The 57,435-nt window shown below is 72.5% G+C and carries 50 protein-coding genes and 1 tRNA gene (1 of these 51 cut by a window edge); 25 read left to right on the top strand and 26 right to left on the bottom strand.

Annotated elements, in window-relative coordinates:
* On the top strand, positions 1-1,201 hold the 3' portion of the coding sequence (locus ACWEN6_RS00940; RefSeq protein ID WP_452568317.1) for a replication initiator. Its footprint begins 464 nt before the window's first position; only the last 1,201 of its 1,665 coding nucleotides appear in the window; its start codon lies beyond the left edge, outside the window; its stop codon occupies positions 1,199-1,201.
* Positions 1,201-2,325, top strand: a complete 1,125-nt coding sequence (locus tag ACWEN6_RS00935) for a tyrosine-type recombinase/integrase (RefSeq protein ID WP_452568316.1) — start codon at positions 1,201-1,203, stop codon at positions 2,323-2,325. Before ACWEN6_RS00940 ends, ACWEN6_RS00935 begins: the two co-directional genes overlap by 1 nt.
* A gap of 88 nt (positions 2,326-2,413) precedes the next feature.
* Here ACWEN6_RS00935 and ACWEN6_RS00930 read toward each other — a convergent pair.
* The 7 genes from ACWEN6_RS00930 to ACWEN6_RS00900 form a co-directional block, all read right to left on the bottom strand.
* Positions 2,414-2,488: transfer RNA gene (locus ACWEN6_RS00930), tRNA-Val, on the bottom strand.
* A gap of 37 nt (positions 2,489-2,525) precedes the next feature.
* A complete protein-coding gene (locus ACWEN6_RS00925) occupies positions 2,526-3,662 on the bottom strand; it encodes an ROK family protein (RefSeq protein ID WP_452568315.1) in 1,137 nt (378 codons plus the stop codon).
* 468 nt (positions 3,663-4,130) lie between these two features.
* Positions 4,131-4,406, bottom strand: a complete 276-nt coding sequence (locus ACWEN6_RS00920) for a hypothetical protein (RefSeq protein ID WP_380831963.1) — start codon at positions 4,404-4,406, stop codon at positions 4,131-4,133.
* 114 nt (positions 4,407-4,520) lie between these two features.
* Positions 4,521-4,979, bottom strand: coding sequence for a peroxiredoxin (locus tag ACWEN6_RS00915; protein WP_354848496.1), 459 nt, complete (start codon positions 4,977-4,979; stop codon positions 4,521-4,523).
* 287 nt (positions 4,980-5,266) lie between these two features.
* Positions 5,267-5,695, bottom strand: a complete 429-nt coding sequence (locus ACWEN6_RS00910; RefSeq protein WP_354848493.1) for a DUF3052 domain-containing protein — start codon at positions 5,693-5,695, stop codon at positions 5,267-5,269.
* Between the two features lie 135 nt (positions 5,696-5,830).
* Positions 5,831-6,238 (bottom strand): secondary thiamine-phosphate synthase enzyme YjbQ, encoded by a 408-nt coding sequence (locus ACWEN6_RS00905; protein ID WP_354848490.1) that lies wholly within the window; start codon positions 6,236-6,238, stop codon positions 5,831-5,833.
* 10 nt (positions 6,239-6,248) lie between these two features.
* Positions 6,249-6,443 (bottom strand): DUF1918 domain-containing protein, encoded by a 195-nt coding sequence (locus tag ACWEN6_RS00900; protein WP_354848487.1) that lies wholly within the window; start codon positions 6,441-6,443, stop codon positions 6,249-6,251.
* Between the two features lie 122 nt (positions 6,444-6,565).
* On the opposite strand from ACWEN6_RS00900, the gene ACWEN6_RS00895 reads away from it, so the two are divergent.
* Complete coding sequence (locus ACWEN6_RS00895) at positions 6,566-8,173, top strand: HAMP domain-containing sensor histidine kinase (protein ID WP_452568314.1); 1,608 nt, start codon at positions 6,566-6,568, stop codon at positions 8,171-8,173.
* Positions 8,170-8,832 (top strand): response regulator, encoded by a 663-nt coding sequence (locus ACWEN6_RS00890; protein WP_452568313.1) that lies wholly within the window; start codon positions 8,170-8,172, stop codon positions 8,830-8,832. Before ACWEN6_RS00895 ends, ACWEN6_RS00890 begins: the two co-directional genes overlap by 4 nt.
* 29 nt (positions 8,833-8,861) lie before the next feature.
* Here the strand turns inward: ACWEN6_RS00890 and ACWEN6_RS00885 are convergent, their stop codons facing one another.
* Genes ACWEN6_RS00885 through ACWEN6_RS00870 form a run of 4 tightly spaced genes read right to left on the bottom strand, consistent with a single transcriptional unit; the run spans position 8,862 to position 12,476 of the window.
* Entirely contained in the window at positions 8,862-10,079 is a 1,218-nt protein-coding gene (locus ACWEN6_RS00885; protein WP_452568312.1) for an ABC transporter permease, read from the bottom strand.
* The gene (locus ACWEN6_RS00880) at positions 10,076-10,909 is read right to left on the bottom strand and encodes an ABC transporter ATP-binding protein (protein ID WP_452568311.1); all 834 of its coding nucleotides are present in this window, start codon (positions 10,907-10,909) and stop codon (positions 10,076-10,078) included. Before ACWEN6_RS00880 ends, ACWEN6_RS00885 begins: the two co-directional genes overlap by 4 nt.
* Entirely contained in the window at positions 10,906-11,958 is a 1,053-nt protein-coding gene (locus ACWEN6_RS00875; RefSeq protein ID WP_452568310.1) for a peptidoglycan-binding protein, read from the bottom strand. Before ACWEN6_RS00875 ends, ACWEN6_RS00880 begins: the two co-directional genes overlap by 4 nt.
* Positions 11,958-12,476 carry a hypothetical protein gene (locus tag ACWEN6_RS00870; RefSeq protein ID WP_452568309.1) on the bottom strand — a complete coding sequence of 173 codons (519 nt, stop codon included), beginning with the start codon at positions 12,474-12,476 and terminating at the stop codon, positions 11,958-11,960. Before ACWEN6_RS00870 ends, ACWEN6_RS00875 begins: the two co-directional genes overlap by 1 nt.
* A gap of 404 nt (positions 12,477-12,880) precedes the next feature.
* Between ACWEN6_RS00870 and aceE the strand changes: the two genes are divergently transcribed.
* The gene (gene aceE, locus ACWEN6_RS00865) at positions 12,881-15,637 is read left to right on the top strand and encodes a pyruvate dehydrogenase (acetyl-transferring), homodimeric type (RefSeq protein ID WP_452568308.1); all 2,757 of its coding nucleotides are present in this window, start codon (positions 12,881-12,883) and stop codon (positions 15,635-15,637) included.
* A gap of 62 nt (positions 15,638-15,699) precedes the next feature.
* Here aceE and ACWEN6_RS00860 read toward each other — a convergent pair whose 3' ends face one another.
* Both ACWEN6_RS00860 and ACWEN6_RS00855 read right to left on the bottom strand, forming a co-directional pair.
* Complete coding sequence (locus ACWEN6_RS00860) at positions 15,700-16,398, bottom strand: helix-turn-helix transcriptional regulator (protein WP_452568307.1); 699 nt, start codon at positions 16,396-16,398, stop codon at positions 15,700-15,702.
* Positions 16,399-16,509: 111 nt separating this feature from the next.
* Entirely contained in the window at positions 16,510-17,541 is a 1,032-nt protein-coding gene (locus ACWEN6_RS00855) for a PHP domain-containing protein (RefSeq protein ID WP_452568306.1), read from the bottom strand.
* A 167-nt stretch (positions 17,542-17,708) separates the two neighbouring features.
* Here ACWEN6_RS00855 and ACWEN6_RS00850 point away from each other — a divergent pair, with 167 nt between their 5' ends.
* From ACWEN6_RS00850 to ACWEN6_RS00810, 9 genes are all read left to right on the top strand, one after another.
* The gene (locus ACWEN6_RS00850) at positions 17,709-18,158 is read left to right on the top strand and encodes a hypothetical protein (RefSeq protein WP_452568305.1); all 450 of its coding nucleotides are present in this window, start codon (positions 17,709-17,711) and stop codon (positions 18,156-18,158) included.
* A 1-nt stretch (position 18,159) separates the two neighbouring features.
* Positions 18,160-19,314 carry a glutathionylspermidine synthase family protein gene (locus ACWEN6_RS00845; protein WP_452568304.1) on the top strand — a complete coding sequence of 385 codons (1,155 nt, stop codon included), beginning with the start codon at positions 18,160-18,162 and terminating at the stop codon, positions 19,312-19,314.
* Positions 19,315-19,400: 86 nt separating this feature from the next.
* The gene (locus ACWEN6_RS00840; RefSeq protein ID WP_354848451.1) at positions 19,401-19,850 is read left to right on the top strand and encodes a DUF350 domain-containing protein; all 450 of its coding nucleotides are present in this window, start codon (positions 19,401-19,403) and stop codon (positions 19,848-19,850) included.
* A gap of 128 nt (positions 19,851-19,978) precedes the next feature.
* On the top strand, positions 19,979-21,088 hold the full coding sequence (locus ACWEN6_RS00835) for a PucR family transcriptional regulator (RefSeq protein WP_452568518.1): 1,110 nt from the start codon (positions 19,979-19,981) through the stop codon (positions 21,086-21,088).
* Positions 21,089-21,205: 117 nt separating this feature from the next.
* Positions 21,206-22,150, top strand: coding sequence for an ACP S-malonyltransferase (locus tag ACWEN6_RS00830; protein WP_452568303.1), 945 nt, complete (start codon positions 21,206-21,208; stop codon positions 22,148-22,150).
* Between the two features lie 5 nt (positions 22,151-22,155).
* Positions 22,156-23,103, top strand: coding sequence for a beta-ketoacyl-ACP synthase III (locus ACWEN6_RS00825; protein ID WP_452568517.1), 948 nt, complete (start codon positions 22,156-22,158; stop codon positions 23,101-23,103).
* 73 nt (positions 23,104-23,176) lie between these two features.
* Entirely contained in the window at positions 23,177-23,416 is a 240-nt protein-coding gene (locus tag ACWEN6_RS00820) for an acyl carrier protein (protein ID WP_347632694.1), read from the top strand.
* Positions 23,417-23,495: 79 nt separating this feature from the next.
* Complete coding sequence (gene fabF / locus ACWEN6_RS00815; protein ID WP_452568302.1) at positions 23,496-24,728, top strand: beta-ketoacyl-ACP synthase II; 1,233 nt, start codon at positions 23,496-23,498, stop codon at positions 24,726-24,728.
* A gap of 12 nt (positions 24,729-24,740) precedes the next feature.
* On the top strand, positions 24,741-26,168 hold the full coding sequence (locus ACWEN6_RS00810) for an acyl-CoA carboxylase subunit beta (RefSeq protein WP_452568301.1): 1,428 nt from the start codon (positions 24,741-24,743) through the stop codon (positions 26,166-26,168).
* Positions 26,169-26,346: 178 nt separating this feature from the next.
* On the opposite strand, the gene ACWEN6_RS00805 is transcribed toward ACWEN6_RS00810, so the two are convergent.
* Complete coding sequence (locus tag ACWEN6_RS00805; protein ID WP_354917701.1) at positions 26,347-26,841, bottom strand: DUF3145 domain-containing protein; 495 nt, start codon at positions 26,839-26,841, stop codon at positions 26,347-26,349.
* A 203-nt stretch (positions 26,842-27,044) separates the two neighbouring features.
* Between ACWEN6_RS00805 and ACWEN6_RS00800 the strand changes: the two genes are divergently transcribed.
* The 5 genes from ACWEN6_RS00800 (at position 27,045) to ACWEN6_RS00780 (ending at position 34,463) form a co-directional block, all read left to right on the top strand.
* Positions 27,045-28,073: a S8 family peptidase gene (locus tag ACWEN6_RS00800; protein ID WP_452568300.1), complete on the top strand. Its 1,029-nt coding sequence runs from the start codon at positions 27,045-27,047 to the stop codon at positions 28,071-28,073.
* Positions 28,074-28,116: 43 nt separating this feature from the next.
* Positions 28,117-28,662, top strand: a complete 546-nt coding sequence (locus ACWEN6_RS00795; RefSeq protein ID WP_452568299.1) for an RNA polymerase sigma factor — start codon at positions 28,117-28,119, stop codon at positions 28,660-28,662.
* Positions 28,659-29,351, top strand: coding sequence for a hypothetical protein (locus ACWEN6_RS00790; RefSeq protein WP_452568298.1), 693 nt, complete (start codon positions 28,659-28,661; stop codon positions 29,349-29,351). The genes ACWEN6_RS00795 and ACWEN6_RS00790 overlap by 4 nt, the downstream gene beginning before the upstream one ends.
* Positions 29,348-31,969, top strand: coding sequence for a CHAT domain-containing protein (locus ACWEN6_RS00785; protein ID WP_452568297.1), 2,622 nt, complete (start codon positions 29,348-29,350; stop codon positions 31,967-31,969). Before ACWEN6_RS00790 ends, ACWEN6_RS00785 begins: the two co-directional genes overlap by 4 nt.
* A gap of 208 nt (positions 31,970-32,177) precedes the next feature.
* The gene (locus ACWEN6_RS00780) at positions 32,178-34,463 is read left to right on the top strand and encodes a polysaccharide lyase 8 family protein (protein WP_452568296.1); all 2,286 of its coding nucleotides are present in this window, start codon (positions 32,178-32,180) and stop codon (positions 34,461-34,463) included.
* A gap of 209 nt (positions 34,464-34,672) precedes the next feature.
* On the opposite strand, the gene ACWEN6_RS00775 is transcribed toward ACWEN6_RS00780, so the two are convergent.
* From ACWEN6_RS00775 to ACWEN6_RS00765, 3 genes are all read right to left on the bottom strand, one after another.
* Positions 34,673-35,476 carry a sulfurtransferase gene (locus tag ACWEN6_RS00775; RefSeq protein WP_452568295.1) on the bottom strand — a complete coding sequence of 268 codons (804 nt, stop codon included), beginning with the start codon at positions 35,474-35,476 and terminating at the stop codon, positions 34,673-34,675.
* Between the two features lie 323 nt (positions 35,477-35,799).
* The gene (locus ACWEN6_RS00770) at positions 35,800-36,390 is read right to left on the bottom strand and encodes a DUF5998 family protein (RefSeq protein WP_452568294.1); all 591 of its coding nucleotides are present in this window, start codon (positions 36,388-36,390) and stop codon (positions 35,800-35,802) included.
* A 365-nt stretch (positions 36,391-36,755) separates the two neighbouring features.
* A complete protein-coding gene (locus tag ACWEN6_RS00765) occupies positions 36,756-39,533 on the bottom strand; it encodes a bifunctional acetate--CoA ligase family protein/GNAT family N-acetyltransferase (RefSeq protein WP_452568293.1) in 2,778 nt (925 codons plus the stop codon).
* A 153-nt stretch (positions 39,534-39,686) separates the two neighbouring features.
* Here ACWEN6_RS00765 and ACWEN6_RS00760 point away from each other — a divergent pair, with 153 nt between their 5' ends.
* On the top strand, positions 39,687-40,580 hold the full coding sequence (locus ACWEN6_RS00760) for a carbohydrate kinase family protein (RefSeq protein ID WP_380832001.1): 894 nt from the start codon (positions 39,687-39,689) through the stop codon (positions 40,578-40,580).
* A 264-nt stretch (positions 40,581-40,844) separates the two neighbouring features.
* Here ACWEN6_RS00760 and ACWEN6_RS00755 read toward each other — a convergent pair whose 3' ends face one another.
* On the bottom strand, positions 40,845-43,100 hold the full coding sequence (locus tag ACWEN6_RS00755; protein WP_452568292.1) for a RecQ family ATP-dependent DNA helicase: 2,256 nt from the start codon (positions 43,098-43,100) through the stop codon (positions 40,845-40,847).
* 222 nt (positions 43,101-43,322) lie between these two features.
* On the opposite strand from ACWEN6_RS00755, the gene ACWEN6_RS00750 reads away from it, so the two are divergent.
* Complete coding sequence (locus ACWEN6_RS00750; RefSeq protein ID WP_452568291.1) at positions 43,323-45,839, top strand: DNA gyrase/topoisomerase IV subunit A; 2,517 nt, start codon at positions 43,323-43,325, stop codon at positions 45,837-45,839.
* A gap of 126 nt (positions 45,840-45,965) precedes the next feature.
* Here the strand turns inward: ACWEN6_RS00750 and ACWEN6_RS00745 are convergent, their stop codons facing one another.
* On the bottom strand, positions 45,966-46,310 hold the full coding sequence (locus tag ACWEN6_RS00745; protein ID WP_452568290.1) for a VOC family protein: 345 nt from the start codon (positions 46,308-46,310) through the stop codon (positions 45,966-45,968).
* A 310-nt stretch (positions 46,311-46,620) separates the two neighbouring features.
* On the opposite strand from ACWEN6_RS00745, the gene ACWEN6_RS00740 reads away from it, so the two are divergent.
* Complete coding sequence (locus tag ACWEN6_RS00740) at positions 46,621-47,178, top strand: thioredoxin family protein (protein WP_452568289.1); 558 nt, start codon at positions 46,621-46,623, stop codon at positions 47,176-47,178.
* Positions 47,179-47,197: 19 nt separating this feature from the next.
* On the opposite strand, the gene ACWEN6_RS00735 is transcribed toward ACWEN6_RS00740, so the two are convergent.
* Both ACWEN6_RS00735 and ACWEN6_RS00730 read right to left on the bottom strand, forming a co-directional pair.
* Positions 47,198-47,551 (bottom strand): YciI family protein, encoded by a 354-nt coding sequence (locus ACWEN6_RS00735; protein WP_452568516.1) that lies wholly within the window; start codon positions 47,549-47,551, stop codon positions 47,198-47,200.
* A 157-nt stretch (positions 47,552-47,708) separates the two neighbouring features.
* Positions 47,709-48,038 (bottom strand): hypothetical protein, encoded by a 330-nt coding sequence (locus tag ACWEN6_RS00730; RefSeq protein ID WP_452568288.1) that lies wholly within the window; start codon positions 48,036-48,038, stop codon positions 47,709-47,711.
* Between the two features lie 137 nt (positions 48,039-48,175).
* Here ACWEN6_RS00730 and ACWEN6_RS00725 point away from each other — a divergent pair, with 137 nt between their 5' ends.
* Positions 48,176-48,676, top strand: coding sequence for a beta-class carbonic anhydrase (locus ACWEN6_RS00725; RefSeq protein WP_354850007.1), 501 nt, complete (start codon positions 48,176-48,178; stop codon positions 48,674-48,676).
* Positions 48,677-48,826: 150 nt separating this feature from the next.
* On the opposite strand, the gene ACWEN6_RS00720 is transcribed toward ACWEN6_RS00725, so the two are convergent.
* Positions 48,827-50,899: a DNA gyrase/topoisomerase IV subunit B gene (locus tag ACWEN6_RS00720; RefSeq protein WP_452568287.1), complete on the bottom strand. Its 2,073-nt coding sequence runs from the start codon at positions 50,897-50,899 to the stop codon at positions 48,827-48,829.
* Positions 50,900-51,142: 243 nt separating this feature from the next.
* Between ACWEN6_RS00720 and ACWEN6_RS00715 the strand changes: the two genes are divergently transcribed.
* Positions 51,143-51,367: a DUF7455 domain-containing protein gene (locus tag ACWEN6_RS00715; RefSeq protein ID WP_354850001.1), complete on the top strand. Its 225-nt coding sequence runs from the start codon at positions 51,143-51,145 to the stop codon at positions 51,365-51,367.
* Positions 51,368-51,507: 140 nt separating this feature from the next.
* Here ACWEN6_RS00715 and ACWEN6_RS00710 read toward each other — a convergent pair whose 3' ends face one another.
* A complete protein-coding gene (locus tag ACWEN6_RS00710; protein WP_452568286.1) occupies positions 51,508-52,236 on the bottom strand; it encodes a GNAT family N-acetyltransferase in 729 nt (242 codons plus the stop codon).
* 92 nt (positions 52,237-52,328) lie between these two features.
* Here ACWEN6_RS00710 and yaaA point away from each other — a divergent pair, with 92 nt between their 5' ends.
* Complete coding sequence (gene yaaA, locus ACWEN6_RS00705) at positions 52,329-53,093, top strand: peroxide stress protein YaaA (protein ID WP_452568285.1); 765 nt, start codon at positions 52,329-52,331, stop codon at positions 53,091-53,093.
* On the opposite strand, the gene ACWEN6_RS00700 is transcribed toward yaaA, so the two are convergent.
* The 3 genes from ACWEN6_RS00700 to ACWEN6_RS00690 all read right to left on the bottom strand — a co-directional run.
* On the bottom strand, positions 53,080-54,054 hold the full coding sequence (locus ACWEN6_RS00700) for a hypothetical protein (protein WP_354849992.1): 975 nt from the start codon (positions 54,052-54,054) through the stop codon (positions 53,080-53,082). The two genes, yaaA and ACWEN6_RS00700, sit on opposite strands and share 14 nt — an antisense overlap.
* A gap of 130 nt (positions 54,055-54,184) precedes the next feature.
* The gene (locus tag ACWEN6_RS00695) at positions 54,185-55,903 is read right to left on the bottom strand and encodes an RNA polymerase sigma factor (protein WP_452568284.1); all 1,719 of its coding nucleotides are present in this window, start codon (positions 55,901-55,903) and stop codon (positions 54,185-54,187) included.
* Between the two features lie 237 nt (positions 55,904-56,140).
* Positions 56,141-57,435: PP2C family protein-serine/threonine phosphatase (locus tag ACWEN6_RS00690; RefSeq protein WP_452568283.1), on the bottom strand; the 1,295-nt coding region annotated here is incomplete at its 5' end.

Here is a 57,435-nt window from a genome sequence, read left to right as displayed (position 1 = left end):
GCGGCGGTCACGCTCGACCCGTCGCCGGCAGGACGCTCCGGACCTGCCCAAGCGGCAGCGAGAGAACCGCACCGTTGGACGCACCTTCAACGCGCCCGATGGCAAGGTCTACCGGCCGTCGCTGTTCGTCACCCTGACCTGCGACAGCTACGGCAAGGTACGCCACGACGGCACCCCGGTCGACCCCTCGACGTACGACTACGTGCGCGCGGCACGGGATGCGATCCACTTTCCCAAGGTGATCGACCGGTTCGTCCAGAACCTTCGCCGGGTCGCCGGGTATGAGGTTCAGTACTTCGCCACCGTCGAACCGCAACGGCGGCTGGCTCCTCACCTCCACATGGCCGTACGCGGAACCATGCCTCGGGCCGAGGTCAAGGCCGTGGCCGCGGCCACCTATCACCAAGTGTGGTGGCCGTCGTGCGACGTGGTCCGCTTCGAGGGCGAGCACCTGCCGGTCTGGGTGGCTGACGACCGCAGCGACGGGCAGGCCGGCGACTACCTCGACCCGGCGACTGGCGAAGTGTTGCCCACTTGGGAACAGGCGCTCGACCAGCTCGACGCCGACGAAGACGCCGAGCCCTTCCACGTGGTGCGCCTTGGGCAACAGATCGACGTTAAGGGCATCCTCGCCGGGTCGCCTGGCGCCGATCTCGGGCTGTACTACCTGACCAAGTACCTCACCAAGTCACTGACCGAGTGCCACGAGCCCACCACCGACGCGCAACGGGCGCACGTGGAACGGCTCATGAACGTGCTTCGCTACGAGCCATGTGCACCAACCTGCCCGAACTGGCTGCGCTACGGGGTACAACCCAAGGGAGCAAAACCGGGCATGCGGCCGGGCGGCTGCCGATCCAAGGCGCACAAGCCCGAACACCTCGGCTACGCCGGGCGGCGAGTCCTGGTCTCGCGCAAGTGGTCTGGCAAGACCTTGTCGGAGCACAAGCAGGATCGCCGGGCCTGGGTGCTCGAACAGCTCGGCCTTTCGGCAACTGAGGACCAGCCGGCCCCCGCCGACCCACACCGGTATCTGTGGCGCGTCGTCACCCCCGCCGATGACGATGTGCCACCTCTCGCCGAACGGCTGCTCACAGAGATCGCCAACCGGCAACGATGGCGCACCGCACTACAGCACGCCCAAGCACGAGCAGACGGAGAACCCATCCACGATCTTTCGGCAACGGGGGTGGCTGCCTGATGGCGAACAAGGAAGGGCGCCGGCGCTTCGGCAGTATCCGTAAGCTGCCGTCCGGCCGTTTCCAGATCCGCTACCCGGGACCGGACGGGCGTCTACGTACCGGTGAGTCCACCTACGCCACCGAGCGTGACGCGGACAAGGCTCTCTCGCTCGTGGAGGCGAAGCTCGTCACGGGCGACTGGACCGACCCTCAGCGGTCCAAGGTCAAGATCGTTGATTACGCCGAGAAGTGGATCAACGAGCGTACTAACCTGCGGCCCCGCACCGTCGAGATCTACCGAGGGCTGCTGCGGCGGTACGTCGTGCCATACCTCGGCAACGTGCCTCTCGGCAAGATCGATACGGCTACGGTCCGGGAGTGGCGGGCAACCCTCGTGGGCAAGGGCGTGGGCGCGTCCGAGGTGGCGAAGTCGTACCGGTTCCTGCGGGCCGTGCTGATGACCGCGGCCGATGACCGGATCATCCCGCGCAACCCGTGCCGGATCCGAGGTGCCGGCGAAGAGACCCCGGACGAACGGCCGGTGCTCACGGTCGCCCAGGTGTTCCAGCTCGCCGATCTGATGCCGGAACGTCTCCGCGCGCTCGTCCTGCTCACCACGTTCGCGAGCCTGCGATGGGGCGAGGTCGCGGCGCTCCGGCGAATGGACCTGGACCTGACGGCGGGCACAGTGAGTGTTCGGCAACAGCACGTCGAACTGGACTCCGGGGAACTGCTCATCGGTCCGCCCAAGTCGCGGGCTGGCGTCCGCACCGTCGCGATCCCCTCGGCGATCATTCCGGTCCTGGAGCATCACCTCGCGAACTACGCCGGCCCGGAAGACGATTCGCTGATCTTCACCGGTGCTCGGGGCGGTGTCTTCCGGCGGAGCAACTTCCGCCGCGCGGCCGGCTGGGCGAGCGCCACACGCAAGATCGGCTCAACCGGTCTGCATTTCCATGATCTGCGGCATACGGGGAACACGATCGCGGCGGCGTCGGGGGCGAGCCTTCGCGATCTCATGGAGCGGATGGGCCACGACAGCGTACGGGCCGCGATGATCTACCAGCACAGTACGGCCCAGGCTGACCGGAAGATCGCCAATGCGATGAACAGCATGATCGAGGAAGCCGGTGGCGGCGGGTGATCGCCGAGATGCGTCAAGATCCCGAAGCTAATGGCACGCTAATGGCACGAGACCCCCGTCAGAAGATCTCTGGCAGGGGCGTTTTGGCTGGTGGGCGCTACTGGGTTCGAACCAGTGACCCCTCGCTTGTAAGGCGAGTGCTCTACCGCTGAGCTAAGCGCCCGGGTGCCCTTGGTCGTGAAGGGCGGGTGGGCTACACCTTACGGTACGGAAGGGGACCTGAGCACATTGAGCGCCCAGGTGGATCCCGCGTCGGGGACGCCGGCCGCCTGCCAGCCGAGGAGGGCCGCGCCGAGCATCCCGGTGTTGACGCCCAGTGCCGCGTGGCGCAGCGGAGGGGCGGGGCGGAAGGCCAGCCTGGACTGCAGGCGCTCGGCCAGCGGGTCGAAGAGTGCCGCGCCAGCCTCGGCCAGTCCCCCGCCGATGACGATCGAGGAGGGGTCCAGAAGCAGGGTGTAGGAGGCCAGGGCGATGGAGAGCGCCTCCAGGGCCTCGTCCCAGACGGCGGAGGCGTGGGGGTCGCCGCGCATGGCAAGCGCCACGACGTCCTCGGCGGCCGGACCGGCTCCGGTGGGCGGCGGCGTCGAAGGACGCACGGAGGCCGCGCGGCTGAGGCGTTCGGAGTAGCGGCGGGCCACCGAGGCGGCGGAGGCGTAGGTCTCCAGGCAGCCGATCTGGCCGCAGGCGCAGCGCTCGCCGTCGGGGAATACGGGGATGTGGCCGATCTCGCCGCCCCACCCTCCCGACCCGCCGTACGGCTCGCCGTGCAGGATGGACGCGCCGGCGATACCAGTGCCGATCGGGAGGAACAGAAAGTCCGGCTCCGATCGGCCGGCGCCGAGGATTCGCTCCGCCAGACCTGCGGTGCGGACGTCGTGTCCGAGCCGGATGGGCACGTCGAGTGGGGTGAAGTCGGTGGCCGGCACGTCTCTCCAGCCGATGTTGGCCGAGTAGAGGGCGGTGTCGGTGTTGACCAGCCCGGGGACGGCGAGCCCGATCCCGGACGGCGTTCCGTGGGCGGACGGCGTTCCGTGGGCGGACGGTATCCCTTGAGTGGGCGGCGTTCCGTAGGGGGAGGAGGGCCGGGAGAGGGGGCGGTGGGAGGTGGGTCCGGTGGGGTGCGGGTGGGAGGGGTCAGTGGAGGTGAGGAGGGCTCGGCCCGATTCGGCGAGGTGGTCGATGAAGGCGCGGATGGCCTCGATGACGCGCAGGGGGCCTTCGTCGCGGGGGGTGGGGCGGCGGTCGGTGAGCAGTACCTCGCCGCCGGAGGTGACGAGCCCGCCTTTCATGGAGGTGCCGCCGACATCGAGGGCGACGACGTAGGCCTTGGGACTCATGCCGCCGCTCCCACGCCGACGCTCCGGTGGACGGGCTGGTGGCTGGACTCGAGCACCGGGTTCTTCCCTACTTCCGCGGCCGGGCGGGCCGCCGGACGGCCCAGAGAAATGCGCATTCACGCGCAGTTTTGCCCAAATGGGTGCATGAGTCAAAACCACGGGAGGAGGTGCGGCGGCTGGTCCACCCATACCTTCACCGGTCTGCCCGTAAGGGGAACCGGTCCACCCGTATCGTGGCCGGTACACCTGTACCGTCATCGATTCGCCCGTACGGCGATGGGTTGCCCATGCCATGACCGGTCTCCCCGTACCGTGACTGATCCGTCCATACCGTGACCGATCCGTCCGCACCCTGACAGATCCCTCTGTACTGCGACTGGTCCCTCTGTACGGCGGCTGATCCCTCTGTACTGAGACTGATCCGTCCGTGCTGTAACTGGTGTGTCCGTAGCGCGTGCGCCGGCGGGGTCAGGAGGAGGGGCGGCGGCCGAGGACTCGGTTGAGGGCTGCTTCTACCTCTTCGGACAGGCCAGGGGCGCCGGCGCGCACCAGGGACGGGCGGTCGTCCGGATCGGCGTCCTCGCCGTCGGCGAGCCGTACGGCGCCGCAGGAGCGGCACTCGACCTCGCCGAGCCTGCAGATCAGCTTGGTGGAGCCGCAGGACCCGCAGCGGTCGAGGTCGAGATCGAGGTCGTGCTCGCGCTGGCAGGACGGGCAGATGAGCACCTGCCGTTCACGCCGCACGCCGCGGCGCCAAGGGCTCGCGCCCCGGACCGGGTCCGTCTGCCGGACGCCGCACCGATAGCAGGGCATCGTCGCCACCGCCTCCGTCTTCGCCGGGCCGCCGCCCGGCGCGGTTCATGAGAATTCGTCGAGCACCTTGCGGTACCCGGAGATGTCGCGCGCCGAGGGCACCGGGTTGACTTCCTTCCACCGGACCACGCCCTCGCCGTCGATGAGGAAGGTGCCGCGAAGGGCGCGACCCCCCTGCTCATCGAAGACACCGTACGCCTGCGCAACCTCGCCGTGCGGCCAGAAGTCCGACAGCATCGGGAAGGTGAAGCCCTCCTTGTCGGCCCACGCCCGCTGGCTGAAGAGGGAGTCAACCGACACGGTCAGCACCCGTACATCATCGGGCACGGAGGTCACGAGTTCGTCGCGGATCGCGCACAGCTCGCCGTGGCAGATGCCGCTGAAGGCCAGCGGGTAGAACACGAGCAGCACCCGGTGACCGCGAAGGTCGCCCAGCCGTACCGGGGTGCCGTGCTGGTCCTTCAGCTCGAAGTCCGGCGCCTTGTCTCCCACGTCGACCGCCATGCCGGTCCTTTCCCCACCGAAAACGCCTAGAAGGTGCATAGAAGATGAACGCGCGTCGAGCACGGCGAGCGCATCGGGCCTGCCGTACGGCCGGTGTGCGCCGTACGGCAGGGGAAAGCGGAGTCGCTGAGCTGCGGCGGCGTCGTGACGGACCCGATGGGACCGGTCGCGTGGGAACGGCCGGCCGCTCCGGACACCCCCCGGTGATCGGAGCCCGGCACCCGGCCACTACGACGACGTCCCGGACGTCCTGGAGACGGCCGGAGACCCTGGCGACGGCCGGTGGGCTATCGGCGGCCCTTGGGAGTGACCAGTCGCGTGCCCGACCAGTCGCGGGCCGCGCTCACGCTGCTGGTCTGCGAAAGACCCGCCGTGGCGGCGTCCTCCCCGATGTCGCTCGGCTCGACGTGACCGTCCCGACCGACCTTCGGCGTCAGCAGCCAGATCTGGCCGCCGTCGGCCAGCCCGGCCATCGCATCACTCAAAGCGTCGAACAGGTCGCCGTCCCCGTCGCGCCACCACAGCAGCACGACGTCGATGACCTCTTCGGAGTCCTCGTCGACCAGTTCGTTGCCGGTCAGCTCCTCGATCGACTGGCGAAGCTCCTCATCGGAGTCCTCGTCCCAGCCGATCTCCTGCACCACCTGACCCGGCTTCAGACCGAGTCGCTCGGCCAGGCCGCGCTCGCCCTGCGCCTGACCCGCGGTCGCGCTCACGTTTATCCCTCCTGCTTGAATGGCCCCGCGTTACGCGGTTTACCCGGCCCCTGCGAGGCCGCTTCGGCACAGTCCACACGCTGTGACCCATCGTCGTCAACGGTCGCCACGACCGGTGACCCGCACCGTTATCTGTTAGTCCGACAAAAACGACAAACGTACACGCCGTTCCGGGTTGTCGACGTTGAGGTCGACGATGGCGATCGACTGCCATGTTCCCAGCTCCAGCCGCCCGCCCAGGACCGGGACGGTCGCGTACGGCGGGATGAGCGCCGGCATCACGTGTGACCTGCCATGACCGCGCGAGCCGTGGGCGTGGCGCCATCGGTCGTCGGCCGGAAGCAGATCGTCCAGCAGGTTCAGCAGATCGTCGTCGCTGCCGGAGCCGAGCTCCAGCACCGCCACCCCCGCCGTCGCGTGCGGGACGAAGACGTTAAGCAGACCGTCTCCCCCGCACGAGCGCGCGAACTCCTCGCACTGCCGGGTGATGTCGTGCACCCGTTCCTTGTTCCCGGTCCTCACCTCGAACGTCTGAGATCTCACCTGACGGATCTTATGATCCCCGCTGAACTGGGACGACAACCGCATCCGGCCCGGGAAACACCAACCCGGTGTGTCCGTCGTCGAAACGTACGACGTACGGCGGGCATCCGTCCGGCCCTCGCACCTCGATGATCAAGCCCGGCCGGTCCCTCTCTCCCACAGCATTCCCGTGGACGAGGAGCCGGTCCCCAATGGTCGCGTACACGAAGATCCCTCCTTCCTCACGGCCGCTTCCAGACTCATACGGCTCGTTCCCGGCGAAAAGAGGGAGAGACCCTCCCCCGGCGGAGGGAGGGGAAATAAAGACCGAAACGTTACTCTGCGAGGATGTGGCGCTTCTGGCTCCGGAGGACGGGGCGGCTGGGGCTCCGGGCGCGCACGGCGGCCTCCTATGTCCTGGTCACCACCGCGGCCGTACTCATCGTGGAGGCCGTCCTCCTCGGGCTCGTGATCTCCTCGGCGAGCGGGTCGGACCTGGTGGCACGCCTGCAGGACCAGGCCGGCAAGGACGCGAAGATCCTGAGCGCGACGGCCGCCAAGCTGGCCACGGTGTCCCCCGGCGACGACCTGCCCCACCTGCTGGCCAGGGCGGTGAAGTCGTCCTACGGCCTCACCGGGTTCGGCGGCTCGGCACAGGACGCCGAGCAGAGCGTGCCGCTCCGCAGGGTGACGGAGAAGGCGGACCGCGTCCCGGTCGAGGTCCTGCTCGACGCCCAGGGCGTGATCATCACCAGCACGGCGACGGCCTCCTACCCGGCACGCGGGCGGCTGCCGGTGCGGCTGCCCACCGGCGGCCAGGGCCTCGGCGGGAAGAGCGACACGGCGGCCGGGCCCGCGGCGTGGTGGATCAGCCCGGTTTTCGGCCCGTCGGCCGACGGGCCCCTGAAGCTCTTCGCGGACGGCGACTCCGTGGTCGTCGAAGACGAGACCGGCCCCTGGGAGCCGTCCGGGAAGGGCAAGGCGCCGCAGACGGTCGGATACGTCTATGTGCAGGCACCGCCCGACCTCGGCGAGGCGACCGCCTCGGCCAAGGCGACCGTGCCGCTGCTCGCGCCCGGCGCGCTGGTCCTGGCGCTGGTCGTGCCGGTGGGCGTGGTGTTCGGCATGCTGAGCACCCGCCGGCTGATCGGCCGCATCACCCGGCTGGCCGAGGTGACGACGGCGGTGGCGAGGGGGGACTTCGGCCACAGGGTGGGCGTCCGCGGCGCGGACGAGGTCGGGCAGCTGGAGGCGGGGTTCAACCGGATGACCGAACGGCTCGGAGCGGCCGTGGAGGCCGAACGGCGCTCGGCTCGGGCCGACGCGCGGCAGGCCGAGCGGACGCGCATCGCCCGCGAACTGCACGACTCCATCTCCCAGGACCTGTTCTCCCTGAGCCTGCTGGCGGCGGGCATGCGCAGGGCCGCCCCGCAGGAGCTGCGGCGCGAGGCCGAGACGATGGAGCGGACGGCCGCCCGGACGATGCGCGAGATGCAGGCCCTGCTGCTGGAGCTGCGCCCGGTGGCGCTGGAGGACGCGGGCCTGGTCCCCGCGCTGCGGGAACTGTGCAACGCCTACCAGGCGCGTCTCGGGATCACGATGCGCGCGTCGCTCGAGACGGTGCCGCTCACCCCGGCCGCCGAGCACGCGGTGCTGCGCCTCACGCAGGAGGCCGTCGGCAACGCGATCAGGCACGGGGCGCCGACCGCCATCGAGGTGCGGCTGCGGCGCGCCGGAGGCGAGACCGAGATCGTCGTCAGCGACGACGGACGCGGATTCGACCCCTCGCGCCCCTCGCTCAGCCATGGGATGGGGCTCAGGCTCATGCGCGAGAGAGTGGAGGAGCTCGGCGGCCGGTTCTCGGTCACCAGCGGGCCGGACGCCGGCACGGTGGTCCGCGCGTCCCTGCCCCTCCAGCCCGTCCCGTGTGCGGCGGCGGAGGCGGAGGCGCCGTGATCCGGGTGCTGATCGTCGACGACCACGAGGTCGTGCGGCAGGGACTGCGGTTCGTCCTGGACCAGGAGGAGGGCATCGAGGTCGTCGGCGAGTGCGGCGACGGGGCCCAGGCCCTGGCCGCCGTGCGCGCGGTGCGGCCGTCGGTCGTGCTGCTCGACATGGTGATGCCCGGCATGGACGGCCTGGACGTGCTGCGGCGCCTCGGACCGGACCGGCCGGCGGTGATCGTCCTGACCTCTTTCCAGGAGGACGAGCGGGTCGTGGCGGCCGTCCGGCTCGGCGCGCTGTCCTACCTGCCGAAGACCACCGCGGTGGACCGGGTGGTCGAGGCGGTGCGGGCGGCCGCGCACGGGGGCAGCGTCCTCGCGCCGGGCGTCGCCGCGCTGCTGGTGCGCCAGGTGCGCGGCGGGGAACGGCGCACCCCGCTGGACTTCCTGACCCCGCGCGAGCGCGAGGTGCTGACCGCGCTCGCGCGGGGCCGCTCCAACGGCGAGATCGCGCGGGCGCTCTCGCTGGGCAAGGAGACGGTGAAGACGCACGTGTCCAGCGTCCTTGCCAAGCTGGGCGTCGCCGACCGGACCCAAGCGGCGATCTTCGGGTTGCAACACGGCCTGGTCCCCCTGGAAGAGGCGCTGGAGCCGGAGACCCCGAAGGAGTAGCGCCCCCGTCCAGAGGTGAGACGACCCCGTCAGGTGGTGCGCAGGGCCTCGGTGGGGGGCAGGCGGGCGGCGCGCAGGGCCGGGTAGAGGCCGGCCAGGGCGCCCACGACCACGGCGACCCCGAAGCCACCCCACAGCCCCTCCGGCGGCACCAGCACCGTCCAGCCCCGGGTGCGGGCCAGGACGAGGGTGAACAGGCAGCCGATCGCCACTCCCCCGGCGCCGCCGATGGCCGCGAGGACCAGCGACTCGGTCAGGAACTGCCCGGCCACGTGCCGGCGGGTGGCCCCGAGGGCCCGGCGCAGGCCGATCTCCCCGCGGCGCTCCAGCACCGAGATGACCATGATGTTGCCGATGCCGATGCCGCCGACCAGCAGCGCGATGGCGCCGAGCCCGAGGAACAGCGTGGCGGAGGACGCGGCGACGGCCACGCGCGTGGTGAGCGCGTCCGAGGGACGGACCACCTGGACCTGCTCGGCGTGGACGGGGTTGGTGGTCGGCGCGAGCAGGCCGGCCACGGCCTCCACGCGTTCCTGCCGCGCGCGGACGTACAGCCGGCTGGGGTGGCCGTCGTAGCCCAGCAGCCGCGCGGCCACCGGGAAGCCGACCAGCGCGGACCGGTCGATCTCCGGGGCCAGGACCAGGGGGTCCAGGATGCCGGAGACGGTGTACCAGTGGCCGCCGATCCAGACGCGCGTCGAGGCGTCGACGCGGTTGATCCCGAGGGTCTGGGCCGCCTGGTGGCCGAGCACGACGACGGGGTAGCCCGCGGTGGCGGCGTCCAGGAAGCGGCCCTGCCGGACCCGTCCGTCGAGGGTGGCCAGCAGTGTGGTGTCGCAGGCCCGCACGGCCAGGCCGCCCGTCATGCCCTCCGGCACGTGGTCGTTGCGGTAGACGTTCTTGTCCGTGAGCTGCGTCGTGGGCGCGACGCCGGTGACGCCGTCCACGCGGCGGAGCATGCGGGTGGCGCCGACCGGCAGCAGGGCCTCGGCGCCGCCCAGGTCACGGCCGTTGGCCACGGTCAGCAGGTTGGTCCCGAGCCGGTCGATCTGTTCCAGGAGCGCCGCCTGGCTGGAGCGGGTGACGCCGAGGACCGCGACGATGGCGGCGATGCCGATGGCGATGCCGAGCGCGGAGAGCAGGGCGCGGGTCTTGCGGGCGCGCAGCCCGAGCGTCCCGACCGCGAGCAGGTCCACGGCGCGCAACCGGCCGGCGGGGGCGCCGGCCGCCGGACGGGGGCCCCTCATCGGACGCCGTCCCCGTGCGTCCCGCGGTCCCCCCGTGGTGCGGCGTCCCCGCCCGGCACGGCGTCCCCGCGAAGCGGGGCGTCCCCGTAGAGTCCGCCGTCCCCGTGCGGTGAGGCGTCGTCGTGGTGCTCGCCGACGACCCGGCCGTCGCGCAGGTCGATCCGCCGGGGGCAGGCGGCGGCGATCTCGGCGTCGTGCGTGACGATCATCAAAGTGGTTCCCTGTTCGTTGAGCTCGCGCAGGAGGGAGACGATCTCCCTGCCGTTCGCCGAGTCGAGGTTGCCGGTGGGTTCGTCGGCGAAGACGATGGACGGCCGGCCGACCAGCGCGCGGGCGATGGCGACCCTCTGGCGCTCGCCGCCGGACAGTTTGGCCGAGCGGTGCCGGACGCGGTGTCCGAGCCCGACCCGGGTGAGCGCGTCGGCGGCCAGGCGGCGGCGCTCGGCGGCGGGCACGCCGCGGTACAGCAGCCCCGTGGCGACGTTCTCCAGCGCGCTCAGGCTCTCCAGCAGGAAGAACCGCTGGAAGACCACGCCGACGTGGTGGGCGCGCAGCCCGGCGAGCCGCCGGTCCCCGTAGGACTCCACGGCGTGGCCGGCCAGTCGTACGGTCCCGGAGGTGGGGCGGTCGAGCGCGGCCATGAGGTGGAGCAGCGTCGACTTGCCCGACCCGGACGGGCCGAGCAGGGCGACCATCTCTCCCGCGGCCACGCTCAGCGTGACGCCGCGCACCGACTCGACGGGGGGCTCGCCGGGGTGGACCTTGCGGACGCCGGTCAGTTCCAGCACCGGCCCGGTCCGGGCGGAGCGCGGCGTGCGTGCGGGCGTCATTCTTGCGGCACCTCCACCTGGGCGCCCTCGGGGACGCCGGTCACCTCGACGGTCCCCTCGGTCTCGTCGAACAGCCCGGTCTCGACCGGGACGGTCGTGCGGCGGCTCCCCTGGACGGTCACGACCGCGAACCTGCCGCCGGGCCGGGCGAGCAGGGCGAGGATCGGCACGGTGAGGACGTCCTTGTGCCGCTCCACGGTGATCTCGACCTGCACCACGGCCTGGTCCAGCGCCCGCACCGGCCTGCCCGAGAGCGTGATGGTGATCGGCACGTACGACTGCGCGGGGTCGCCGTCCTGCCGCGGCTGGTCCGGGGTGACGGCGACCGTGCTGATCGTGGCGACCTGGCCGCCGCGTCTGCGGCCGTCGGGGAGGATGACGGTGACCCTGTCCCCCTTGCCGACCCTCGGCGCCATGCTCGGGTCGAGCTGAACCGACACGATGGGCACCGCGCTGGTGCCGTGCAGGACGCGGCCGCCGGCCGCGTCGCCGACCTGGGCGTCGTGGCCGGTGACGCGCAGGGGCCTCGGCAGGAACACCACCTGTCCCAGCGGCACGGCGCCGGTGACCGGCAGGTGCGCGTCGTGCTGCCACCTGCGGACGGCGTAGTAGGTGGACAGGCCATAGGTGCGGTCCACGGTGAAGCCGGTGTAGCCGAGCGCCCGCAGGTTGCGTTCGAGCTGCTCGACGTCCGCCCCTGAGGTCATCCCCAGCGCGAACGCCCGCCAGGCGGGGCGGGGGCCGTACAGGAGGATGGCCCTGCCTCCGTCGGCCTCGTAGACGGCGTGGCCGCGGGTGATCCTCGCCCCGACCTTGGGCAGCCGGGTGAGGACGCCACCCACGCCGTTGACCGAGTAGGTGGCCGCGTAGGTGAGCGTGCCGTTCGCCAGTTCCCGTGCGGCGACGTCGCCCACGGTCACCGGGACGGTGCCGGTGGCGACGGGCGCGGCGGCGGGGGCCGCCGGCGTGTCGCGCAGCACGACCCAGCCGCCGCCCGCCAGGGCCAGCACCACGGCCCCGGCGAGCGACGCCCGCAGCGCGCCGGCCATCAGGAGCCCTCCGGGCTCTTGATCGAGAGCCCGTTCGCGGGAAAGTGCTCTTTGCAGGCCTCGAGCTGGCGCTTCATGCCCCTCTTGCCCAGGCCCAGCAGGCGTCTGGACAGCGGGAAGTCACCGTCGGCGTCGGGATCGGGCCAGTCGCGCAGGCCGTTGGAGCGCATGCACGCGGCGAACCGGCGGAGCTTCGCCACGTCGGCGGCCGTCACCGGCGGCCGGGACCTGCCCTCGGGCGGGAGGCGGTCGGCGATGGACCGGCATGCCCGCATGACGGCGGCGGTGGGTTCGCGGGTGCCGGGCGGCAGGGTGATCTTGCCGGTGCGCGGGTCGGGCACCACGTCGGGGAAGCCGGGCATGCCGTGGGTCCGGATGCACTGGGTGAGCTCCCGGTAGACGGCGAGTCGCCCGGGGGTCGCCGTGGGGGCCGAGGTGGCGGCCGGCGTTCCCTGCCCGGAGCCGCATCCGGCGAGCGCGGCGGCGACGGCGAGCAGCGCTGTGGTTCGTCTGATCATGGGATCCCTGGCCTTGTCGGAGGGTGGGGGCCGGCGCCGCGGCCCGGCTCGGGCGCGCGGCGGCCGGCGAGGTGGCGCTTCCAAGGCTCGCGGCGGGGGCCGTGCCGCACATCGCGCGCGAGCGGGGTTGGAACTCCCTCCGGAGGGGGAGGCAGGGAGGAACGGGGGCCTACAGGGGTCCCCCAGGGGTGACCTGGACCGACCCCCGGATCGTTATGATTTGTTACGTCCCGCGAACATCGTCCTGCGATCGATGGTCTAGGCCATATATGTCGCCCTGCCAGCAGGGACATCTTGGTTACCGGACGGTAGAGATGCACTTTCCGGAGCAAGCAGCCAGGATGGAAGGCGACCTAGACAACGAAGAAGAGGCTTACCCGTCCATCCTCGGAAGGCGAGACCCAGTGGCTTCCGGACGCCAGCGTTTCTCGATCATCAGCGACGGCCTACCCAGCCAACTGCCTGATGTCGACCCAAGCGAGACCCAGGAGTGGCTCGAGTCGCTTGACAACGTCGTCAAGACGGAGGGTCGCACCCGAGCCCGTTACCTGATGCTGCGCCTGCTCGAGCGGGCCCGAGAACACCAGGTCGGGGTGCCAGGGCTGCGGAGCACCGACTACATCAACACCATCCCGCCGGAGCGCGAACCCTGGTTCCCGGGCGACGAGTACGTCGAACGGCGCATCCGGGCCTACATCCGGTGGAACGCCGCGGTCATGGTGACCCGGGCCAACGCCCGCACCAACGTCGGCGGCCACATCGCCACCTACGCCTCGGCCGCGTCGTTGTACGAGGTGGGGTTCAACCACTTCTTCCGCGGCAAGGACCACGGCGAGTCGGGCGACCAGGTGTTCATCCAGGGCCACGCCGCGCCGGGCATCTACGCCCGCGCCTTCCTCGAGGGCCGCCTGAACCAGTCGCAGCTCGACGCCTTCCGCCAGGAGCTGTCCCAAGGCTTCCAGGGCCTGCCGTCGTACCCCCACCCCCGCCTCATGCCCGACTTCTGGGAGTTCCCCACGGTCTCCATGGGCCTCGGGGCGATCGGGGCGATCTACCAGGCGCGGTTCAACCGCTACCTGCTCAACCGGAAGATCAAGGACACCAGCCGCAGCCACGTCTGGTGCTTCCTCGGCGACGGCGAGATGGACGAGCCCGAGTCGCTCGGCGCCATCGGCCTCGCCTCCCGCGAGGAGCTCGACAACCTCACCTTCGTCATCAACTGCAACCTGCAGCGGCTCGACGGGCCGGTGCGCGGCAACGGCAAGGTCATCCAGGAGCTCGAGTCGTACTTCCGCGGCGCGGGCTGGAACGTCATCAAAGTCGTATGGGGGCGCGAGTGGGACCAGCTCCTGGCCGCCGACGTCGACGGCGTGCTCGTCAACAAGATGAACACCACCCCTGACGGCCAGTTCCAGACCTACTCCGTCGAGTCCGGCGAGTACATCCGCGAGAACTTCTTCGGCGACGACCCGCGCCTGCGCAAGATGGTCGAGCACCTGTCCGACGACGACATCCGCAAGCTGTCGCGCGGCGGCCACGACTACCGCAAGGTGTACGCGGCGTTCAAGGCGGCCCGCGAGCACGTCGGGCAGCCCACGGTCATCCTCGCCCAGACCATCAAGGGATGGACCCTGGGCAAGGACTTCGAGGCGCGCAACGCCACGCACCAGATGAAGAAGATGACCAAGGCCGAGCTCAAGGAGTTCCGCGACCGCCTCTACCTCCCGATCCCCGACAAGGACCTCGAGGGCGAGCTGCCCCCGTACTACCACCCGGGCGAGAACGACGAGGAGATCGCGTACATGCGCGAGCGGCGCGCGGCGCTGGGCGGCTACCTGCCCAAGCGCGTCATGCGGGCCAAGCCGATGAAGCTCCCCGGCGACAAGGTCTACGCCGACCTGAAGAAGGGCTCGGGCAAGCAGAACGTCGCCACGACGATGGCCTTCGTCCGCCTGCTCAAGGACCTCATGCGCGACAAGGAGATCGGCTCGCGCTTCGTTCCGATCATCCCGGACGAGGCCCGCACCTTCGGTCTCGACGCGATGTTCCCGACCGCCAAGATCTACTCGCCGCACGGGCAGACCTACGACGCGGTCGACCGCAACCTGCTGCTGTCCTACAAGGAGTCGACCGAGGGTCAGATCCTGCACGAGGGCATCAGCGAGTCGGGGTCCATGGGGTCGGCCATCGCCGCCGGCTCCGCCTACTCCACCCACGGCGAGCACATGATCCCGATCTACATCTTCTACTCGATGTTCGGGTTCCAGCGCACCGCCGACCAGATGTGGGCGATGGGCGACCAGATGAGCCGTGGCTTCCTGCTCGGCGCGACGGCCGGTCGCACCACCCTCAACGGCGAGGGCCTCCAGCACGAGGACGGCCACTCGCCGCTGATCGCCTCCACCAACCCCGCCGCCGTGTCCTACGACCCCGCGTGGGCGTTCGAGATCGCCCACATCGTCCAGGACGGCCTGCGGCGCATGTACGGCGAGCGGCCCGAGGACGTCTTCTACTACCTCACCGTCTACAACGAGCCCTACCCGCAGCCGGCCGAGCCCGAGGGCCTGGACGCCGAGGGCGTGCTCAAGGGCCTGTACCGCTTCGCCGCGGCCCCCGACATCGAGGGCCCGCGGGCGAACATCCTGGCCTCCGGCGTGGCCGGCCGCTGGGCGCTGGAGGCCCAGCGCCTGCTGGCCGAAGAGTGGGGGGTGGCGGCCGCGGTGTGGTCGGCGCCGTCGTGGTCGGAGCTGCGCCGCGAGGCGCTCGCGTGCGACGAGCACAACCTGCTCAACCCCGAGGCCGAGCAGCGGGTGCCCTACGTCACCCAGGTGCTCTCGACGGCACGTGGCCCCTTCGTCGGGGTCAGCGACTACATGCGCGCGGTCCCCGACCAGATCTCCCGCTGGGTCCCCGGCGACTGGACCTCGCTGGGCACCGACGGCTTCGGCCTGTCGGACACCCGCTCGGCGCTGCGCCGCCACTTCCACGTGGACGCCGCGTCGATCACGCTGGCGGTGCTCACCGAGCTCGCCAGGCGGGGCGAGGTCAAGCAGGAGGTGCTGCGCGAGGCCATCGCGCGCTACCACCTGAAGAACGGCGTCACCGAGGTCGTCGCCCAGGCGACCCCTGAGAGCAACGAGACGCAGTCCATGGGGGTCTGACCCCTCCACGGCGTCTCCGGCGGGCCCTCGCGCCACTTCGCGCGGGGGCCCGCCGGTGGTGCTCAACCGGGGGTCTGGTCCTGGGCGATCAGGTCGGGGATGCGCGGAGCGTACTCCTCCAGGGACGGGCGGGGCAGCGCCTCCTCCTCGGTTAGCGCGGCGTTCCCGATGCGGTCGAGCCGGAACACCCGGACGTCCTGCCTGAGACGGCACCACGCCACCAGGTACCAGAAGCCGCCGCGCCCGCCGATGAACACCCCGGGCTCGACATCGCGCTCGGTCGTCTCGCCCGACTTGGCGTCGTAGGTGATGCGCAGCACCCGCCGGTGCAGCAGCGCCTCGTCGATGACCCGGGCGACCGCCGCCCGCCCGCCAGGGGTCGCGGCAGGCCGCGCCGCCGGCACGCCGGGGGGCGGTGCCGCGGGCGCGCCGGGGGGCGGTGTCGCGGCGATCAGCTTGCGCAGGGCGCTGCGGGCGCCGCCCGCCAGGGGACGCCTTCCGGCCCTGCTGAGGGCGACGGCGACGGCCACCGCCTCCTCGGAGGTGAGGTCGAGGGGCGAGGGCGCGGCGGGCTCGTCGAGGGCGTACCCGTCGTCCTCGGCGCGGACGGGCACGCCGGCGGCGCGCAGCGCTTCGATGTCGCGCTCGATGGTGCGGGCGCCCACCTGTAATCGCTCGCTCAGCTCCCGTGCGGACCGGCACCGGGGGGAGATCGCGCGCAGCTCCTCGATGAGGGCGTAGAGCCGATCGGTACGGTTCACATCCCGAACCTACGCCGGGGCACCGACATTCGCGCCGCACGCGCCCGGCGGGCTGGGCGGTCCGGACGCGTGCGGCCGGCTAGGCAGGAGCGCTGGAGCGCCTCCGCCGGTCTAGCGGGAGGCGCCGGCGGTCCAGTCGAGCAGGGCGTCGAGGGTCCAGGTGTTGACGACGCGGGCGGGCTCTATGCCGCACCGGGCGGCCCGCTCGCAGCCGAAGTGCTGCCATTCGAGCTGCCCGGGCGCGTGGGCGTCGGAGTCGACGGAGAACAGGCAGCCCATCTCGTAGGCCAGCCGCAGCAGCCGCTTGGGCGGGTCGAGCCGGTCGGGCCGGGAGTTGATCTCGACGGCGACGCCGAACCTGCGGCACGCCTCGAAGACGATCTCGGCGTCGAACGCCGACTCCGGCCGCAGGCCGCCGCGGCGGCCGTCGCCGCGCACGATGCGGCCGGTGCAGTGGCCGAGGACGTCGACGCGGGGGTCGGCGATGGCGGTGACCATCCTGCGGGTCATGTCGCCGGCGTCCATGCGCAGCTTGGAGTGGACGCTGGCGACCACCACGTCGAGCCGGTCGAGCAGCTCGGGCTCCTGGTCGAGCGAGCCGTCGGGCAGGATGTCGACCTCGATGCCGGTCAGGACGCGGAACGGCGCGAGCTTGTCGTTGAGCCCGGCGACCAGGTCGAGCTGCTCGCGCAGCCGCTCGGGGGACAGGCCGCGGGCGACGGTGAGCCGCGGCGAGTGGTCGGTGAGGGCGAGGTAGTCGTGGCCGAGCCCGCGGGCGGCCTCGGCCATCTCCTGGACGGGCGAGCCGCCGTCGGACCAGTCGGAGTGGCTGTGCAGGTCGCCTTTGAGGGCGGCGCGCAGGGCGGCCGTCGCCTCGTCCAGGTCGAGGCCGGCGGTGTCCTCCAGGCGGCGCAGATAGGTGGGGACGTGCCCGTCCAGGGCTTCGGTGATGGCCAGGGCGGTGACCTTGCCGACGCCTTTGAGCTCCTGCAGCCCGCCGGAGCGGGCGAGCCGCGCGAGCTCGTCGCGCGGGAGGTCGGCGATGGCGGAGGCGGCGCCGCGGAAGGCCCGCACCCGGTAGGTCGGCTCGCCGGCCCGTTCCAGGAGGAAGGCGATGCGCTTCAGCGCTTCTACCGGTTCCACTGCTGCTCCACAGCTGCGCATCTACCCAGCGTTCCCCGCGTCGCACGGCCTGTGGTCCGATAAGCACTGAAATAACGCCATTCATCAGGCATCAGAAACTTCTGCCGCGCTTGCCGCGTTAACCGGGCAAACGTAGGCTTTGCACACTTTTCGAGAGACGGACCCCGATGGCGACACCCCGCCCCAAGCCCGTACGACCGCCACATCCGCTGGCGAAAGACGCGGTGGGGTCCGCGGCGACGCCGCCGCCCGGCGGCAGGAAGCTGTCCTCCACCGCGATCACGCTGGGCACGATGGGCCTGCTCTCCACCCTGGTGGTCGGGTTCTGCGCCGCCCAGGGCAGCTTCGCCGAGAAGGTCACCGCCGACTGCGTGGACCTGCGCAGCCGCACGGCCGACGGGTCCTACCAGGTCGTGGACGACGACCGCTGCGACGAGCACCGCGCCGGCTACTACGGGTCGCGCGGCGCCTTCGGCTGGTACTACGGGGGCGTCAGGCAGGCCGGCCGGGTGCTGCGCGGCACGACCGTCAGGCCGCCGAACGCCCACGTCAGCAGCAGGTCGGGCGCCGTGCTCCAGCGCGGCGGCTTCGGCGGCCGCGGCGTCGGGGGAAGCTGAGGTGCGCAGGCAGAGGTCCGCGCGGCGGGACGGCTGGGAGAAGACCATCGAGGCGCAGGGCCTGGCCTACCACCGCTCGGCGCACCCGTCCGGCCTCGACCGGCCCTACTGGGACGAGGGCGTGCACTACGCCTTCACCATGGAGGAGGTCCTCTCCCTGGAGAGCCAGGTCGAGGAGCTGCACGCCATGTGCCTGGCGGCCGTCGAGCACGTGGTCGCCGCCGGCCGCTACCGCGACTTCGCGATCCCCGAGTGGGTGGCCCCGGAGATCGAGGCCTCCTGGCGGCGCCGCGACCCGCACGTGTACGGCCGGTTCGACCTGCGCTACGACGGGCGGGGACCGGCCAAGCTGCTGGAGTACAACGCCGACACCCCGACGAGCCTCGTCGAGAGCTCGCTGGTCCAGTGGTTCTGGCTCAAGGACGTCCACCCCGCCGACGACCAATGGAACTCCATCCACGAGCGCCTGGTCGACCGGTGGCGCGAGCTGCCGCTGCAGACCGGCCCCGCGCACTTCGCCTGGACCAACATGGACGAGACCGGCGAGGAGGCCATGACGCTCGGCTACCTGCAGGAGACCGCCGAGCAGGCCGGCCGGGCGACGGTCGCCATCGCCATGGAGGACATCGGCTGGGACTCCCGGGCGCTGCGCTTCGTCGACATGGAGCACCGGGTGATCCGGACGCTGTGCAAGCTCTACCCGTGGGAGTGGGCGGTCGCCGACCCGTTCGGGCCGCGGGCCGTGCGCGGGCAGGTCTCGATGACCTGGATCGAGCCGCTGTGGAAGATGCTGCTGTCCAACAAGGCGCTGCTGGCCCTGCTGTGGGAGCTGCACCCCGGCCACCCGAACCTGCTCCCCGCCTACCTGGACGGCCCGCGCGACCTGCCCGCCCACATCGCCAAGCCCCTGCTCGGCCGCGAGGGCGCGAGCATGCGCGTCGTCACCCCGGACGGCGCCCACAGCACCGAGGGCGACTACGGCGCCGAGGGCTACGTCTACCAGGAGTTCCGCGCGCTGCCCGACTTCGACGGCTGGCGCCCGGTGCTGGGCGCCTGGATCGTCGGGGACCAGGCCGCCGGGCTCGGCATCCGGGAGACCTCGGGCCTGATCACCGATGACACCTCCTCGTTCGTCCCGCACCGCATCGCCCTTTGACCCCGTGACCGCCGCGCCGCCGCCCCCGAGGGCGGCCCGCGCGGCGTCCCCACCCCCCGCCCGACACAGCCCAAGGAGCACAAGACATGACCATCGCGCTCGCCGGTCCCCTCGGGGAGGCACTCGGCCGAGGAGCACTCGCGATCCTCGCGTACGCGGTCCTGGGCGTCCTGCTGATGATCGCCGGCTTCTACGTGATCGACCTGGCCACCCCCGGCCGGCTCAGCAAGGTGATCCAGCAGGACCGCAACCCCAACGCGGCGCTGCTCACCTCGTCGGGGCTTTCCGCCGTCGGCCTCATCGTCGCGGCGTCCATCTGGTCCTCCGGCGGCGCCCTGCAGGAAGGGCTGCTGGCCACCCTGGTGTTCGGCGTCACCGGCATCGTCGTGCAGGCCCTGGGCATGCTGCTGTTCGACCGGGTGGCCGGCATCTCGGTGCGCGACCTGGTGCGCGAACCGGGGCTGCAGCCGGGCGCCGTCCTGCTCGCCGTGACCCACGTGGCGATCGGGCTCATCACCGCCGTCGCGGTGATCTGACCTCTCACCGCGCGCCGCACCGGCGGTGACATACCGCACCTCCGGCTGTCGCACTCACGCTGACCTGGCACCCTAGGGATGTGAATGACCGGGTACGCGAGGACACCGCACGACGGCTGGAGCGGGCGATGGGAAGTCTCGGCACCGCCGCGATGACCCACATGGACGAGAGGCTGCCGTGGTACCGCGCCCTGTCGGCGGAGGACCGCTCATGGGTCGGGCTGGTCGCGCAGGCGGGCATCGCCGCCTTCGTCGAGTGGTTCCAGCACGCCGACGAGGGCCGGCCGACGCCGAGCATCGAGATCTTCGGCACCGCTCCGCGCGAGCTGAAGCGGTCGGTCTCGCTGCAGCAGACGGTCGACCTGGTGCGCATCGTCGTGGAGGTGGTCGAGGCCGAGGTGCAGGAGCTCGCGGCGCCCGGCGGCGAGGAACTGCTGCGCCAGGCCATGCTGCGCTACACCCGCGACGTCGCCTTCGCCGCCGCGCACGTCTACGCCCGCGAGGCCGAGGTGCGCGGCGCGTGGGACGCCCGCCTGGAGGCGCTCATCGTGGACGCGCTGGTCCGCGGCGAGGTGGACGAAGGGCTGCACTCGTGGGCCGCGGCGCTCGGCTGGACCTCCTCCCCCGTCGTCGTGCTCGCCGGCTACGCCCCCGACGCCGACCCCCAGACGGTCATCGACGGCATGCGCGACAAGGGCCGCAGGCTCGGCCACGACCTGCTGGCGGGGGTGCAGGGCGACCGCCTGATCGTCATCGTGGGCGGGGCCGACAGCATCAAGGACGCCGCCCGGCACGTGGTGCCGCGCTTCGGCCCGGGGCCCATCGTCATCGGTCCCGAGGTGCCCGACCTGCACGCGGCGGCGAGCTCCGCGCGCGCGGCCGTCGCCGGCCTGCGGGCGGCGCAGGGCTGGCCGGACGCCCCCCGCCCGGTGCTCGCCGAGGACCTGCTCGCCGAGCGGGCCATCGACGGCGACATCGACGCCCGCGAGCAGCTCATCGAGAACGTGTACAAGCCCTTGGAGGGCACCCCGCTGCTCGACACACTGGCGACCTACCTGGAGCAGGGCACATCTTTGGAAGCCACGGCCCGTCTGTTGTTCGTCCACCCGAACACCGTGCGTTACCGTCTGAAAAAGATCACAGAACTGACGGGCTACCAGCCCACCGAGGGCCGGTCGGCCTTCACTCTGCAGGTCGGCCTGATCCTCGGCAGGCTCTCGCGGGCAACCGCAACCTAACCAGGGTTCGGTAATGGTCCGGAAACCTCTGATAGAGGATTCCTACAAAGACCCACCGACAAAGTTCGTACGGATCATTAGCAGTGTGGTGAACTCCTACAGGGCATGGTGGATTTTGTGCTCGTCATCGTCGCTCCCGGGCAAGGCGCCCAGACTCCCGGCTTCCTTTCCCCGTGGCTCGAGATCCCCGGTCTGCGCGACCGGTTGTCGGCGTGGTCGGACGTCGTCGGCCTCGACCTGATCTCCTACGGCACCACGGCGGGCGCGGACGAGATCCGCGACACCTCCGTCGCCCAGCCCCTGCTCGTGGCCGCCGGCCTCGCCGTCGCCGAGGTGCTGCCGGCCACGCAGGGTGACGGCGCCGCAGGGACGGCGCCCGCCGCGGACGTGCTCGCCGGGCACAGCGTCGGCGAGTTCACCGCCGCGGCCCTGGCCGGCGTCCTCACACCGGAGGAGGCCCTGCGCCTGGTCGCGCAGCGCGGCCAGGCGATGGCCAAGGCCGCCGCCGTCACCGAGACGGGCATGACGGCCGTGCTCGGCGGCGCGGAGGAGGAGGTCCTGTCGGCCATCGAGCGGCACGGCCTCACCCCGGCCAACATCAACGGAGCCGGGCAGATCGTCGCCGCCGGCACCACCGAGCAGCTCGCCGCCTTCGCGGCCGAGCCTCCGGCGCGGGCGCGGCTTCGCGCGCTGTCGGTGGCCGGAGCGTTCCACACCCGCCACATGGCGCCCGCCGTCGAGCACCTGCGGTCGGAGGCGGCCGGCGTCACCCCCGGCGACCCGCGCGCGACCCTGCTGTCCAACGCCGACGGCCAGGCCGTCGCCGGCGGCGGCGAGTTCGTCCGGCGGCTGGTCGACCAGGTGGCCCGCCCGGTCAGGTGGGACCTGTGCATGGCCACCATGGCAGGGCTCGGCGTCACCGCCGTCATCGAACTGCTGCCCGGCGGCACGCTCACCGGCCTGGCCAAGCGCGCGCTGCCCGGCGTCGCGACGGTCGCGCTCAAGACCCCCGGCGACCTCGAGGCCGCACGCGCCCTTATCAGCAAGGAGACCGGCCAGTGAGGATCATGCGAGGCGCCCCGGGCGCCAGGGTGCTCGCCTTCGGCGGATACCAGCCGGCCGGCGTCGTCACCAACGATGACCTGGCGAAGACCATCGACACCAACGACGAGTGGATCCAGAGCCGCGTCGGCATCAAGGAACGCCGGGTCGCCGGTCCCGAAGAGACCGACATCGACATCGCCGTGCAGGCCGGCGGCAAGGCGCTGGCCGCCAGCGGGCTGTCGGCCGACGAGATCGACCTGGTCGTCGTCGCCACCTGCACCCTCGAGGCGCAGATCCCCAACGCCGCCGCCCGCGTCGCCCACCGCCTGGGCATCGACTCCCCCGGCGCCTTCGACGTCAACGCCGCCTGCGCCGGCTTCTGCTACGCCTTGGCCGCCGCGGGCGACGCCGTCCGCGCGGGCTCGGCCACCAACGTGCTGGTCGTCGGCACCGAGAAGCTCTCCCAGTGGGTCGACTGGACCGACCGCGCCACCTGCGTCATCTTCGCGGACGGCGCCGGCGCGGCCGTGGTGGGGCCCTCCGAGACCCCGGGCATCGGGCCGGTGGTCTGGGGCAGCGCCGGCGACAAGTCCGACGCGATCATCGTTAAGGACCGCGACTCCTTCCTCCACCAGGAAGGCCAGACGGTGTTCCGCTGGGCCACCACCGCGCTTCATCCGGTCGCCAGGCAGGCGTGCGAGCGTGCCGGCGTGGACCCCTCCGAGCTGGCGGCCTTCGTCCCCCACCAGGCGAACCTGCGCATCATCGAGGCCATCGCCCGCAAGATCGGCGCGGACAAGGCGGTCATCGCCAAGGACATCGTCCTGGCCGGCAACACCTCGGCGGCCTCGATCCCCCTGGCCCTGAGCCGCATGATCGAGCGCGGCGAGGTCCAGTCGGGCGGCCTGGCGCTGCTGCTCGGCTTCGGCGCGGGCCTGACCTACGCCGGCCAAGTGATAGAGATCCCCTGAACTTGTACGGAAGGCCCGCACGGCGCGCCGTACACACCAAGAGAAGCACCCGAAACCAAGGAGAAATCGCGACATGGCACTGACCGAGCAGGAGATCCTCGCGGGCCTCGGCAAGATCATCAACGAGATCACGGGCATCCCGGCGACCGAGGTCACCCCCGAGAAGAACTTCGTGGACGACCTCGACATCGACTCGCTCTCCATGGTCGAGATCGCCGTCGCCGCGCAGGACGAGTTCGGCGTCGAGATCCCCGACGACCAGCTCAAGCACCTCAAGACCGTCAAGGACGTCATCAACTTCATCCAGAACTAGATCCACCTCAGGCGTCCGGCCGCACGACCGGGCGTCTGAGCCCCCCACGCTTCACCTCGAACCACAAGGAGCGCCCCACGTGAGCAGAGATCGAGTACGTGTCGTTGTCACCGGGCTCGGCGTGACAACGCCCCTCGGCGGAGACGTCGCCTCGTCCTGGTCGGCGCTCCTCGCCGGGCAGTCCGGCGTGCGGCCCCTCACCGAGGACTGGGTCGACACCCTGCCGGTGAAGTTCGCCGCCAAGGTCGCCGTCGAACCGGGTGAGGTGCTGCCCCGCCCCGAGGCCCGCCGCCTGGACCGCGCCGAGCAGTTCGCGCTCATCGCGGCCCGCGAGGCCTGGCGGGACGCCGGGACGCCGAAGGTCGCGCCCGACCGGCTCGGCGTCGTCGTCGGCAGCGGCATCGGCGGCATCACCACGATCCTGGCCGCCTACGACACCTACAAGGAGAAGGGCTGGCAGCGGCTGTCGCCCTTCACCGTCCCCATGCTCATGCCCAACGGCTCGGCCGGATGGATCAGCATCGAACTCGGCGCCACCGCCGGCGTCCACGCGACCGTGAGCGCCTGCGCCACCGGCGCCGAGTCCGTCGGCTACGCCATGGAGATGATCAGGACGGGGCGGGCGGACGTCGTCGTGGCCGGCGGCACCGAGGCCGCCATCCACCCGCTGAACATCGCCTCCTTCGCCGCCATGCGCGCCATGTCCACGCGCAACGACGACCCCTCGCACGCCTCCCGTCCCTGGGACGCCGGCCGCGACGGGTTCGTCCTGGGCGAGGGGGCGGGCATCATCGTCCTTGAGTCCGAGGAGCACGCCCTGGCCCGCGGCGCGCGCATCTACGCCGAGGCCGCCGGCGTCGGCTACTCCTCCGACGCCCACCACATCGCCCAGCCCGAGCCGACGGGCGCCGGCATCCGCAGCGCGGCCCGCAAGGTGCTGGAGGACGCCGGGCTCACCGGACGCGACATCCTGCACGTCAACGCGCACGCCACCTCCACCCCCGCGGGGGACGTCGTGGAGGCGGTCGCCATCCAGGAGATCATCGGTGACCACCCGTTCGTGACGGCCACCAAGTCCTCCACCGGACACCTGCTCGGCGGCGCCGGCGGCATCGAGTCGGTCTTCACCATCAAGGCCCTGTACGACCGCGTGGTCCCGCCCACCATCAACATCGACGACCTCGACGAAGGAGTCGAGGTCGACATCGTGCGCGGCGAGCCGCGCAAGCTCCCCCAGGGCCAGATCGCCGCGATCAACAACTCGTTCGGATTCGGCGGGCACAACGTCGCCGTGGCCTTCGTCAGCGCCTGAGTGGGAGAGCCCGTGACCGTGCTCGACGACGGGGTGACGGCCGAGGCCCGCGAACCAGAGCCTGCCGACCCTCGCGATCCGCATGCGCGTCTGACCGCCCTGTTCGACCAGGGCACGGTCCAGCCGCTCTCCCCCGAGGACGACCGCAGCGGCACGCTGGCCGCCATGGGGCGCGTGGAGGGCGTGCCGGTGGTGGCGTTCGCGAGCGACGCGCGGATCCAGGGCGGTGCCATGGGCACCGCCGGTTGCGAGCACATCGTGCACGCCTACGACGTCGCGGTCCGCGAGCGGGTCCCGGTCGTCGGCCTGTGGCACTCCGGCGGCGCCCGGCTCGCCGAGGGCGTCGAGTCCCTGCACGCCGTCGGCCGCGTCTTCGCCGCGATGACCCGCGCCTCGGGGCTGGTCCCGCAGATCTCCGTGGTGCTCGGCCCGGCCGCCGGCGGCGCCGCCTACGGGCCGGCCCTCACCGACCTGGTGATCCTGTCCGACCAGGGCCGCATCTTCGTCACCGGCCCCGACGTCGTGCGCAGCGTCACCGGCGAGCAGATCGACATGGCCGCCCTGGGCGGCCCCGAGCCGCACAGCAAGCGCAGCGGCGTCGTCCACGTCGTCACCAAGACCGACGGCGAGGCCCTGCTGCAGGCACGCCGGCTGGCCGTGCTGCTCGGCCACCAGGGCCGCCTGCGCCCCGAGTCGGTGCAGGACGTCGACTTCTCCGGCCTGCTGCCCGACCGGGCGCGCCGCGCGTACTCCGTGCACCCCCTGGTCACCGGCCTGCTGGACGAGCCCGGGGTGGAGCTGCACCCCAAGTGGGCGCCCAACATCGTCACCACGCTGGGCCGCCTCGGCGGCCGCACGGTCGGCGTCATCGCCAACAACCCGATGCGGCTGGCCGGCTGCCTCGACTCCGCCTCGGCCGAGAAGGCCGCCCGGTTCGTGCGCATGTGCGATGCCTTCGGGGTGCCGCTGGTCGTCCTGGTGGACGTCCCCGGCTACCTTCCCGGCGTCGGCCAGGAGCACGACGGCGTCGTCCGGCGCGGCGCCAAGCTCCTGCACGCCTTCGCCGAGGCGTCGGTGCCCCGGGTCACGCTGGTCACCCGCAAGGCCTACGGCGGGGCGTACGTCGCGATGAACTCCCGGGCGCTGGGCGCCACCAGGGTGTTCGCCTGGCCGACCGCCGAGGTCGCCGTCATGGGGGCCCTGGCCGCCGTGCGCGTGCTCAAGCGGCGCGAGATCGCCGCCGCCCCCGAGGAGGAGCGCTCCTCCGTGGAGGCGCGGCTCGCCGAGGAGCACGAGAAGATCGCCGGCGGCCTCGACCGGGCCATCCAGATCGGCGTGGTGGACGAGGTCATCAAGCCCGCCGAGACCCGCGGCGCCATCGCCAGGGTCCTCGCCCAGGCCACCCCGGCCCGCGGCGCCCACGGCAACATCCCGCTGTAGCCGGGAACGGCCCTGCTTTCCGAGGCTCACCGGGCCTCACGAAGAAGGTTCCGCACCCGGCGTTCCGGTGCGGAACCTTCTCACACCGCCGCGTCACACTGTCCCGCCTCCCGGCGGCCGAACCTGCTGTTTCGCCGCCGCCCGGCATGTCAGCGGGACTCCGGACGGCACCGCCGCGTCACACCGCCGCGTGCAGCCACCGGACCGGGGCGCCGTCGCCGGCGTACCGGAACGGCTCGAGCTCCTCGTCCCACTGTTTGCCGAGCAGCTTGTCGAGCTCCTCCTCAAGGACCACCCGGCCCTGCGCCGCCATCAGCATCACGTTGCGCAGCCTGTCCTCGGGCACCATGATGTCGCCGGACACGCCGATCATCGCCGTGAATGCGCCGAGCGTCGGCGTGTAGGCATGCCGCGAGCCGTCCACGCCCGGCGAGGCATCCTCGGTGATCTCAAAACGGATGCGCTGCCAGCCCATGAGGGACGACGTGATCGCCGCGGCCGTGCCGGGACGACCTTCCCACTCGGCCTGTGTGCGCACGGTGCCAGGCTGGGCTGGCTGAGGGGTCCACGACAGGTCGACGGGTATGCCAAGGACACCCGCGACCGCCCATTCGATGTGCGGGCACAGCGCGGGCTGAGCCGAGTGGACGTACAGCACGCCACGAGCAGACACCGGACCTCCCGTTTCGTACGAGGTGCGCCTTCCCCAACGTCCTCATACTGGGATGATCACAAGTGACTGAGGGAGAGACTACCGTCCGTCGTGGCGGGGCACCAGAGCCGGGTCATACCTAATCACGCTTGGCAACTCTCCGCATAGGGAAAGATGCATCCTGTGATTGCCGTCCCTATGCGCTCCCTATAAGGAGTCCCCCCGTGAACGTGCAGGCCGTCGAACACCTCCCCGGCCGCCGCGCCTTCATCCGCCCGCGCGAGCTGCTCGCCCGCTCCCCCGACGCCGCCGGGCGGTGGACCCAGTCGGCGCACCACACCGACGGACTGTTCCTGTTGCGCCTGTCGCACGGGGCGGACCCGTGCGAGATCGCCGCCTCGTTGCGCGAAAGGGGACAGGACGCCTCGCCCAACCACGTCGTCGTGGGGCAGCCGCTGTTCTTCGGCGGCCCCTCCGGCGCCCCGCGGCCCGCGCCCGCCCTCACCCTGGGCGGCGGCGAGCCGTCCGGGGTGACGGCCGCGGTGCTGGACACCGGCCTCGCCCCGCACCCCTGGTTCACCGGCGCCGACTGGTTCCCCGGCCAGCCGGGCGAGGTCCTCGACGCCGACGGCGACGGCCTGCTCGACGGCCAGGCGGGGCACGGCACGTTCATCGCGGGGCTGCTGCTGCGCCAGGCGCCGGGCATCCGGCTGCGCGTCGTGCGGGCTCTGGACAGCCACGGAGTGGGCGACGAGGCCGGCGTGCTCCGCGCCCTCGGCGCCCTGCGCGAGGCGCCCGTCGACGTGCTGGTGCTGTCCTTCGGCTGCCACACCTACGACGACCAGGCGTCGCCTCTGGTGGAACGCGCTCTGGCCGCGCTCACCGGCACCGTGGTCGTCGCCTGCGCGGGCAACACCGCCTCCTCGCGGCCCTTCTGGCCCGCCGCGCTGCCCGGAGTGATCGCCGTGGGCGCCCTCGACTCGGCCGAGGTCACCCGGGCCCGCTTCTCCGCCTACGGCCCCTGGGTGGACGCGTGCGCGCGTGGCGAGGCCTTGACCAGCAGTTTCGTGGACTTTCACCCATTCGACGGCTATGCCATGTGGAGTGGTACGTCGTTCGCGGCCGCCGTCGTGGGCGGGGCCATCGCCGCCGCCGCACGCCGCATGCCGCCAGGCGAGGCGGCACACCAGGTCCTGCGCGCGACCGGCACCCGATTTCCCGATCTCGGGGTCCACGTCGCCGGTCCTCGCTAGTCTGATCACCGAGTGCGATTCCCCCATCACGTGAAGTGTTCACATGCCATACGACCTCGACCTCCTCGACGAGACGGCCTGGCGCGACCTGGTCTCCCGCTTCGGGCACCGCATGTGGGCCGTGGCCCGGGCCACCGGGCTCGACCCCGCCGACGCGGGCGACGCCGTCCAGGCCGCCTGGCTGCGCCTGCTCGAAAGCGGCCACACCATCCGCGACCCCGAGCGCGTCGGCGGCTGGCTGATCACCACCACCCGGCACGAGGCCATGCGCATCGGCCGCGCGCGGGCGGGCGCCCGGCCCTCCGGGCTGCCCACCGACCTGCCACCCCCCAGCGGCGCCGATCCGCCGGGCTCCGGCGGCAGCGATCCGGTCGCGGCGTTGCTCAGTGACGACCAGGGACGGCGGCTCTGGGCGGCCGTCGACACCCTGCCCCGGCCGTGCGGGGCCCTGGTGCGGTTGATCGTCCTGGCGCCCGACGCCAGCTACGCCCAGCTGTCCCGGCGGCTGGGGATGCCCATCGGCAGCATCGGCCCCACCCGCATCCGCTGCCTCAAACGCCTGAGATCACTCGTGGAGGACCAGCGATGACCGACGACGACCACCTGCTGGCCGCCCTTCGTCTCGCCGCCGGCGCCGATCCCGTCCCGGCCCATGTCATCACCGACGCTCAGGCCGTCCACGCCCTGCACCTGCCCGCCGCCGTCATCGCCGACCTGGTCCCGCTCCACGACTCGCCACCCGAGCCCGAAGCCGAGATCTCGCCGCCGCACCAGGACGTCTCTCCCGTGGAGGTCCATCGCCTGCTCGACGGCCGTCCACCAGGATCACCCGGCGAGGGGAGGTCCGCGCCCCGGTTCGGCCGCCCGCCCGGCGCGGCGCCCTTCTCCGGCACCCGGCCGCCGCCGTCCGGCACCCGGCCGCCCGTCTCCGGCGTCCGGCCGCCGTTCGCGCGGGCCAGGCCGCCGGCCGGGGTGCGTTCCGATGGGCACGCGTCCGAAGGAGAGCCGCGCCTGCTGCGCTTCGCCGCCGAGGAGCTCACCATCGACGTCGAGATCACGGTCTGCGACTCCCATCTCGACCTGGCCGGCCAGGTGCTCCCCGCCCCGGGCGAAGGGGCCCGCGTCGAGATCAGGACACCCCACGTCAGCAAGATGCGCCTGCCCACCGAGACCGGGGAGTTCGCCACCACAGGACTGCCCCACGGATGGGTGAGCGTCGTGTACCACCGCACCGGCGCCCCACCCGTGGCCACCCGCTGGCAGTGCGTCCGCCCATGACCCCCGACCCCCTGACGACGACCGCCCCCCTCAGCCGCCCCTCGACCGAGCCGCCCGAGTACCGCCACCTGGTCGCGGCGGCCGAGCGGGCGGTCGAGGGGTCGGGTGCCGACCCCGAACGGGCGCGCCGGGACGCGCTGGCCGTTCTCGACCGGGCGAGGGCGTGGGGCTGCCGGGAGGCCGAGTCGATCGCCCACCGGGCGCTCGGCCTGGCCGCGCGCGAGCTGGGAGACCTCCGGCCCGCCGCCGACCATCTGGACCAGGCGGTCCGCGTGGCCCGCGACCTGCCCGGACGCGCGGCCCAGGCGCGGATGTCGCTGGTCGCGGTCCGCACGGAACTCGGCGACCCCGTCGGCGCCCTCCGCGTCGCCGACCTCGCCGAGGGCGGCCTCGGCGGCCTGGACGCCGCGCGGCTCGGCGTCCAGCGGTCGGTGGCCCTGGTGCGCCTCGGCCGGCCCGGGGAGGCGGTGGCGCACTGCGACCGGGCCGTCGAACGGCTCACCGGAGCCGGCGACCCCCGCTTCCTGGCGGGCGCGCTGCTCAACCGGGGCCTCGCGCACACCTTCCTCGAAGACTACGACGCGGCGTCCCGCGACCTGTCCGCCTGTGCGGCCCTCGCCTGGGACGCCGGGCTCGATCACATCGCCACCCTCGCCGAGGCCAATGTGCCGTTCGTCGCCACCCGGCGCGGGGACGTCCAGGCCGCCTTCACCGGCTACGAGGCCGCCGAGCGCGCGCTGACGGGATATCCCGAACGGCTCGCCGCCATGCGCGCCGACTTCGCGGGCGCGCTGCTGGCCGCCTATCTCCCCGGGGAGGCCCGCGCGCTGCTCAGGCAGGCCGTTCCCGACCTCGCCGCCACCGGGGCCCTGGTCGCGCTGGCCGAGTCACGGTTGCTGCTGGCGCAGGTCGAACTGCTCGTCGGGGACCCCTACCAGGCGCGGGCGGCCGCCGAGGCGGCGGCCCGCGAGTTGGACGGCCAAGGCCGCGACGCCTGGGTCCCGCTGGCCGAGGAAGTGATCCTGCGCTCGCGCATCGCCGTCGAGCGGCCGTCGCCACGGCTGGCGGAGGAGGCCCGCTCCCTGGCCGCCCGGCTCGCCGCCCACGGATGGCCCGCCCCCGCCGCCGCCCTCCGCCTCACCGCCGCGGAGCTCACCACGGCCGGGCCCACCGCCGCCGCCGGGGGTTCGGTGCCGGATGTGGTGGAGGGCGATCTGGAGTTCGTCATCAACGGGGCGCCGGCGGCGGGGAGGGCGCACCGGGTCGTGCGCCATCATGCGGTGGCGCTCCGGCACAGTCTCCGGGGCGATCCGCCGGCCGCGTTCTCCGCGCTGCGCGAGGGCCTTCGGGAGGCCGCCGCGGGCAGCGAGCGGCTGAACGACCCCGGAGTGCGGGCGCACGCGGTACGGGCGGGCGAGCGGCTCGCCGGGTTCGGCCTGTCGCTGGCCCTGCGTGACGGGCGGCCGGACACCGTCCTCGGCTGGGCCGAGCACTGCCGCGCGGTAGCCCGGGGGCACGCCGGGGAGGCCATGCCGATCGATCACCTGCGCGCCGCGCTGGGCGGCGCCGCGCTGGTGCAACTGGTGCGCCACGACGACCTGCTCGCCGCCGTGGTCGTCACCGCCGAACATCGCGTGCTGCGGTCGCTCGGCTCCTACACCGAGGCGGCCGAGGCGACGATCCGGCTGCGGTACGGCCTGCGGCGAGCCGGTCTGCGCGACACCGGCTCCGGCCCGCCCGGGGTGGCCGTGGAGGCCGGGGCCCTCGCGGCGCGGCTCGTGGACCCGCTGGCCGCCGACATCGCCGATCGCCCCCTGGTGATCGTGCCGACCGGAGCGCTTCACACGCTCCCATGGGCGACGCTGCCGCCGTTGCACGGCCGGGCTCTGTGCGTCGCCGCCAGCGCCGGCGCCTGGCTCACCGCCACCTCCCGCCACCCTGCCCCGCCCTCCGGCGTCCGGCCGTCCCCCGCGCCGGTACCACCGTCCGACGGTGTCGCCGGCCCTGTTGTGGTGGGTGCGCCGCTGGTGGCGGCCGTGGCCGGGCCGGGGCTGGAACACGCGGGCACCGAGGCGGCGAGGGTCGTCCGCGCCTACCAGCAGGCCGCCCGCACCGCGACGACCCGCCGGCCGGCCGGTGACCCGGCCGCCACGGCGGTGCGCGTCGCCGCCACCACGGCCGGCGTGCTCGCCGCGCTGGGCCGGGCCGAGGTCGTGCACATCGCCGCCCACGGGTTCTTCTCGGCGCGCAGTCCGCTGCTGTCGCGCATCGCCCTGGACGACGGGGTGCTGATGGCGTACGACCTGCTCGGACTGCGCCGGACGCCGTGGCTGGTGGTGCTGTCGGCCTGTGACGCGGGCATGGCCCACGCACCGGTCGACGGGACCGCCCTGGGGCTGGCCGGCGCCTTCCTCGACCAGGGCTCGGCCTGCGTGATCGCCGGACTGGTCCCCGTGCGCGACGAGGAGGCGCTGACCCTGATGACGCTGCTGCACGAGCTGCTGGTGCGCGGGCACGCCCCCGCGGAGGCGCTGGCCATCGCGTCGGAGCGCACCGGCGTGCACGGATTCGCCTGCTTCGGCTCCCTCGGCCACCCCCTCCGGTCGCACGACCGATGAGGGGTGCCCTCTACACGCACGACACCGAGGCGCCGCCCCTTGTGGCCACACGGCCGCCGAGAAGCCGTTCTTCCTCCGGGACGCCGCGTCCTTCACCTGCGCGGCCCGTCGAGACGACGGTCGCAGGCGCCCGCCGGACAGGCGCCGCGTGCCGGGCATCGAGCCGGGAAAGGCCGTAAAGGTCGAAAGATCAGGTCATAATCCATGCGTGGGCGGGCGGAGCAGGCGGTCGTTTCTTCGGCTCGGCGGGATGGTCGCGGCCGGGCTCGTGGTCCCGGGGTCGGCGGGGCCGGTGGGGGAAGGCGCCCTCACCACACTGTTCGCCGGTCATTTCGCCCGGTTGCGGCGACGGTGGCGCGAGGTGACGACCGGGACGGGGTTCGATCCCGCGGCCGAGCCGTACCGCGCGCGGCTGGCCGCCCTCGGGGCGAGAGCCGCACGCCACCGGGATGCCATGGCGCCCGCCGACGCGTGGGTGTGGCCGGACCGGCCGTTCCCGTCGTTCGTCTCCACCCTGGAGCGGCTGCGCGCCATGGCCCGCGCCTACGCCCTGCCAGGGACCGGGCTGACCGGCGACCCCGGCCTGGCCGCCGCGGTGGCCGCGGGCATCGACCACTACCGTCGGCGCGTGTACGCGGCGGACGCCGAGGAGGTGGGCAACTGGTGGCACTGGCAGATCGGCGTCCCGAAGCGACTGCTGGACGCGGCCGTCCTGATCGGCCCCCACCTCACCGACACGCAGAGCAGGGCACTCAGGGACGCGGTCGATCACTTCGTCCCCGAACGCCGTCTGGCCTCCTACAGCGGCACCAGCACCGGGGCCAACCGCGTGGACCTGTGCGTGGTCATGTTGCTGCGCGCCATGCTGAGGTCCGACCCGCGCAAGGCGGCCCTGGCGGTCTCGGCCCTGTCCCCCGTCTTCCCCTACGTCCACGACGGTGACGGGTTCTACCGGGACGGCTCCTTCATCCAGCACACCTACGTCCCCTACCAGGGCGCGTACGGGGCATCGCTGCTGTCCGGCCTGGCGACGCTGTTCGCCGTGTTGCGCGGCTCTCCCTGGGAGATCGACGACCCGAACGCGCAGGTGATCTTCGACAGCGTCGAGAACTCCTTCGCACCGGTGGTGCACGACGGCTTCTGCATGGACATGGTGCGCGGACGCGGCGTCGCCAGGAGGCCGTACGGCGATCACGGCAGGGGGCACGAGATCGCCGCCGCGACCCTGCTGCTCGGTGAGTCCGCCTCCGCCGCCGAACGGGCGCGCTGGCGGGCCATGGTGAAGGGGTGGGCGCTGCGGGACACCTGCGTGCCCATGCTCGGCACGGCCGAGGCCGTCGACCTCGGCTTCCACGCCCGCCTGTCCGCGGTCCTCGCCGACGACGCCGTCCCGGCGGCCGCGGAGCCGGTCGGGCACCGGCTGATGGCGATGAGCGCCCGCGCGGTGCACCGCAGGCCCGGCTGGTGCGCGGGGCTGAGCATGGCCTCCTCGCGCATCGGCCACTACGAGCACGGCAACGGCGAGAACCCGCGGGGCTGGCACACCGGCTCGGGGATGCTCTACTGGTGGGCCGAGGGTCATGGCGACCAGTACTCCGACTCCTTCTGGCCGACCGTGGACCCCTATCGGCTGCCCGGCACGACCGTCTCGACCCGGCGGCTGGCCGACGGCGCGGGCGAGGGGTGGGGCGACACCTGCCCGCCGGGGCGCTGGGCGGGCGGCGCGACCGACGGCGTGTACGCCAGCGTCGGCCAGCATCTGAACGGCCTGGAGAGCACGATGGAGGCGTTCAAGTCCTGGGTGTTCCTGGACGACGCCGTGGTGTGCCTGGGCGCGGGGATCACCTCCCGCGACGGCGTCCCGGTCGAGACGATCGTCGACAACCGCCGCACCGGCGCGGCGCTCATGGTGGAGGCCACCTGGGCGCATCTGACCGGGCATGGTGGTTACGTCCTGCCCGGCGGCGCGCCCCTGCGCACGGTGCGAGAGCGACGACGAAGCGACGGCGCCGAACCGGCCGGACGGGATTACGTGACGCTGTGGCTCGACCACGGGGTGGACCCCGTCTCGGCGGGCTACGTGTACCTGCTCCTGCCGGGCGCCAGCCTCGCGACCACGCGGGCCCGCGCCGCCGACCCCGGCTGGGCACAGGTGCTCGCCAACACCCCGCGCCTGCAGGGCGTCCACGTCCCCTCGCTCGGCATCACCGCCGTCAACTTCTGGAACGCCGGGGCCGCGGGCGGGCTGTCCGCCTCCGCGCCGTGCGCCGTCCTGGTCAGGGAGCCCGGCGACGGCACGGCCACGGTCACGGTGGCCGACCCCCGCCGGGACCTTACGGAACTCACCGTCACCTGGCGCCGCCCGGTGGCAGAGGTCCTCCACGGGCACCCGCTGGTGACCGGCGCGCGGACCGGCGCGGCGCTCACCCTCGGCCTCGGGCGGCTGGCGGACCGGGAAGGCGCCTCCCACACGATCACCGTGCGCCTCGGCTGATGCGGTGACGACGTACGTTCACCGGCTGCGGCTCTCCACCCCGGTGTGCTGGAGGTGATCGGCGCCGCGTCGGCGAGTCGTGGTACGGCCATGCCGGCGCCGACTACGGCGCCCGACCCGGTGAACGTTCGCGGACAGCCCACCGTCCGCCGGCGCGCCGCCCCCGTACGGCGGCCGGGCCGCCGTACGGACGCGCCGGGCCGGGGCGGTCAGCCTTTCTCGACCGGGCGGGAGGAGTCGGCGACCCAGTTGGACCAGGAGCCGACGTACAGGGCGGCGTGGACGCCCGCGATCTCCATCGCCAGCACCTCGTGGGCGGCGGTGACGCCGGAGCCGCAGTACGCGCCCACCGGCACCTCGGGCAGGGCCCCGAAGGAGATGAAGCGCTCGCGGAGGAACTCGGCGGGGTGGAACCGCCCCGACGGGTCCACGTTCTCCATCGTGGGCGCGCTGACGGCGCCGGGGATGTGCCCGGCGACCGGGTCGATCGGCTCGACCTCGCCGCGGTACCGCTCGGCGCCCCGGGCGTCGAGCAGCACCCCCTCCCCGGCCAGCGCGCCCGCCTGCGCGGCGTCCAGCATCGGCATCCCGCCCGGACGGGCGGTGAAGTCGCCGGGCTCGACGGCCGGCTCCTCCTTGGTCACCGGGAGGCCTTCCTCCACCCACCTGCGGTAGCCGCCGTCGAGCACGCGCACGTCGGGGTGCCCGAAGTAGCGGAGCGTCCACCACGCGCGGGCCGCCGCCGTGGAGTCGGCCTCGTCGTAGACCACGACCCTCCGCGAGGCCGACACCCCGAGGCGGCGCATGGCCTCCTGGAAGGCGCCGGCGTCCGGCAGCGGGTGGCGGCCGCCCGCGCCGGGCGGGGCGGCGAGGTCGCGGTCCAGGTCGCAGAAGACCGCGCCGGGGAGGTGCCCCTCGCGGTAGGAGTCGATGCCGGGCGCGCCCACCAGCCGCCACCGCACATCGAGGATCGTCGCGTCGCCAAGGTCACCAGGACTGATCAACGGGCTCATGGGAATTCCGGGGCGGACGCCCTGCCGTGTCGGCCATGGGAGGTAGCCCCTTGCCTCCTTCTCGTGTGCGTGTGGTGGCCGGTCTCCGGCCCGCCCCCTGCTGGTCGCGGCCGTCACCGGTTGTGAGAAGGTCACCGGCCCGCGTTCCCGGAGTCAACCACGCCGGGCGTCCGCCGCACCAGGTGATCGGCGTGTCGTCTGTGGCACCCCTACGGAGGCGTCACGGTGGCCCGCCCGCCGGGACGGGCCGGGACCTCGGCGGTCCCGGCGGTCCGGGCGGGCGGCGCCGCGCGCGGCCGGCGCCGCGCGGGCGCCGGAGGGTGTCAGCTCGCCGAGCGGGCGGTCGCCTCGGACAGGGCCTTGGCGAAGGACAGCACGTTGCCGACGGCCTCCGGTCCGTCGGCGGCCTCGCTCACGCGAAGCGAGAGGTCGTCGGCGGTGATGGCGCCGGTGTACCCGTGGTCGGCCTCGCAGTTCTCATCCCCGCAGGTGGCCGGCTCGAGATCGACGTGGGAGATGGCGCCCCACCCGATGGTGAGCGTCACCTCGGTCGGCGGCACCCCCGGCACGTACGCCGCGGGGTCGGGGACCACCCGAGTGACCGCCACCGACTGGACGCGGCTCAGGCGCACCGCCTCGGTGGTGGTGGAGGCGTGAGAGGTGGGCATGCCATCGGCGGGCGGGTGCTCGTCGGTGTGGCACACCAGGAGCCGCGTGGGTGAGAGGATCACGACGGTGACATGCCTGCGGACCTCCATCGCAGGGTCGAATGTGGCCTCATGGTGGACGACGAACGCCGTCACCTGCTCCTTACCCAGCGCGGATTCCGCCGCGTCGGCCACGAGATCGGGGTAGTAGCCGCTGCGTTCGATAGCCTCGCGCAAACCAGCGGCCGAGACTCGGGTTTCCCTCATGGGTCCATCCTGCCCTGTCTCGGCACGGTGTTTCACCTCACGGGCGCTCACCTTGGGCGCCCTTCGGCCTGGGAGGGCCCGCGCCGCGCCGCGATCGGCGACCATCCGCCGCTTCCACCACAGCAGACGTCCGCCGTCACTTCCACGGGCGGCCTTCTACGCTCAGGGCGAGCGCGGCTCGCGCAACGTCCGGTCGTGAAACGAACAACGCGACGCCCGGCGGCGCCACGCCCCCGGAGGATGGCCGACGGCGCCGCGCCTCCAGACGACGGCGGGCGGTTGGCGTCGGCTCCTCAGGCGACGTGGGGCGGGGCGGGCGGGCCGGCGAGCCGTCCAGCCGGACCCCTTCGCCGGAGGCGTCCGGCTCATCGGAGACGGCGCGGGCCCCGGTCCGGGCGCGGGCCGACGCCGCCCCGCAGCAGGGCGCGGGCGCCGACCACGCTGACCCCCGACTCCCCCACCAGCACCGGATCCAGCACCAGCCGCACCACTCCCGGCAGCTCGTCGGCCAGCCGTCCCACCCGGATCAGCAGGTCCTCCAGCGCGCCGACCGCCACGGGCGGGTACCCGTGGCGCCCGAACAGCAGCGGCGCGGCGCGGACCGACCGCACCAGCGCCGCGGCGTCCTCCGCGGTGAGCGGCGCCAGCCGGAACGCCTCGTCGCCGAGCAGCCGGGCCGTGATGTCGCCGAGCCCGAAGGACACGACGGCGCCGAAGTCGGCGTCGTCCACGGCCCTAACCACGGTCGCCACGGCGGGCTGGGGCGCCATCCGCTGGACCGACAGCCTCACCCCCGGTCCGAGCCGCGCCGCCAGGTCGTCGTAGGCCAGCCGGACGCCGCCGGCGTCGGACAGGCCGAGCCGCACCGTGCCCGCGCGGTGGGAGATCTCCGGGTCGTCGGCGCGCACCACCACCGGCCAGCCCAGCTCCCGCGCCGCCTCGACGGCCTCCTCCGAGCAGGAGACGATCCGTGAGGGCCAGACGTGCACTCCGTAGCAGGCGAGCAACTCGGTGGCGTCGGCCTCCACCGCCCCGGCGACCGGCGACGCCGCCGACCCCTCGCGGGCGACCGGGAAAGCCGGCCCCTGTGGCGGGGTGGTCTCCCCATCGGCGGCCCGCTCCTCGGGCGGCCGCCGTGAAGGCTCCTGCCGGTCCTGTCCGCAGGCGCCGTCATGCGCCTCGGGAGAGGCGAGCACGCGGTCGACCACCGCCCTGGCCGCCGCGGTGTCGACGTCCGGCAGGCCGGGGGGCGTGCCGGGCGGCGTACGGCGCCACAGGGCGTGGCGGACCACGTGGGCCAGGGCGCGCACGGCCTCCTCGGCGGCCGGATAGGACGGGATGGACCCCTTGCCCGGGTCACCGCCCTCCCCCGGGACGCGCAGCTCCTCCGGCATCCCCATGCGGCCCTCGAAGGTGGCCAGCAGCGGCTTGCCGGTCTCCTCGGCCACCCGGACCAGCTCGGCCGCGACCTCGGCGGCGTTTCCCGGCACCGGCGGCATGTAGATCGCGACGATGGCGTCCACCTGGCAGTCCATGTCCGCCAGCGCCCGGCGGTAGTCCAGGGCCCCGGCGCGGGCGCCGAGGTTGGCCGGCGGGCACGGCTCCAGCCCGGCCGCCACACACGCGTCCACGGCCAGCAGCGCCATCGCGTCGGAGTTGCTGACCACTCCGACCCTCGGCCCCTCGGGCAGCGGCTGGTAGGCGAGCAGTTGCGCGACGTCGAAGAGCTGCGCGAGGTCGTCCACCCTGATCACCCCGGCCTGCTCGAAGAGCGCCGTCAGCGCGGTGTCCGGCAGCCCGAGCACCGGAGCCGCGTGCCCGACCGGCACGCCCTGGGTGACGCCGCCGCTCTTGACCACGACGATCGGCTTCTCGCGGGCCGTCCGCCGGGCCAGCCGGGCGAACTTGCGCGGGTTTCCCAGCGACTCCAGGTAGAGCAGGATCACGTCGGTGGCCGGGTCCTGCTCCCAGTACTGCAGCAGGTCGTTGCCGGACACGTCGGCCCGGTTGCCGGCGGACACGAACGTCGAGATGCCCATGCCCCGCTGCGCCACCCGCTGCAGCAGCGCGGTGCCGAGCGCGCCGGACTGGCTGAAGAAGCCGACCCGCCCTCTGCCGGGCAGCCGGGCGGCGAGGGTGGCGTTCAGGCGGACCTTGGGGTCGGTGTTGGCGATGCCCAGGCAGTTCGGCCCGACCACGCGAAGGCCGTAAGCGCGGGCGATGCGCACCAGTTCGTCCTGGCGGGCACGGCCCTCGGGTCCGGTCTCGCCGAAGCCGGACGAGACGACCACCAGGCCCCTGACGCCCTTCTCCGCGCACTCCTCGACCACGTCCAGCACGGCGTCGGCGGGGACGGCGACCACGGCCAGGTCCACGTCACCGTCGATGGCCGAGACGCTCTTGTAGGCCCGGACGCCGGCGACCGCGCGCACCTCGCGGTGCACCGGGTACACCGGACCGTTGAAGTCGGCGCCGAGGAGGTTGCGCAGCACGGTCTGGCCGATGCCGCCGGCCTCGCGGCCCGCGCCCACGACGACGACAGAGGTGGGGGTGAGCAGCCGCTCGATCGAGCGAGCCTCGGCCCGGTGCTCGCGCGCCATGGTGACCTCGCGGGAGGTCTCCGTGGTCGCCAGGTCCAGGGTCATCCGCACGACGCCGTCCTCGAACTGGCTCTGCGCCGTGTAGCCCGCGTGACGGAAGAACGCCATCATGCGGCTGTTGGCCGGCAGCACGTCGGCGATGAAGGACCTGATGCCGCGTTCCCGCGCCGCGGCCCGCAGGTGTTCCATGAGCACCGAGGCGACGCCCCTGCCCTGGTGGGCGTCCTCGACGAGGAACGCCACCTCGGCCGCGTCCTGCCGCCCCAGGCGGTCGAAGCGGACGACCGCCACCATCTCGGTGCCGAGAGTCGCGATCATCGCCACCCGGTCCACGTAGTCGACGGTGGTGAACCAGGCCACCTCGCGGTCCGACAGCCGCGGACGCGGGCCGAAGAACCGGAAGTAGATCGACTGTTCCGACAGCCGGGAGTAGAAGGCGCGGAGGATGTCGCCGTCCTCGGGCCGGATGGGACGCACGTGTACGGTGCCCCCGTCGGCGAGCACGACGTCGGCCTCCCAGTGGGCCGGGTAGTGAGGTTCCACATTGATGAGGGTAAGCGGCTGTCTGTCCGATTCGTTGGGCAACGCTTGTGCATCGACTGTGCACGGGTGTCCGCTCTATGCCCCACGCCCCGGCTTGAAGCTGTTAGGTTTTCTGTCAGCAGCCTCCTGTAGTGCCAGCAAGGTGGTGACATCATGACCCGGGTTGTCGTGGTGGGCGATCTGATGACCGATGCGGTCGCACGCGCCCGCTACCCTCTCGCCAGGGCAAGCGACACTCCGGCCGTCGTCACCATGCACGGTGGCGGCTCCGGGGCGAACATCGCGTCCTGGCTCGCCGTCGAGGGCGCCGAGGTCGCGTTCGTCGGCCGCCGCGGCGCCGACATCACCGGCCGTAACCGTGACATGGAGCTCATGGGGTACGGCGTGGACGCCCGCCTCGTGATGGATCCCGAACGGCCGACCGGCACCTGCGTCGTGCTCGTCACCCACAAGGGCGAGCGCACCCTGCTGTCCGACCCGGGCGCCAACGCCGCGCTGTCCCCCGAAGACCTGCCGCGCGACCTGTTCGCCCAGGGCGGTCACCTGCACGTCTCGGGGTACACCCTGCTGAACGACGGCTCGCGCGACGCCGGGCTGGCCGCGCTCGACCACGCCCGCCGCGCCGGCATGTCGATCTCCATCGACTGCGCCTCGGCGGCACCGCTCGAGCGCACCGGCGCCGAGCCGTTCCTCGAGTGGACCCACAGCGCCAAGCTGCTGTTCGCCAACGACGCCCAGGCCAAGGTGCTGACCGGCCGCGACGACCCCGCCTCCGCCGCCAAGGTGCTCACCGCCTGGTTCCCGCAGGTCGTGATCAAGATGGGCGCCGAGGGCTCCCTGTGGTACACCAACAACCGGCCCGAGCCGGTCCGCGCGCCCGCCGATCACATCGAGCGGATCGTCGACGGCACCGGCGCGGGGGACGCCTTCACCGCGGGCTTCCTGCAGCCGTGGCTGGAGGGCAAGCAGCCGGCCGACGCGCTGGCCGCAGGCAACGCCCTGGCCGCCAAGGCCATCAGCAACCTCGGCGCCCGCCCCCGCCTCTGACCCCCGCCACTCACACCTCCGGCACCGACCATTCCCACCCCCGCCTCGGCGCCACCGCCCGACGGCGCGCCGGGACCGCGGGCGCGGACGTGGCCGCCGTCACACGCCCCACCCCTGACCTCGACCACGGGTGAGGTCGCATGCTGAATCGCGGCACCCTCGCCGGGCGCACCAACCCACCCGGCCGCGCGGCGCCGGCGTCCCCTGACCGCGCCTCTGGCGTTCCCTCCTACACCTCCGGCCGCTCCACCTACCTCATCTCTGTCAGTTGGTGGTGGCGAGGGCCAGGGGCAGGACGGCCGGGGCGCCGGACTGGCGGAGCAGGGCGGCCGCGATGGTCATGGTCCACCCCGTGTCGACGCGGTCGTCCACGAGCAGCACCGGGCCGCCGGTGAGATCGGCCTCCGGCGGCGCCAGCGTGCCCCGCAGCGCGCGCACCCGCTGGGCGCTGTTGTGCTGACGCCCCGGAGGGCCCTGCCGGTAGGTCAGCGAGCCGAGGTGGCGCAGCCGGCCGATGGCGGCCAGCCGCTCCCCCAGGGTGGAGACCAGCAGCGGCCTGGTCGCGGACGGCATGGTCACCACCGCCACCGGGCGCTCGGCCCAGCGCCACGCGCTCAGCACCGCGACCACCGCGTCGAACACCTCGTCGGGCACCGGCCCGTCGGGCGTTCCTTCGGCCAGCAGCCGCCGCAGGACGTTGCCCCAGCCGATGTCGGTGAGCCGGCCGAGGGCGCGCCCCGGCTCGGCCGCGATCTCCGGGCGGATGCGGCCGGACAGGCCGAGCTCCTTGAGGCCCGTGGGCCACTGGCGGCGCGGCTCGACCTCCACGCCCGGGCGGTGCAGCCGCTCGCGGGCCCGGTGGACGGCGGCGGAGGCGATCTCGACCGGACGGTGCGCGCCCGTGCAGTTGTCGCAGCGGCCGCAGGGCATGGCGGTGGCGTCGTCCAGGTGACGGCGGAGATACTCCTCGCGGCACTCGGTGGTGGAGATGTAGCCGAGCATGGCGCGTTGCTCGGCCGCCCGCTCGGCGGCGACCCGGGCGTACCTGTCGGTGTCGTACGCCCACGGCCGGCCGGTGGCCTGCCAGCCGCCCTTGACCCGTTTGACGGCGCCGTCCACGTCCAGGACCTTGAGCATCATCTCGAGCCGGTTGCGACTGAGGTCGACCCGGGTCTCCAGCGCGGCCGTGGACATCATGCCCCCTGCGGCCAGAGTGTCGAGCGTGGCCCGCACGACCGGCTCGGGGGGAAACGCCAGCGAGGCGAAATAGGCCCAGATGTCGCGGTCTTCCGGCCCGGGGAGCAGGATCACCTCGGCCCGCTCGACCCCGCGCCCGGCCCGGCCGACCTGCTGGTAGTACGCCACCGGCGACGCCGGCGCGCCGACGTGGATGACGAACCCGAGATCGGGCTTGTCGAACCCCATGCCGAGGGCCGAGGTGGCGACCAGGGCCTTCAGCCGGTTGCCGAGCAGGGCCTGCTCGGCGGCGAGGCGTTCGGCCGGGTCGGTCTGGCCGGAGTAGGCCGCCACCTCGTGCCCCTGGTCGCGCAGGTAGGCCGCGATCTCCTGGGTGGCGGCGACGGTGAGGGTGTAGATGATGCCCGAGCCCGGCAGGTCGCGCAGCGTCTCGGCGAGCCAGGCCAGCCGCTGCTCGGCCGTGCCCAGCCGGACGACCCCGAGGTGGAGGCTGTCGCGCTCGAGCGGGCCCCGCAGCACGAGCGTGCCGCCGTCGGACGCGCCGGTCGGCGCCTGCGGCGAAGAGTCGGACGAGGCGTCGGAGAGGGCATCGGACGAGGCACCGGACACGACATCGGATGAGGCACCGGATGAGGCACCGGACATGGCATCGGATGGGGCGCCGGACAGGGCACCGGAGGCGCCGGAAGGGGCGCCGGCGGAGGAGCCGGTGCCCAGCTGCTCGGCGACGTCGCGGGTGACCCGGGCGTTGGCGGTGGCGGTGGTGGCGAGCACCGGCACGCCCGGCGGGAGGTCGGCCAGCAGGGTGCGCAGCCGGCGGTAGTCAGGACGGAAGTCATGACCCCAGTCGGAGATGCAGTGGGCCTCGTCGACGACCACCAGGCCGGCCCCGGCCGCGAGCTTCGGCAAGATGAAGTCGCGGAAGTCGGGGTTGTTGAGCCGTTCGGGGCTGACGAGCAGCACGTCGACCTCGCCGGCCTCGACCTCGGCGTGGACGGTGTCCCACTCGTCGATGTTCGCCGAGTTGATCGTGGCGGCGTGGACGCCCGCCCGCTCGGCGGCGGCGATCTGGTTGCGCATCAGGGCGAGCAGCGGCGAGACGATCACCGTCGGCCCCGCGCCCCGCGCCCGCAGCAGGGCGGTCGCGATGAAGTACACCGCCGACTTGCCCCACCCGGTGCGCTGCACCACGAGCGCGCGCCGCCGATCGACGACCAGCGCCCGGATGGCGGACCACTGGTCATCGCGCAGAGCCGCGTGATCGCCCGCGAGCTCCCGCAGCTTCAGCTCGGCCTCGGCCCGCAGGCCACTGTCGTCAACCATGACTCCTTGCTATCAGGTCCGGGCGACCTTTCCGGCCGCCCGCGCCACGCCTGTGGACGACCCGCGCCCCTCAGGCGCCGTCCCTGGACGGTGGAGCGGCGGTGAAGCGGCGGTGGCGCAGGTTGGAGGGGTGGGGGGAAGGCGCCAGGGATCCGCGTTGCGCCGGGAGGTAAAAGGGCTTCGTGTCGCGGAGTGCCTCTGGGCTTCGGCACAATGTTCGATATGGCCCGACGGACTACCACGCCCCCGCAAGACGAGGACTTCGAGGAGCGAATCGTCGACATCGACGTTTCGACCGAGATGCGCACCAGCTACCTGGAGTACGCCTACTCCGTGATCTACCAGCGCGCCCTTCCCGACGCGCGCGACGGTCTGAAGCCGGTTCAGCGCCGCATCCTCTACTCGATGAGCGAGATGGGCCTGCGCCCCGACCGGGGGCACGTCAAGTCCTCCCGCGTCGTGGGCGACGTGATGGGCAAGCTCCACCCGCACGGCGACACCGCGATCTACGACGCGCTCGTGCGCATGGCGCAGCCGTTCTCGATGCGGCTGCCGCTGGTCGACGGCCACGGCAACTTCGGCTCGCCCGACGACCAGCCGGCCGCCATGCGGTACACCGAGGCGCGCCTGGCCGCCGCAGCCATGCTCATGGTCCAGTCGATCGACGAGGACGTCGTCGACTTCAAGCCCAACTACGACGGCCAGGAGACCGAGCCGACGGTCCTGTCCAGCGCCTTCCCCAACCTCCTGGTGAACGGCGCGGCGGGCATCGCGGTCGGCATGGCGACCAACATGGCCCCGCACAACCTCGTCGAGGTCGTCGCCGCCGCCCGCCACCTGATCAAGAGGCCGGACGCCTCCCTGGACGAGTTGATGCGGTTCGTGCCGGGCCCCGACCTGCCGACCGGCGGGTCGATCATCGGCCTGGCGGGCATCCGCGACGCCTACGAGACCGGCCGCGGCACCTTCCGCATGCGGGCCAAGGCGACCATCGAGCAGGTCACTCCGCGCCGCAAGGGCATCGTCGTCACCGAACTGCCCTTCAACGTCGGCCCCGAGCGGGTCATCACCAAGATCAAGGAGCTGGTGACCTCCAAGAGGCTCTCGGGCATCTCCGACCTGAAGGACCTCACCGACCGGCACAAGGGCCTGCGCCTGGTCATCGAGGTCAAGAACGGCTTCCACCCCGAGGCCGTGCTCGCCGAGCTCTACCGCCTCACCCCGATGGAAGAGACCTTCGGCATCAACAACGTGGCGCTGGTCGACGGCCAGCCCCGCACGCTGGGCCTGAAGGAACTGCTGCAGGTCTACGTCGACCACCGCATCGAGGTGGTGCGCCGCCGCTCCACCTACCGCCGGCGCAAGCGCGAGGACCGCCTGCACCTGGTCGACGGCCTCATCATCGCCCTGCTCAACATCGACGAGGTCATCCAGGTCATCCGCTCCTCGGAGGACTCCGCCGAGGCGCGCTCGCGGCTCATGCAGATCTTCGAGCTGTCGGAGATCCAGGCGAATTACATCCTCGACACGCCGCTGCGCCGCCTCACCCGCTACGACAAGCTGGAGCTCGAGCGCGAACGGCAGACCCTGCAGGACGAGATCGCCGAGCTGACCGCCATCCTGTCCTCGGAGGACCGCCTCCGCAAGGTCGTCTCCGACGAGCTGGCCGAGGTCTCCAAGACCTACGGCACCCCTCGCCGCACCGTCCTGCTGGAGGGCGGCCCGGTGACGACGCCGGGCGCCATCCCGCTGGAGGTCGCCGACGACCCGTGCCAGGTGCTGCTGTCCTCGACGGGCCTGCTGGCCCGCACCGCGGACGCCTCGCCGCTGGGGTCGGGCGACGAACGCTCGGCGCACGACGTCCTAGTCTCGGTCGTGCGCTCCACCGTGCGCGGCGAGGTGGGGGTGGTGACCTCCGCCGGCCGCCTGATCAGGGTGTCGGTGGTCGACCTGCCGACGCTGCCGCCGTCGGCGAGCCCGCCGTCGCTGTCGGGCGGCCACCCGGTCAGCGAGTACGTGACGCTGAACGCCGGCGAACTGGTCGTCGGCCTCGGCTCGCTCGACCCGGAAGGCGCGGGGCTGGCCCTGGGCACCGCGCAGGGCATGGTGAAGCGGGTCGTGCCCGAGTACCCGGCCAACCGCAACGACTTCGAGGTCATCGGCCTCAAGCCCGGCGACAGCGTGGTCGGCGCCGTCGAGCTGACCTCGGAGGAGCACGACCTGGTGTTCATCACCTCCGACGCCCAGTTGCTGCGCTACTCCGCCTCGTCGGTGCGCCCGCAGGGGCGCCCGGCCGGCGGCATGACCGGCATCCGGCTGGACGGCGGCGCGAAGGTCGTCTGGTTCGGCGTCGTCGACCCGGCGCGCGAGGCCCGCGTGGTGACCGTCGCCGGTGCGGCCACGGCGCTGCCCGGCACCGAGACCGGAGGCGCCAAGGTCTCCGACTACGCCGAGTACCCGCCCAAGGGCCGCGCCACGGGCGGCGTGCGGGCCCAGCGCTTCCTCAAGGGCGAGGACGTGCTCATCCTCGCCTGGGCGGGCCCTGCGCCGATCAAGGCCGTGTCGTCCACGGGCAAGCCGGTCGAGCTGCCGGCCGAGCTGGGACGCCGCGACGGCTCGGGCGTGCGCCTGAGCGCTCCGGTCGCCGCCATCGGCGGAGCGCTCGGCAGCGCCGCGGACGACGACCTGGACGCCTCCCCCGCCGATGGGCGGTCCCTGGACGCGGCCGAGACACCCTGAGCGCCGGCCGCCGGCCCGGTGAGCCGAACGTGCGGGGTTCCCGGGCCCGGCCGCTCCTCGGCGTGAAACCGGGGCGGCCGGGGCCGGGGTGACGGTGAGCCGCGCGCCGGCCGGCGTGCGGAAGGGTCAGCCGGCGTCGCAGAGGCAGAAGGGGTGGCCCGCGGGGTCGAGGAAGACGGTGAAGTCGCCGTCGAACTCGCCCGGCTGGTGCGGGTGCTTGACGGCGCCGAGGGCGAGCACCTCGATCTCGGCCTGCTTGCGGTCGTCCACGGTGAGGTCCAGGTGCGCCTGCTGGGGATGCTCGGCGCTCGGCCAGTTGGGCGGCTGGTAGCCCTCGGCCCGCTGGAACGACAGCCTGACCTGGCCGCCGTCGCTGAGGCTGACCCACTCGTCGTCCTCGTGGACGACCTTCCAGCCGATCACCGACGCGTAGAACTCGGCCAGCGCCCTGGGGTCAGGACAGTCGAGCACGATATTCCGCAAGCGCGCGATCTCCGCCATCGTCACTCCCGTTCTTCCGCCGCACCCGTGCGGCACCAGCGTGCACCCTACAGTGGTGTCGCCGGGCCCGGCATTTCGTTGTCACTTGTCCGGCCGGCTCGACGAAGCGCGGCCGTGATCCGCCTACCCGACGGGAGAAGGTCAAACGGCGTCCCGGGAGCGGCACCTGGCGGCGGCGAGCGAGAGAGGGACGGCATCTCGGCCGGGCCGGTACGGACGGGGATCTCGGCCGGCCGGTACGGACGGGGATCTCGGCCGGCCGGTGCGGGAGAATGGCGGCATGGCCGTCACCTCGTTCATGGTGCCGCTGGGCACCCCCGCACCTGAGTTCGACCTGCCGTCCATCGACGGTGGCCGCGTGTCGCTCGCCGGGCTCCGGCAGGCCCCGGCGACGCTGGTGGTCTTCCTGTCCAACCACTGCCCCTACGTGCGCCGCATCGAGGAGGGCATCGGCGCGCTGGCCGCCGACTACAGCGGCCGGGTCACCACGGTGGCCGTCTGCAGCAACGACGTGGTGAACTACCCCGACGACGACGCCGAGCACCTGGCCGAGCAGGCCGAGCGCGCCGGTTTCGGCTTCCCCTACCTGGTCGACGAGTCGCAGGAGGTGGCCAGGGCCTACCACGCCGCCTGCACGCCGGACTTCTTCCTCTACGACGCCGGCCGCCGCCTGGCCTACCGAGGCGAGTTCGACGACGCACGGCCGTCCAACCAGGTTCCGGTGACCGGCTCCTCGCTGCGCCGCGCCATCGACGCGGTGCTCGCCGGGCGGCCGGTTCCCGGCCCGCAGAACCCCAGCCTCGGCTGCGGCATCAAGTGGAAGCCGGGGAACGACTAGCGGGCCGGGAGGGGCCCCTTCAGGCCTCCGGCCCCGACTGGTGGACGACGGGCCGGACCTCCATGGCGAAGTATCGGGCGTCGGGCCAGCTCGCGGCGATCTCGACGGCGCGCTCGGGCGTCTCGCACTCGACGAGCAGGTAGCCGGCGAACTGCTCCTTGGCCTCGCTGAACGGCCCGTCGGTGATCGCCGGGACGCCGTCGCGGACGCGCACCGTCTTGCTCTGGGACGGGTCGGCCAGGGCCTCGCCGCGCAGCAGCTCGCCGGTCTCGGTCAGGTCCTTCATGATCGAGTCGACCGCGCCGAACAACGCCTCGCGGTCGGCCTCGGACAGCTCGTCGACGTAGCCGGGACGGTTATGGATCAGCAGCATGTACTTCACGATCGGCTCCTTGCGGTGTGCGGCGACCCCTGCGGGGTCCGTCGTAAGGGAGTCGGAGCCGGCCCGGCCCGCTCTACGTCACCCTCGCGATTATCTTCCCGGACTTTCCCGGCGGCCCGTGCGGCCGCTCCCGCGCGAACGCCCGTGGTCAGGAGGGGGAGGGCGTGGCGCCGGCCTTGGCCGCGACGGGGATGGCCGTCAGCAGTTCCCAAGGCTCGCCGTCGTGCCAGGAGTCGATGAGCCGGGCCACGGCCTCCTGCGGCTCGAACTCGCCGCAGCCGTACGCCCCGAAGCAGCCGGCCTCCTCCAGCGCGGCGATCAGCGGGTCGTCGTCGGGAAGGGACTGCGCGTAGGACGCGGCGTCGAGCAGGGCGAGCGCGCAGCGCGCGTTCCAGCCGCCATCCCGGGCCTGCACCCGGTCGAGCCGCCACCTGGCCCGCGCGCGTAGATGGCCTGCGAGCGAATCGGTCGTCCCCACCACGAACCCTCCACGATCTTCACTAAGAGTGGGAACATCATCACCCATCGTGACGCGTGATCGTGGGATCTTTACGAACCCTCGTATCAGGCCCCCCGGAGGTATTCGCCGAACCGACATCCGGGAATATGGGCATCATGACGGAAGCCTTCGACGATCTGCTCACCGCCAACGAGGATTTCGCCAGATCCTTCCAGCAGGCGGACCTGACCGGTCAGGCCAGGCGCGGGCTGGCCGTGGTCACCTGCATGGACTCACGGATCGACCCGCTCAAGCTGCTCGGCCTGTCGGCCGGCGACGCCAAGATCCTGCGCAACGCCGGGGCGCGCGTGACCGAGGACGTCCTGCGGACGCTCGTGCTCGCGGTGTACCTGCTCGGGGTCGATCGCGTGCTGGTGATGCCGCACACCGACTGCCGGATGGCCAAGTCGACCGACGAGGACGTCCACGAGCTGATCAGCCGCCAGTACGGCGTGGACACCCGCAGCCTGGAGTTCCACACCGTCCCCGACCAGGACGCCGCGCTGCGGCGTGACATGGTGCGCATCCGCACCTATCCCTACCTGCCCGACCGCCTGGCCGTCGGCGGAGCGGTGTACGACGTCCACACCGGCAAGCTGATGCCGGTCGAACTCTGACCCCTGCCCGTACCGCCCGCATACCGTGAAGGCCGGGATCTCTCCCGGCCTTCACCTCATCGACGGCGATCTCGTGAGCGCCGGCGCCAGGCCGGCGCCCGCACGCTCTGAACGGCCTCACGCCCCGCCACCCCCGAGAAGCCGCAGGCCTCAGGCGTCGATGGCGTCGCGGTCGACTTCGGCGGCGCTGCTGACGATGAACTCGCGGCGGGGCGCCACGTCGCTGCCCATGAGCAGCGAGAAGATCTGCTCGGCCGCCTCGACGTCCTCGATGCGGACCCGGCGCAGGGTGCGGTGGCGCGGCTCCATGGTGGTCTCGGCCAGCTGGTCGGCGTCCATCTCGCCCAAGCCCTTGTAGCGCTGGATGGGGTCCTTCCAGCGCTTGCCCCGCCGATCGAGGTCGCGCAGGGTGCGGTGCAGCTCGGCGTCGGAGTAGGTGTAGAGGTACTTCTCCTTGCCCTTGCCCGGGTTGGTGATCTCGATGCGGTGCAGGGGCGGCACGGCGGCGAAGACGCGCCCGGCCTCGACCATCGGCCGCATGTAGCGGTGGAACAGCGTCAGCAGCAGGCAGCGGATGTGCGCGCCGTCCACGTCGGCGTCGGCCATGAGGATGACCTTGCCGTAGCGGGCGGCGTCGAGGTCGAAGCCCCGGCCGGAGCCGGCGCCGATCACCTGAATGATCGCGGCGCACTCGGCGTTCTTGAGCATGTCGGCCACCGAGGCCTTCTGCACGTTCAGGATCTTGCCGCGGATGGGCAGCAGCGCCTGGAACTCCGAGTCGCGGGCCGCGCGGGCGGTGCCGAGGGCGGAGTCGCCCTCGACGATGAACAGCTCGCTGCGGTCGACGTCGTCGCTGCGGCAGTCGACCAGCTTGGCGGGCAGCGCGGAGTTCTCCAGGGCGCTCTTGCGGCGCTGGTTGTCGCGGTGCTCGCGGGCGGCGATGCGGGCCTTGGCAGCCGCGACGATCTTCTCCAGGACGGCCCTGAGCTGGAGCTTGTTGACCTTCCTGGTGCTGGCGAACAGCTCTTTGAGCTCCCGGGAGACCACGTGGGCGACGATGCGGCTGGCCGCGGAGGTGCCGAGGACCTCCTTGGTCTGGCCCTCGAACTGCGGCTCGGGCACGCGCACCGTGACCACGGCGGTGAGGCCCTCGAGGAGGTCCTCCTTGGTCACCGGGTCGTCGCCGTTCTTGAGCAGGCGGGTCTCTCTGAGCTGCTCGTTGATCGTACGGTGCAGGGCGCGCTCGAACCCGCTGATGTGGGTGCCGCCCTTGGGCGTGGCGATGACGTTCACGAAGGAGCGCACGGTCGTCTCGTAGCCCTTGCCCCAGCGGACGGCGACGTCGACGGTCAGCTCGCGCTCGACCTCGGTGGAGGTCATGTGGCCCTGCTCGTCCAGCACGGGCACGGTCTCGTGGAAGTGGCCGACGCCCTGCAGCCGCATGACGTCGCAGACGGCCTCGTCGCGGGCCAGGAACTCGGTGAACTCGGAGATGCCGCCGTCGAAGCGGAACTCCTCGTCCAGCGGCTCCTCGCCCCGGCTGTCGCGCACGGCGATGGTGAGGCCCGGGACCAGGAAGGCGGTCTGGCGGGCGCGGACGTGGATCTCGTCCAGCGAGACCTCGGCCTCGGGCAGGAAGATCTGCTTGTCGACCCACCAGCGCACGCGCGTGCCGGTGGCCTTGCGGCCCAGCGCGCCGCCGTCGCGCAGGCCGGACTTCTTCTTGAACTTGGCGCCCGGCCCCTCGCCGTCGAACACGCCGGGCACGCCGCGCCGGAAGCTGATCTCGTGGACGCGCCCGTCGCGGTCGACCTCGACGTCCAGCCGGGCGGACAGGGCGTTGACCACCGAGGCGCCGACGCCGTGCAGACCGCCGGAGGCCGCGTAGGAGCCGCCGCCGAACTTGCCGCCCGCGTGGAGCTTGGTGTAGACGAGCTCGACGCCGGCCAGGCCGCTCTTGGGCTCTATGTCGACCGGGATGCCCCGGCCGTCGTCGCGGACCTCGATGGAGCCGTCAGGGAACAGCTCGACCTCGATGCGCTTGCAGTAGCCGGCGAGAGCCTCGTCGACGGCGTTGTCCACGATCTCCCAGAGGCAGTGCATGAGACCGCGGCTGTCAGTGGACCCGATGTACATTCCGGGGCGCTTACGGACGGCCTCCAGGCCCTCCAGCACCGACAGATGACGGGCCGTGTAACCCGTCTCCGTGCTGACTGCGGTCACTCCCACTCCCACCGAGCATCGAACATGTGTGCGTAGCCTACCGTTTCCGATGGTCCACCGCGCCTAAGCGTGCCACCAACAGGGGGTTGTGCGTCAGGCGGCGGCCGAATCACGTCACTTAACGAGACATTCTGCTCTCGGCGTATCCGTAAGGCGATTGGGAACGTCCGCATCGGGTTAGATGTTGAGCCAAGTGACTGACGCCAAATCCCCACGTCAGTGGGGTGAACGGAAAGGCGATACGTGACTGGAGCCCTCGCCCCCACCAAGCCGCTGACCGCCATCGACCGATGCGACCGGTGCGGTGCCCAGGCGTACATCCGCGCGTCCCTCCCCATGGGCGGGGAGCTACTGTTCTGCGCCCACCACGGGCGTCGGCACGTTGCGGCTCTGCGCGACAAGGGCGCCGACATCCAGGACGAGTCGGCGCGTCTCAGCGAAACCCCTACGAACACCAGCGAGCGATGAGCCCAGGCCCGTCGCTCTGACCCAGATAACCGAGCACAACCTCATAACGGTGAACCGTGAACGCGGCGATCCGAGGAGGCGTCCCCCCGGGCACCTCCTCGGCCTCGCCGCGTCGCGCTGTCAGGGCCCGCGCGCCGGTGCTACCTCACGCGATAGTGGTAGCGCCCCGCCGGCGTGAAGCCCTCGGCGGCGTACATGGCCATGGCCGTGGTGTTGCGCCACAGGACGACCAGGTAGGCCCCGGTCGCCCCGCGCGCGCGTCCGTGCGCCAGCAGGCCGCGCAGCACGCCGCGCCCGAGGCCCCGCCGCCGGGCGGCGGGCACCGTCGCCATGCAGTAGATCCCCAGCATGCCGTCCTTGAGCACTGATCGGCCGACGGCGAGCGGCGCGCCTTCCCCGTGCACTGCGGCGTAGCTCGCGGGCACCCCGCGGACGATGCGCTCGGCGGTCGCGAGGCCCCTGTCGAACCTGCCGTCCACCTCCCACCAGGTGGTCAGCCAGCCGGGCCCGGGCTCGTCCGTGATCGTCACCGGGTGGGCGGGCGGCGGGGTCGCACCGTCCAGCGGGGCGGTCATGTAGGCGGCCTCGTCCACCAGGCGGTAGCCGCGCCCGGCGAGGTGGCCGTCCAGCCATGACGGCGCGCGCGGGCCCACGGAGAACACGCACGGCAGCCCCCGGGCGGCGTAGAACCTCTCGGCCGCGTCGAGAGCCTTGTCCGGATCTTCCGGCTCTCCCCATGGCAGCACGGAGTTGGCGCGTTTGGTCACGCCGTCCGCCGCGCGCAGAATCCAGTCGCCGGCCACCTCCTGGTGCGTCGCCGGCCAGGCATGGTGCACAAGAGCCTCGATGTCCGCACATTCCTCGTTCATCAGCGCAGACTCTAGCCGATCTTCCCGCCTCCCGGCCGGGCCGCAGGAGGCCGCGCGACCCGGCTGACCTGCGGAGGCTAGGATCGGGAGCCGTGCTCATCCTGCTGCCGCCCTCCGAGGGAAAGGCCGCCCGCGGCACCGGGCGCCCCCTGGACCTCGGCGCCCTGTCCTTTCCCGAGCTGACCTCGCCCCGCGAGAAGGCCCTCGACGCGCTCGACGCGCTGGTCAGGGGCCCGCAGGAGGAGGCGATGACGGTGCTCGGCCTGTCCCCCGGCCAGGCCGGCGAGCTGGGCAGGAACCTCGCTCTGCGCACCGCCGCCGCCCTGCCGGCCTCCAAGCTCTACACCGGCGTGCTGTACGACAATCTCGGCCTGGCGACTCTGGACGCCCGGGCGCGCCGCCGCGCCGGCAGCCGGATCATCGTGTTCTCGGGGCTGTGGGGTGCTCTACGGCTCGGCGACCGCGTGCCGCCCTACCGCCTGTCCATGGGCGTGCGGCTGCCGCCCCTGGGCGGCCTGGCGGCCCACTGGCGCCCGAGCCTGCGCGAGGCCCTGGACGGGGGGAAGGGCCTGATCGTCGATCTGCGGTCCTCGACCTACGCGCAGGCGTGGCAGCCGGGCTCGCGCGCGGTCACGGTGCGCGTACTGCGCGAGTCGGACGGGTCGCGCACGGTGGTCAGCCACATGGCCAAGGCCACGCGCGGCGCGGTCGCCCGCTCGCTGGTGGAGTCCGCCGCCGACCCGCGCACGCCGGGCGAGCTGGCCGACCTGCTGACCGGCCTCGGGCACACCACCGAGCTGGGCGCCGCGCCCTCGCGGGGGCGGCCCTGGACCATGGACGTCGTTATCCGTTCGTGATCACATTCAGCCGCGAGCACGCCTTGTGGAACTCCCTGGCCGGGTCGCCCAGATGCGACCACGGCATGTCGCTGAAGCGGCCACCGGTGCGCGACAGGTGGCCCCTGGCGGGCCGGCGCATCTCCGCCAGGTAGAAGGCGGCCCCGAACGCGTTGTGCGCCTCCACGGCCCGCGGATGCGGCCGCGAGCCCCTGCCGTCGTGCCAGCGCCCGGACGCCGCGCTGATCTCCCGCTGCACGTCGAAGGTGCCCCACGCGCGCGACCGTCCCGAGCGCTCCCCCGCGACGTGCTCGAAGTGGGCCAGCGGCAGCAGGGCCCAGAGCGGGTCACCGACCGGCGCGAACCGCCCCGCGCCGCGGGCGAACTCGAACATCTCCTGGCTGGTGCCGCCCCACCCGGGCGACAGCGTCATCAGCCGGACGACGTGGGCGGCGTACAGCGAGGGATGACGGCGCCAGGCCTCGGCCCACAGGGAGTCCTTCTCCTCCCTCGGGCTCTCCAGGGCCAGCGCCATCCACAGCAGGCAGGTCCAGGGCACGGGGTCGCCCGGCAGCAGCTGGGCCGCCGCCAGCAGCGGGGCCCGCGCCGACTCCATCGCCTGGTGGAAGGTGCGCAGGCGGCCGGCCTGCACCGCCCGCGCCCGCACGTCGGGCTTGATCTCCCATGCCTCCTCGACGCGCGCGCGGCCGAGCCACAGCCACAGGTCGGGGTTGACCCGATCTCGCTCGAGCAGGGCCTCGATGCCGCCCGTGACTCCCACAGCGGCCTTGGCCAGCGCCTCCACGCGCAGCGCGCGCAACTCCGGATCCGCCCGGGTCGCGACCAGCGCGGGGATGGCGGGTTCCAGGAATCCACGTCCGAGAGCGGCCACCGCGTCGTCCAGCACGGTGTCCGCCCAGGGACGGCCTGCGATCAGTCGTGGCCCCCGAGCACGCGCCCGATCCACTTCGATCACACCCATGCCGCGTGAGCCTAGAAGCCGTCGAGACGTTGCTCACTACCGGCATGTTACGGATGCGTTAAGCACGCCTCATCGCATCCGGGCACAGAACGGCCCCCGCCCGGTGACCGGGCGGGGGCCGTTCGGCGGGTCAGTCGAGGTAGTCGCGCAGGACCTGCGAGCGCGACGGGTGGCGCAGCTTCGACATGGTCTTGGACTCGATCTGGCGGATGCGCTCGCGCGTCACCCCGTAGACCTTGCCGATCTCGTCCAGCGTCTTGGGCTGGCCGTCGGTCAGGCCGAACCTCATGGAGACCACGCCCGCCTCGCGCTCCGACAGCGTGTCGAGCACCGAGTGGAGCTGCTCCTGCAGCAGGGTGAAGCTCACCGCGTCCGCGGGGACGATCGCCTCGGAGTCCTCGATGAGGTCGCCGAACTCGCTGTCGCCCTCCTCGCCGAGGGGGGTGTGCAGGGAGATCGGCTCGCGCCCGTACTTCTGGACCTCGACGACCTTCTCAGGGGTCATGTCCAGCTCGCGGGCGAGCTCCTCGGGGGTGGGCTCGCGGCCGAGATCCTGCAGCATCTGCCGCTGGACCCGGGCCAGCTTGTTGATCACTTCGACCATGTGCACCGGGATGCGGATGGTGCGCGCCTGGTCGGCCATGGCGCGGGTGATCGCCTGGCGGATCCACCACGTGGCGTAGGTGGAGAACTTGTAGCCCTTGGTGTAGTCGAACTTCTCCACCGCGCGGATCAGGCCCAGGTTGCCCTCCTGGATGAGGTCCAGGAAGAGCATGCCGCGGCCGGTGTAGCGCTTGGCCAGCGAGACCACCAGGCGGAGGTTGGCCTCCAGCAGGTGGTTCTTGGCGCGGCGGCCGTCCTCGGCGATCCACTCGAGCTCGGCGCGGACGTCGACGGGCAGGCGCTCGCCGTCGTTGGCCAGCTGCTCCTCGGCGAACAGGCCGGCCTCGATGCGCTTGGCGAGTTCGACCTCCTGCTCGGCGTTCAGCAGGGGGACCTTGCCGATCTGCTTGAGGTAGTCCTTCACCGGGTCGGCGGTGGCCCCGGCGGCGGCGACCTGCGCGACCGGCGCGTCGTCGTCGTCATCGGAGAGGATCAGCACCTCGTCGTCGCTCTGGACCTCGGCGCCGGCCTTGGGCTCCTCTTCGACCTCGGCCTCCGGCTCCGCCTCTACCTCGGCGTCCGCCTCGGTGTCGGCCTCGGCTTCCGCCTCGGGCTCGGCCTCGGCGTCCACCTCCACGTCGATATCGAAGTCCTCCAGTTCGAGGTCGCCCTCGATGTCGAGGTCCTCGTCATCCTCGGAGGCGACCTTGGGCTTGGTTTCGATCTTGGGCGATGGCGACGCGGGCACGGCGACCTCCGGCTTGGCCTTCTTGGCGAGGGCTGCAGGGGTTGCGACCTTGGCGGGAGCGTCAGGGGCGGGTGCGGCCTTCTTCGCCGGCGCGGCCTTCTTGGCCACGGGCTTCTTGGCGACCGGCTTCTCACCGGTCGCCGCGGCCTCGCCCCCGGCACCGCTCACCACGGCCGTGACGGTATCGGGCTGCTCCTTGGCCGCCGCGGTGGCGGTCTTGGTCTTCTTGACGGGGGCGGCGGTGCGACGCTTGGCCGGGCCACGAGACTTCTTGGGCGCCGCCGAGTCCGCAGCGGTCACCACGACGGTCACACCCTCTTTGCTGAGGTTCCGCAGGAACACCGCGGCGTGCGACATCGGGATGTCCGCTTCCTCGAAGGCCTTGCGGACATCCTCAGACTCGAGGAAACCCTGCGAGCGCCCACGCTCGATGAGCCGCTGAATGACGGGCTCGTTCAGCTCAGACGGCTTCGAGCGAGTCGAACTTGCAGGCGACACGAACACCTCTCGAACGAACGCATGGTGAGAATGGACCCAGGTGCCCGCTAGGGGCTCTTGCTTCTTTTCGGTGGTGGGCCGTGCGAACCGCGACGTGCCTGTCCAGCATTGTGGCATGACCCCGCAGTCCATACGGCCGCCTCACAGCGGTTGCCCTCCACCCTAGGCCGACCGGAACAGTAGTGCGTACGGAAGCGGGTCACCGATACCCGAAAGCAACCCTTATGACTGTTTCATTCAGTCACTCTTTGTGGCGGCCGGCACGTGGACGGCGAGCACTGTGACGTCATCGTCCTGCTCATACCCCGCCAGCATGCGATCCACCAGGAAGTCAAGCAACATGTGCGGATTTCCTAGGACTTCGGGGGGCGCTTCGGCCACCACCGACGAAAGTTCCGCGAGTCCCGCGTCCAGCCCGCGCTTGCGGTTCTCCACGAGCCCGTCGGAGTAGAGCACCGCGGTGTGCCCCGGCGGCACGCAGAACCGGAACTGCTTGCGGGTGGTGGGCCAGCCGAGCGGCGTGCCGGGCTCGCCGTCGGACAGCACGGCGGTGCCCTGCGGGGACACCAGCAGGGGCGGCGGGTGGCCGGCCAGCGCGAGGGTGCCCTCGCCCGTGGCGGGCTCGACGACCATGTACGCCAGGGTGGTGACCTGCTCTTCCTCCTCGGTGGCGTCGAAGACGCGGTCAAGGCCGGTGAGCACGGCCGCGGGCGGCGGGTTGGTGAGGGCCAGGGCGCGCATGGCGTTGCGGATGCGGCCCATGCCGGCTGCGGCCTTGACGCCCTTGCCCATGACGTCGCCGACGACGGCCGCGACCCGGGCGTCCTGCAGGACGAACGCGTCGTACCAGTCGCCGCCGACCTGGACGTGCCTGCTGCCGGAGCGGAACCGCTGGGCCAGCACCAGGCCGGGGATCACCGGCAGCCGGTCGGGCAGCAGGCTGCGCTGGAGGGTCTCGGCCGTGCGGTGCTCGCGCTCGAACAGCGTGGCGCGCTCGACCGCCAGGGCGCACTGCCCGGCCAGAGCCTCCAGGAAGACGCCGTCCTCCTGGGAGATCTTCTGCGGGCGGGTGAAGGCGAACCTGAGCGCGCCGAGGGCCCGCCCGGCGGCCAGCAGCGGAAGACCGACCCAGGCCCGCTCGTCGCTGCCGGCGAGGAACCCGTCGATGACCGCCTCGTCGGCGCCGGCCTCCACGAGCTGGGCCTTCAGGCTCTCGGGCGACTCGGCGAACACCGGCCTGCGGCTGTTGACGGCCATGGTCATCAGGCTGGACTGGGAGAGCGGGATCTCCTCGCCCGTGCCGCCCGGAACATCGGCCACGCCGCCGTTGTTGGTGAGCTTGAGCGCGGCCCGGTCGGTGTCGAGCAGCGCGACCGAGGACTTGTCGGCGGCCAGGGCGGTGCGGCCGACGTCGATGATGACCTGGACGACCTGCTCGACCTGCTCGACCGTGAGGGCCTCGGCGAGCTGGGCGGTGGCGCCCTGCAGGCGCGCGGTGCGCAGGGCGGCGGCGCCGAGCTGGTCGGTCAACC

Source organism: Sphaerisporangium sp. NPDC004334 (assembly GCF_053602655.1).
This window is presented reverse-complemented; position numbering and strand designations above follow the sequence as displayed.

What these genes read in the sequence shown, in the direction of transcription:
- ACWEN6_RS00935 (WP_452568316.1), top strand. Translation starts at nt 1,201, where the DNA reads ATGGCGAACAAGGAAGGGCGCCGGCGCTTCGGCAGTATCCGTAAGCTG.
- ACWEN6_RS00925 (WP_452568315.1), bottom strand. Translation starts at nt 3,662, where the DNA reads ATGAGTCCCAAGGCCTACGTCGTCGCCCTCGATGTCGGCGGCACCTCC.
- ACWEN6_RS00915 (WP_354848496.1), bottom strand. Translation starts at nt 4,979, where the DNA reads ATGGCGGTCGACGTGGGAGACAAGGCGCCGGACTTCGAGCTGAAGGAC.
- ACWEN6_RS00895 (WP_452568314.1), top strand. Translation starts at nt 6,566, where the DNA reads ATGTGGCGCTTCTGGCTCCGGAGGACGGGGCGGCTGGGGCTCCGGGCG.
- ACWEN6_RS00885 (WP_452568312.1), bottom strand. Translation starts at nt 10,079, where the DNA reads ATGAGGGGCCCCCGTCCGGCGGCCGGCGCCCCCGCCGGCCGGTTGCGC.
- ACWEN6_RS00880 (WP_452568311.1), bottom strand. Translation starts at nt 10,909, where the DNA reads ATGACGCCCGCACGCACGCCGCGCTCCGCCCGGACCGGGCCGGTGCTG.
- ACWEN6_RS00875 (WP_452568310.1), bottom strand. Translation starts at nt 11,958, where the DNA reads ATGGCCGGCGCGCTGCGGGCGTCGCTCGCCGGGGCCGTGGTGCTGGCC.
- ACWEN6_RS00870 (WP_452568309.1), bottom strand. Translation starts at nt 12,476, where the DNA reads ATGATCAGACGAACCACAGCGCTGCTCGCCGTCGCCGCCGCGCTCGCC.
- ACWEN6_RS00850 (WP_452568305.1), top strand. Translation starts at nt 17,709, where the DNA reads ATGGCGACACCCCGCCCCAAGCCCGTACGACCGCCACATCCGCTGGCG.
- ACWEN6_RS00840 (WP_354848451.1), top strand. Translation starts at nt 19,401, where the DNA reads ATGACCATCGCGCTCGCCGGTCCCCTCGGGGAGGCACTCGGCCGAGGA.
- ACWEN6_RS00835 (WP_452568518.1), top strand. Translation starts at nt 19,979, where the DNA reads ATGGGAAGTCTCGGCACCGCCGCGATGACCCACATGGACGAGAGGCTG.
- ACWEN6_RS00825 (WP_452568517.1), top strand. Translation starts at nt 22,156, where the DNA reads ATGCGAGGCGCCCCGGGCGCCAGGGTGCTCGCCTTCGGCGGATACCAG.
- ACWEN6_RS00820 (WP_347632694.1), top strand. Translation starts at nt 23,177, where the DNA reads ATGGCACTGACCGAGCAGGAGATCCTCGCGGGCCTCGGCAAGATCATC.
- ACWEN6_RS00795 (WP_452568299.1), top strand. Translation starts at nt 28,117, where the DNA reads ATGCCATACGACCTCGACCTCCTCGACGAGACGGCCTGGCGCGACCTG.
- ACWEN6_RS00790 (WP_452568298.1), top strand. Translation starts at nt 28,659, where the DNA reads ATGACCGACGACGACCACCTGCTGGCCGCCCTTCGTCTCGCCGCCGGC.
- ACWEN6_RS00785 (WP_452568297.1), top strand. Translation starts at nt 29,348, where the DNA reads ATGACCCCCGACCCCCTGACGACGACCGCCCCCCTCAGCCGCCCCTCG.
- ACWEN6_RS00775 (WP_452568295.1), bottom strand. Translation starts at nt 35,476, where the DNA reads ATGAGCCCGTTGATCAGTCCTGGTGACCTTGGCGACGCGACGATCCTC.
- ACWEN6_RS00770 (WP_452568294.1), bottom strand. Translation starts at nt 36,390, where the DNA reads ATGAGGGAAACCCGAGTCTCGGCCGCTGGTTTGCGCGAGGCTATCGAA.
- ACWEN6_RS00760 (WP_380832001.1), top strand. Translation starts at nt 39,687, where the DNA reads ATGACCCGGGTTGTCGTGGTGGGCGATCTGATGACCGATGCGGTCGCA.
- ACWEN6_RS00755 (WP_452568292.1), bottom strand. Translation starts at nt 43,100, where the DNA reads ATGGTTGACGACAGTGGCCTGCGGGCCGAGGCCGAGCTGAAGCTGCGG.
- ACWEN6_RS00750 (WP_452568291.1), top strand. Translation starts at nt 43,323, where the DNA reads ATGGCCCGACGGACTACCACGCCCCCGCAAGACGAGGACTTCGAGGAG.
- ACWEN6_RS00740 (WP_452568289.1), top strand. Translation starts at nt 46,621, where the DNA reads ATGGCCGTCACCTCGTTCATGGTGCCGCTGGGCACCCCCGCACCTGAG.
- ACWEN6_RS00735 (WP_452568516.1), bottom strand. Translation starts at nt 47,551, where the DNA reads ATGCTGCTGATCCATAACCGTCCCGGCTACGTCGACGAGCTGTCCGAG.
- ACWEN6_RS00725 (WP_354850007.1), top strand. Translation starts at nt 48,176, where the DNA reads ATGACGGAAGCCTTCGACGATCTGCTCACCGCCAACGAGGATTTCGCC.
- ACWEN6_RS00710 (WP_452568286.1), bottom strand. Translation starts at nt 52,236, where the DNA reads ATGAACGAGGAATGTGCGGACATCGAGGCTCTTGTGCACCATGCCTGG.
- ACWEN6_RS00700 (WP_354849992.1), bottom strand. Translation starts at nt 54,054, where the DNA reads ATGGGTGTGATCGAAGTGGATCGGGCGCGTGCTCGGGGGCCACGACTG.